Source organism: Bradyrhizobium tropiciagri (assembly GCF_018130505.1).
Classification (GTDB): Bacteria; Pseudomonadota; Alphaproteobacteria; order Rhizobiales; family Xanthobacteraceae; genus Bradyrhizobium; species Bradyrhizobium tropiciagri_B.
Genome location: NZ_JAFCKH010000003.1, coordinates 230,111 through 286,324 on the forward strand (window position 1 = coordinate 230,111; position 56,214 = coordinate 286,324).

The 56,214-nt window shown below is 65.2% G+C and carries 53 protein-coding genes (1 of these 53 running past the window's edge); 34 read left to right on the top strand and 19 right to left on the bottom strand.

Annotated features, from left to right (window positions below; genetic code table 11):
• Positions 1 to 53: 53 nt before the first annotated feature.
• Both JQ633_RS08695 and JQ633_RS08700 read right to left on the bottom strand, forming a co-directional pair.
• Positions 54 to 989, bottom strand: coding sequence for a hypothetical protein (locus tag JQ633_RS08695; RefSeq protein ID WP_211984544.1), 936 nt, complete (start codon positions 987 to 989; stop codon positions 54 to 56).
• A 239-nt stretch (positions 990 to 1,228) separates the two neighbouring features.
• Positions 1,229 to 1,702: an Lrp/AsnC family transcriptional regulator gene (locus tag JQ633_RS08700; protein WP_433995630.1), complete on the bottom strand. Its 474-nt coding sequence runs from the start codon at positions 1,700 to 1,702 to the stop codon at positions 1,229 to 1,231.
• A gap of 140 nt (positions 1,703 to 1,842) precedes the next feature.
• Here JQ633_RS08700 and ald point away from each other — a divergent pair, with 140 nt between their 5' ends.
• The 10 genes from ald (at position 1,843) to JQ633_RS08750 (ending at position 12,922) form a co-directional block, all read left to right on the top strand.
• A complete protein-coding gene (gene ald, locus JQ633_RS08705; protein ID WP_211984546.1) occupies positions 1,843 to 2,958 on the top strand; it encodes an alanine dehydrogenase in 1,116 nt (371 codons plus the stop codon).
• 325 nt (positions 2,959 to 3,283) lie between these two features.
• Entirely contained in the window at positions 3,284 to 4,672 is a 1,389-nt protein-coding gene (leuC, locus tag JQ633_RS08710) for a 3-isopropylmalate dehydratase large subunit (protein ID WP_211984948.1), read from the top strand.
• Between the two features lie 2 nt (positions 4,673 to 4,674).
• Positions 4,675 to 5,310, top strand: a complete 636-nt coding sequence (gene leuD, locus JQ633_RS08715; RefSeq protein ID WP_211984548.1) for a 3-isopropylmalate dehydratase small subunit — start codon at positions 4,675 to 4,677, stop codon at positions 5,308 to 5,310.
• On the top strand, positions 5,307 to 6,440 hold the full coding sequence (gene leuB / locus JQ633_RS08720) for a 3-isopropylmalate dehydrogenase (protein ID WP_211984551.1): 1,134 nt from the start codon (positions 5,307 to 5,309) through the stop codon (positions 6,438 to 6,440). The genes leuD and leuB overlap by 4 nt, the downstream gene beginning before the upstream one ends.
• Complete coding sequence (locus JQ633_RS08725; RefSeq protein WP_211984553.1) at positions 6,440 to 7,486, top strand: ABC transporter substrate-binding protein; 1,047 nt, start codon at positions 6,440 to 6,442, stop codon at positions 7,484 to 7,486. The genes leuB and JQ633_RS08725 overlap by 1 nt, the downstream gene beginning before the upstream one ends.
• Entirely contained in the window at positions 7,483 to 8,316 is an 834-nt protein-coding gene (locus JQ633_RS08730; protein WP_211984555.1) for an ABC transporter ATP-binding protein, read from the top strand. The genes JQ633_RS08725 and JQ633_RS08730 overlap by 4 nt, the downstream gene beginning before the upstream one ends.
• The gene (locus JQ633_RS08735; protein WP_211984557.1) at positions 8,313 to 9,185 is read left to right on the top strand and encodes an ABC transporter permease; all 873 of its coding nucleotides are present in this window, start codon (positions 8,313 to 8,315) and stop codon (positions 9,183 to 9,185) included. The genes JQ633_RS08730 and JQ633_RS08735 overlap by 4 nt, the downstream gene beginning before the upstream one ends.
• A gap of 124 nt (positions 9,186 to 9,309) precedes the next feature.
• Entirely contained in the window at positions 9,310 to 10,179 is an 870-nt protein-coding gene (locus tag JQ633_RS08740; RefSeq protein WP_211984558.1) for a helix-turn-helix transcriptional regulator, read from the top strand.
• A 119-nt stretch (positions 10,180 to 10,298) separates the two neighbouring features.
• Entirely contained in the window at positions 10,299 to 10,763 is a 465-nt protein-coding gene (locus JQ633_RS08745; RefSeq protein ID WP_211984559.1) for a (2Fe-2S)-binding protein, read from the top strand.
• The gene (locus JQ633_RS08750; RefSeq protein WP_349631539.1) at positions 10,760 to 12,922 is read left to right on the top strand and encodes a xanthine dehydrogenase family protein molybdopterin-binding subunit; all 2,163 of its coding nucleotides are present in this window, start codon (positions 10,760 to 10,762) and stop codon (positions 12,920 to 12,922) included. Before JQ633_RS08745 ends, JQ633_RS08750 begins: the two co-directional genes overlap by 4 nt.
• Before the next feature lie 57 nt (positions 12,923 to 12,979).
• Here JQ633_RS08750 and JQ633_RS08755 read toward each other — a convergent pair whose 3' ends face one another.
• Positions 12,980 to 13,156 carry a hypothetical protein gene (locus JQ633_RS08755; RefSeq protein WP_211984560.1) on the bottom strand — a complete coding sequence of 59 codons (177 nt, stop codon included), beginning with the start codon at positions 13,154 to 13,156 and terminating at the stop codon, positions 12,980 to 12,982.
• A gap of 212 nt (positions 13,157 to 13,368) precedes the next feature.
• Between JQ633_RS08755 and JQ633_RS08760 the strand changes: the two genes are divergently transcribed.
• Positions 13,369 to 13,626 (top strand): hypothetical protein, encoded by a 258-nt coding sequence (locus JQ633_RS08760; protein ID WP_211984561.1) that lies wholly within the window; start codon positions 13,369 to 13,371, stop codon positions 13,624 to 13,626.
• A 71-nt stretch (positions 13,627 to 13,697) separates the two neighbouring features.
• Here JQ633_RS08760 and JQ633_RS08765 read toward each other — a convergent pair whose 3' ends face one another.
• The 7 genes from JQ633_RS08765 to JQ633_RS08795 form a co-directional block, all read right to left on the bottom strand.
• On the bottom strand, positions 13,698 to 13,889 hold the full coding sequence (locus JQ633_RS08765) for a hypothetical protein (protein WP_433995631.1): 192 nt from the start codon (positions 13,887 to 13,889) through the stop codon (positions 13,698 to 13,700).
• 86 nt (positions 13,890 to 13,975) lie between these two features.
• Positions 13,976 to 15,517 carry a galactarate dehydratase gene (garD, locus tag JQ633_RS08770; RefSeq protein WP_211984563.1) on the bottom strand — a complete coding sequence of 514 codons (1,542 nt, stop codon included), beginning with the start codon at positions 15,515 to 15,517 and terminating at the stop codon, positions 13,976 to 13,978.
• An 86-nt stretch (positions 15,518 to 15,603) separates the two neighbouring features.
• Complete coding sequence (locus JQ633_RS08775) at positions 15,604 to 17,052, bottom strand: aldehyde dehydrogenase family protein (RefSeq protein ID WP_211984565.1); 1,449 nt, start codon at positions 17,050 to 17,052, stop codon at positions 15,604 to 15,606.
• A 22-nt stretch (positions 17,053 to 17,074) separates the two neighbouring features.
• Positions 17,075 to 18,430: a glucarate dehydratase gene (gene gudD / locus JQ633_RS08780; protein ID WP_211984566.1), complete on the bottom strand. Its 1,356-nt coding sequence runs from the start codon at positions 18,428 to 18,430 to the stop codon at positions 17,075 to 17,077.
• Between the two features lie 34 nt (positions 18,431 to 18,464).
• Positions 18,465 to 19,406, bottom strand: a complete 942-nt coding sequence (kdgD, locus tag JQ633_RS08785) for a 5-dehydro-4-deoxyglucarate dehydratase (protein ID WP_211984567.1) — start codon at positions 19,404 to 19,406, stop codon at positions 18,465 to 18,467.
• Positions 19,407 to 19,530: 124 nt separating this feature from the next.
• Positions 19,531 to 20,436, bottom strand: a complete 906-nt coding sequence (locus JQ633_RS08790; RefSeq protein WP_211984950.1) for a LysR substrate-binding domain-containing protein — start codon at positions 20,434 to 20,436, stop codon at positions 19,531 to 19,533.
• Positions 20,437 to 20,574: 138 nt separating this feature from the next.
• Positions 20,575 to 21,912 carry an MFS transporter gene (locus tag JQ633_RS08795; RefSeq protein WP_211984568.1) on the bottom strand — a complete coding sequence of 446 codons (1,338 nt, stop codon included), beginning with the start codon at positions 21,910 to 21,912 and terminating at the stop codon, positions 20,575 to 20,577.
• Positions 21,913 to 22,112: 200 nt separating this feature from the next.
• On the opposite strand from JQ633_RS08795, the gene JQ633_RS08800 reads away from it, so the two are divergent.
• Positions 22,113 to 23,144: an alpha/beta fold hydrolase gene (locus tag JQ633_RS08800; protein WP_211984569.1), complete on the top strand. Its 1,032-nt coding sequence runs from the start codon at positions 22,113 to 22,115 to the stop codon at positions 23,142 to 23,144.
• Positions 23,145 to 23,158: 14 nt separating this feature from the next.
• Positions 23,159 to 24,106 (top strand): fatty acid desaturase, encoded by a 948-nt coding sequence (locus JQ633_RS08805; protein WP_211984570.1) that lies wholly within the window; start codon positions 23,159 to 23,161, stop codon positions 24,104 to 24,106.
• Between the two features lie 26 nt (positions 24,107 to 24,132).
• Here JQ633_RS08805 and JQ633_RS08810 read toward each other — a convergent pair whose 3' ends face one another.
• A complete protein-coding gene (locus JQ633_RS08810; protein WP_211984571.1) occupies positions 24,133 to 24,744 on the bottom strand; it encodes a TetR/AcrR family transcriptional regulator in 612 nt (203 codons plus the stop codon).
• Between the two features lie 183 nt (positions 24,745 to 24,927).
• Between JQ633_RS08810 and JQ633_RS08815 the strand changes: the two genes are divergently transcribed.
• The 8 genes from JQ633_RS08815 (at position 24,928) to JQ633_RS08850 (ending at position 32,400) form a co-directional block, all read left to right on the top strand.
• Positions 24,928 to 25,953 carry a histone deacetylase family protein gene (locus JQ633_RS08815; protein WP_211984573.1) on the top strand — a complete coding sequence of 342 codons (1,026 nt, stop codon included), beginning with the start codon at positions 24,928 to 24,930 and terminating at the stop codon, positions 25,951 to 25,953.
• Positions 25,954 to 26,054: 101 nt separating this feature from the next.
• A complete protein-coding gene (locus tag JQ633_RS08820) occupies positions 26,055 to 26,846 on the top strand; it encodes a FadR/GntR family transcriptional regulator (RefSeq protein WP_211984575.1) in 792 nt (263 codons plus the stop codon).
• Positions 26,837 to 27,772, top strand: a complete 936-nt coding sequence (locus JQ633_RS08825; protein ID WP_433995637.1) for a Gfo/Idh/MocA family protein — start codon at positions 26,837 to 26,839, stop codon at positions 27,770 to 27,772. Before JQ633_RS08820 ends, JQ633_RS08825 begins: the two co-directional genes overlap by 10 nt.
• Positions 27,773 to 27,775: 3 nt before the next feature.
• Positions 27,776 to 28,846, top strand: coding sequence for an aldose epimerase family protein (locus JQ633_RS08830; RefSeq protein WP_211984579.1), 1,071 nt, complete (start codon positions 27,776 to 27,778; stop codon positions 28,844 to 28,846).
• A gap of 35 nt (positions 28,847 to 28,881) precedes the next feature.
• Positions 28,882 to 29,760 carry an SMP-30/gluconolactonase/LRE family protein gene (locus JQ633_RS08835; RefSeq protein ID WP_211984951.1) on the top strand — a complete coding sequence of 293 codons (879 nt, stop codon included), beginning with the start codon at positions 28,882 to 28,884 and terminating at the stop codon, positions 29,758 to 29,760.
• 75 nt (positions 29,761 to 29,835) lie between these two features.
• Complete coding sequence (locus JQ633_RS08840; RefSeq protein WP_211984582.1) at positions 29,836 to 30,564, top strand: TetR/AcrR family transcriptional regulator; 729 nt, start codon at positions 29,836 to 29,838, stop codon at positions 30,562 to 30,564.
• Between the two features lie 22 nt (positions 30,565 to 30,586).
• Positions 30,587 to 31,456: an ABC transporter substrate-binding protein gene (locus JQ633_RS08845; protein ID WP_211984584.1), complete on the top strand. Its 870-nt coding sequence runs from the start codon at positions 30,587 to 30,589 to the stop codon at positions 31,454 to 31,456.
• Positions 31,456 to 32,400 (top strand): DUF1932 domain-containing protein, encoded by a 945-nt coding sequence (locus JQ633_RS08850; protein WP_211984587.1) that lies wholly within the window; start codon positions 31,456 to 31,458, stop codon positions 32,398 to 32,400. The genes JQ633_RS08845 and JQ633_RS08850 overlap by 1 nt, the downstream gene beginning before the upstream one ends.
• 21 nt (positions 32,401 to 32,421) lie before the next feature.
• Here the strand turns inward: JQ633_RS08850 and JQ633_RS08855 are convergent, their stop codons facing one another.
• The gene (locus JQ633_RS08855; protein ID WP_211984589.1) at positions 32,422 to 33,879 is read right to left on the bottom strand and encodes an MmgE/PrpD family protein; all 1,458 of its coding nucleotides are present in this window, start codon (positions 33,877 to 33,879) and stop codon (positions 32,422 to 32,424) included.
• A gap of 287 nt (positions 33,880 to 34,166) precedes the next feature.
• Between JQ633_RS08855 and JQ633_RS08860 the strand changes: the two genes are divergently transcribed.
• On the top strand, positions 34,167 to 34,949 hold the full coding sequence (locus tag JQ633_RS08860) for an SDR family NAD(P)-dependent oxidoreductase (RefSeq protein ID WP_211984591.1): 783 nt from the start codon (positions 34,167 to 34,169) through the stop codon (positions 34,947 to 34,949).
• A 593-nt stretch (positions 34,950 to 35,542) separates the two neighbouring features.
• On the opposite strand, the gene JQ633_RS08865 is transcribed toward JQ633_RS08860, so the two are convergent.
• The gene (locus JQ633_RS08865; RefSeq protein WP_211984593.1) at positions 35,543 to 36,355 is read right to left on the bottom strand and encodes an enoyl-CoA hydratase; all 813 of its coding nucleotides are present in this window, start codon (positions 36,353 to 36,355) and stop codon (positions 35,543 to 35,545) included.
• A 378-nt stretch (positions 36,356 to 36,733) separates the two neighbouring features.
• Between JQ633_RS08865 and JQ633_RS08870 the strand changes: the two genes are divergently transcribed.
• Together JQ633_RS08870 and JQ633_RS08875 are read left to right on the top strand one after the other, a co-directional pair.
• Positions 36,734 to 37,387, top strand: coding sequence for a PilZ domain-containing protein (locus tag JQ633_RS08870; RefSeq protein ID WP_211984596.1), 654 nt, complete (start codon positions 36,734 to 36,736; stop codon positions 37,385 to 37,387).
• A 65-nt stretch (positions 37,388 to 37,452) separates the two neighbouring features.
• The gene (locus tag JQ633_RS08875) at positions 37,453 to 37,719 is read left to right on the top strand and encodes a PilZ domain-containing protein (protein ID WP_249159027.1); all 267 of its coding nucleotides are present in this window, start codon (positions 37,453 to 37,455) and stop codon (positions 37,717 to 37,719) included.
• Between the two features lie 50 nt (positions 37,720 to 37,769).
• Here JQ633_RS08875 and bfr read toward each other — a convergent pair whose 3' ends face one another.
• Together bfr and JQ633_RS08885 are read right to left on the bottom strand one after the other, a co-directional pair.
• On the bottom strand, positions 37,770 to 38,252 hold the full coding sequence (bfr, locus tag JQ633_RS08880) for a bacterioferritin (RefSeq protein ID WP_211984600.1): 483 nt from the start codon (positions 38,250 to 38,252) through the stop codon (positions 37,770 to 37,772).
• Between the two features lie 68 nt (positions 38,253 to 38,320).
• The gene (locus JQ633_RS08885) at positions 38,321 to 40,021 is read right to left on the bottom strand and encodes an aspartate:alanine exchanger family transporter (RefSeq protein ID WP_211984601.1); all 1,701 of its coding nucleotides are present in this window, start codon (positions 40,019 to 40,021) and stop codon (positions 38,321 to 38,323) included.
• Between the two features lie 160 nt (positions 40,022 to 40,181).
• Here JQ633_RS08885 and JQ633_RS08890 point away from each other — a divergent pair, with 160 nt between their 5' ends.
• Both JQ633_RS08890 and JQ633_RS08895 read left to right on the top strand, forming a co-directional pair.
• Complete coding sequence (locus JQ633_RS08890; RefSeq protein WP_249159032.1) at positions 40,182 to 42,011, top strand: aspartate:alanine exchanger family transporter; 1,830 nt, start codon at positions 40,182 to 40,184, stop codon at positions 42,009 to 42,011.
• A gap of 53 nt (positions 42,012 to 42,064) precedes the next feature.
• Positions 42,065 to 43,090: an amidohydrolase family protein gene (locus JQ633_RS08895; protein WP_211984602.1), complete on the top strand. Its 1,026-nt coding sequence runs from the start codon at positions 42,065 to 42,067 to the stop codon at positions 43,088 to 43,090.
• A 103-nt stretch (positions 43,091 to 43,193) separates the two neighbouring features.
• Here the strand turns inward: JQ633_RS08895 and JQ633_RS08900 are convergent, their stop codons facing one another.
• The gene (locus JQ633_RS08900) at positions 43,194 to 44,858 is read right to left on the bottom strand and encodes a winged helix-turn-helix domain-containing tetratricopeptide repeat protein (RefSeq protein WP_211984603.1); all 1,665 of its coding nucleotides are present in this window, start codon (positions 44,856 to 44,858) and stop codon (positions 43,194 to 43,196) included.
• A 247-nt stretch (positions 44,859 to 45,105) separates the two neighbouring features.
• Here JQ633_RS08900 and JQ633_RS08905 point away from each other — a divergent pair, with 247 nt between their 5' ends.
• From JQ633_RS08905 to JQ633_RS08920, 4 genes are all read left to right on the top strand, one after another.
• The gene (locus JQ633_RS08905) at positions 45,106 to 46,056 is read left to right on the top strand and encodes a helix-turn-helix domain-containing protein (protein ID WP_211984604.1); all 951 of its coding nucleotides are present in this window, start codon (positions 45,106 to 45,108) and stop codon (positions 46,054 to 46,056) included.
• Positions 46,053 to 46,442 (top strand): hypothetical protein, encoded by a 390-nt coding sequence (locus tag JQ633_RS08910; protein ID WP_211984605.1) that lies wholly within the window; start codon positions 46,053 to 46,055, stop codon positions 46,440 to 46,442. The genes JQ633_RS08905 and JQ633_RS08910 overlap by 4 nt, the downstream gene beginning before the upstream one ends.
• Before the next feature lie 147 nt (positions 46,443 to 46,589).
• Positions 46,590 to 48,179, top strand: a complete 1,590-nt coding sequence (locus JQ633_RS08915; RefSeq protein WP_211984606.1) for a DUF3300 domain-containing protein — start codon at positions 46,590 to 46,592, stop codon at positions 48,177 to 48,179.
• A 77-nt stretch (positions 48,180 to 48,256) separates the two neighbouring features.
• Positions 48,257 to 48,964: a hypothetical protein gene (locus JQ633_RS08920; protein ID WP_211984608.1), complete on the top strand. Its 708-nt coding sequence runs from the start codon at positions 48,257 to 48,259 to the stop codon at positions 48,962 to 48,964.
• A 66-nt stretch (positions 48,965 to 49,030) separates the two neighbouring features.
• Here JQ633_RS08920 and JQ633_RS08925 read toward each other — a convergent pair whose 3' ends face one another.
• Positions 49,031 to 49,735, bottom strand: coding sequence for a hypothetical protein (locus JQ633_RS08925; RefSeq protein ID WP_211984610.1), 705 nt, complete (start codon positions 49,733 to 49,735; stop codon positions 49,031 to 49,033).
• Between the two features lie 184 nt (positions 49,736 to 49,919).
• Between JQ633_RS08925 and JQ633_RS08930 the strand changes: the two genes are divergently transcribed.
• The 4 genes from JQ633_RS08930 to JQ633_RS08945 all read left to right on the top strand — a co-directional run bounded on the left by JQ633_RS08930 (position 49,920) and on the right by JQ633_RS08945 (position 54,949).
• Positions 49,920 to 50,540 carry a class I SAM-dependent methyltransferase gene (locus JQ633_RS08930; RefSeq protein WP_211984612.1) on the top strand — a complete coding sequence of 207 codons (621 nt, stop codon included), beginning with the start codon at positions 49,920 to 49,922 and terminating at the stop codon, positions 50,538 to 50,540.
• 13 nt (positions 50,541 to 50,553) lie between these two features.
• Positions 50,554 to 50,976 carry a DOPA 4,5-dioxygenase family protein gene (locus tag JQ633_RS08935; RefSeq protein WP_211984614.1) on the top strand — a complete coding sequence of 141 codons (423 nt, stop codon included), beginning with the start codon at positions 50,554 to 50,556 and terminating at the stop codon, positions 50,974 to 50,976.
• Between the two features lie 131 nt (positions 50,977 to 51,107).
• Positions 51,108 to 53,492, top strand: a complete 2,385-nt coding sequence (locus JQ633_RS08940) for a putative bifunctional diguanylate cyclase/phosphodiesterase (protein WP_211984616.1) — start codon at positions 51,108 to 51,110, stop codon at positions 53,490 to 53,492.
• 464 nt (positions 53,493 to 53,956) lie between these two features.
• Positions 53,957 to 54,949, top strand: coding sequence for a DUF2778 domain-containing protein (locus tag JQ633_RS08945; RefSeq protein ID WP_211984618.1), 993 nt, complete (start codon positions 53,957 to 53,959; stop codon positions 54,947 to 54,949).
• 53 nt (positions 54,950 to 55,002) lie between these two features.
• On the opposite strand, the gene JQ633_RS08950 is transcribed toward JQ633_RS08945, so the two are convergent.
• Complete coding sequence (locus JQ633_RS08950; protein WP_211984620.1) at positions 55,003 to 56,046, bottom strand: 5-methyltetrahydropteroyltriglutamate--homocysteine methyltransferase; 1,044 nt, start codon at positions 56,044 to 56,046, stop codon at positions 55,003 to 55,005.
• A 32-nt stretch (positions 56,047 to 56,078) separates the two neighbouring features.
• Positions 56,079 to 56,214, bottom strand: the end of a protein-coding gene (locus tag JQ633_RS08955; protein ID WP_211984622.1) for a fumarylacetoacetate hydrolase family protein. The gene runs 734 nt beyond the window's last position; 136 of the gene's 870 nt are visible here — the last part of the coding sequence; its start codon lies off the right edge, out of view; the stop codon is at positions 56,079 to 56,081.

Genomic DNA, 56,214 nt, shown 5'->3' on the forward strand with positions numbered 1-56,214 from the left:
GCTGACGCGTGCTTACCCCGAAACGGCGGCCGTCCTCAAGCCGTGGCTGGTGGTCAGTTCCGCTGCGTCGCAGCCGGCGCGATCGTCGCGGTGTGCTGCGCGGTCGCCGGCGTCGTGCTGACGATCGCCGGCTCGGTGCGGTAGCGCGGCAGCTGGTCCTCCAGCGAATAGCCGACGCAAAGCGCGAGGCTCGACCACACCGCCATGCTGAAATACAGCGACATCCAGGCGATCTCTTCCCGCCACTCGGCGATGTCGTGGGTGACGACCCAGCGCGTGCTGACGTCGCGCCAGCCCTCGAGCGGATGCAGCAGCGTCCCGCCGGCGGCGAGCTCGGCGCGCCAGCGGTTCAGATACATCGGCACGTCGACAGTCATCAGGAAGGCGAGATAGCCGGCGATGCCGACGATCGACACGATGAAGGCCCAGCGCACCGGGCCGTGAAACTCCGGCAGCAGGCGGCACAACGCGATCCCGACCAGGAAGAACACCACGGCCCAGATCGAATTCTCGATCGCGTTGCCGAGATAGTGCGTGGTCAGCACCGCATACCAGGAGAAGGCCTCCGCGATCAGGATCAGCGGCACGATGATCCAGGCGATCGTCATGGTGGTCTCTGCGCCGGTCATGCTGCCGAGCTGGTGCAGCACGATCGCCCATTGCGCGGCGAAGCAGACCTCGGCGACGGTGGCGACGGTGCGGCCGACCGCGACGCTCGACAGCCAGGTGTCGAACAGGCAGATGCGCTGCACGTCGGCACGCGGCAGCACCGAACGGAACGCGCAGCCGAACACATAGCCGGCGCAGAGCAGCAGCATCAGGCCGATGCCGGATGTGTTGCTCAGGCTGCCGCTGCTCTGCTCATGGAATTGGCGGTACAGCACGAACCAGATTGCGACGTTGGCGCCGCTGACCAGGGTCAGCAGGCTCCACCACTGGACCACCGGATTCGACCAGGCCAGCGAAACCGGCCGTGCCTGACGCTTCATGCTCAATTCACTGCTCCGCGTGTTACCGAACCGACATTGGAATGTAGTAATTCTGTCACATAAAGCAGCGAATCACGACTAAAAAATGCGTGTGGAGCTATCCGGGCAGGCCCGGTGTGACGGCCTCACAGGCGCACTCACTCGTCATTCCGGGATGCGCATGCGGCAGCCCTCTCGCCATTCCGGGCCTGCGTGCTTCGCGCGCATCCCGGAATGACGAAGGAGAGAGGCGCGGGCGATCAGCCGCGTAGCGCGGTCTCGGGAATCGTACGGCGCACCACTTCGCGCATCGCGAAGCTGGAGTGGATGCGGGCAACGCCGGGCATCCGCGACAGATGCTGCTTGTGGATGCGCTCGAAGTCCGCGATGTCGCGGGCGATGACCTGCAGATGATAATCGTCGCTGCCCGACATCAGATGGCAGGACACGACGTCGGGACAGCGCGAGATTGCAGCCTCGAACGCGGCGAGGTAGTCTTCGCTCTGCTTCTCCAGCGTGATGGTGACGACGACGGTAGTCACGAGGCCGAGCGCGCTCGGCTCGAGGTCGACGCGGTAGCCCCTGATGACGCCGGTCTCCTCGAGATGACGGATCCGCCGGGCGCAGGCGGTCGGCGACAGCCCGACCTTTTCCGCGAGCTCGATCTGGCTGGCGCGGGCATCAACGACCAGCTCGGCCAGGATTCGGAGATCGATACGGTCGAGGCCGTCCACGCAGATTTCCTTTAAAGAGTGAGCCGCAAGCGAAGACTATGAGCGTATTCGGATGTGCACAAGCCGGATTTCGCTGAGAAACGCCGTGTCACGAGGAATAGCCTTGATGTTGGCGGAGACCAATTTTCAAGGAGCGGACCATGCGCATCGGCGTGCCGAAGGAGATCAAGGTCGAGGAATATCGCGTCGGGCTGACGCCGGCGTCGGTCCGGGAATATGCCGCGCACGGCCATGAGGTCGTGGTGCAGCATGGCGCGGGCGACGGCATCGGCGCCAGCGATGACGCCTACCGGCAAGCCGGCGCGCGCGTCGCCGACACCGCCGAGGAGGTGTTCTCCGTCGCCGACATGATCGTGAAGGTGAAGGAGCCGCAGCCATCGGAATGGACGCGGCTGCGCGACGGCCAGATCCTCTTTACTTACCTGCATCTCGCGCCCGACGTGCCGCAGACCAAGGGCCTGCTCGCTTCCGGCTGCACCGCGGTCGCCTATGAGACTGTGACCGACGCGCATGGCGGGTTGCCGCTGCTGGCGCCGATGAGCGAGGTCGCCGGACGGCTTGCGATCGAGGCCGCCGGCGCGGCGCTGCGCAAATCCGCTGACGGCATGGGTAAGCTGCTGGGCGGCGTGCCCGGGGTGCCGCCGGCTCGGGTTGCGATCATCGGCGGCGGCGTGGTCGGCACCCATGCGGCGCGGATGGCGGCGGGGCTCGGCGGCGATGTCACCATCCTCGACCGCTCCTTACCGCGCCTGCGCTTCCTCGACGACCTTTTCATCGGCCGCGTCCGCACCCGCTATGCCACGCTGGAAGCGATCGAGCAGGAGATCATCGCCGCCGACGTCGTGATCGGTGCGGTGCTGGTGCCGGGCGCCAGCGCACCGAAACTGGTCTCGCGCGCGCAGCTTGCCAGCATGAAGCGCCGCGCGGTGCTGGTCGACGTCGCGATCGACCAGGGCGGCTGCTTCGAGACCTCGAAGCCGACCACGCATCAGGCGCCGACCTACCTCGTCGACGACATCGTGCATTATTGCGTCGCCAACATGCCGGGCGCAGTGCCGGTGACCTCGAGCCACGCGCTCAACCACGCCACGCTGCCGTTCGGCCTCGCGCTGGCATCGAAGGGCCTGCGCGCGCTGGTCGAGGATCCGCATCTGCGCGCCGGCCTCAACATCCATCGCGGCCGCATCACCAACCGAGCCGTCGCCGAGAGTCAAAATCTCGCGGTCGTGATGCCCGAGGAAGCGCTGGCGTCGTAAGTGGCGTCATCAGAAGGGTGATGACCAAACGCGGCTCCGGGCCGTCTGCCGATCTTCGATCGGTGCGCAACGTATTGCCGCGACGCATCAATTCTCTCGCTCGCCGCCGATGACGCATCGCGTCAAGGCGGCGCGATCGCGTGTTGTCAAGCCGCACGCATGCAGCCCTCCCACCATGCCTTGTTCGTCACTCGGGTCTGGCGGGATCGGATCGTGCATGTTTTGATGCGTTCTAATCAATCGCCCACTCGCGGCGATCAGTGGCGCACGCTGCTGACCCCAGAAAAACCAAGGGAGGACTGTCTTGCAAAAGACCGGTCGTACGATGCTGGCCAAGATCTGGGACCAGCATGTCATTGCTCGCCTGAGCGAGGACACGGACCTCCTGCACATCGATCGCCATCTGCTGCATGATCTGGGCGGCTCGCGCGGCCTGCTCGATCTCAAGAGCAGGGGCCTCAAGGTCCACAATCCTGAACTGACCTTCGCCACACCGGATCACGCTCTGTCCACGGCGCCTGGCCGCGCCGGCACCAGCAAGATCGGGCTGGAGTTGCTTGCTGCGCTGCGGGTCGAGACTTCCGCGAGCGGCATCACATTGTTCGATGTCGATCAGCCCGGCCAGGGCATCGTCCACGTCATCGGGCCGGAGCTCGGCTTGAGCCTGCCGGGCGCGACGATCGTCTGCGGCGACAGCCACACCTGCACCCATGGCGGACTCGGTGCGCTCGCCTTCGGCATCGGCTCGAGCGAGCTGACCCACGTGCTGGCGACGCAGGCGCTGATCCAGCGCCGGCCGAAGACGTTGCGCGCGCGCTTCGAGGGCAAGCTGCCGCTCGGCGTCACCGCCAAGGATATGATCCTCGCGCTGATCGGGCATATCGGCGCCGCCGGCGGCACCGGCTATGCGGTCGAATATGCCGGCAGCGCGATCCGCGAGTTGCCGATCGAAGGCCGGCTCACGATCTGCAACCTCTCGATCGAGCTCGGCGCCAAGATGGGCATGGTCGCGCCCGACGAGAAGACTTTTGAATTCCTGCGCGGTCGTCCCTATGCGCCGAAGGGCGAGATGTGGGATCTCGCAGTGAAGGCTTGGCGCGAACTGCCGAGCGATGCGGACGCGGTGTTCGACCGCGAGGTCGTGATCGACGTCACAAAAATCATTCCGCAGGTGACCTGGGGCATCAGCCCCGAGCATGTGATCGGCGTCGACGGCAAGATTCCCGATCCGAAGTCGGTCGACGATCCGGCGCGCCGCGCCGCCATCGAGACTGCGCTCGAATATATGGGCCTGCAGGGCGGCGCACCGATCGCGGGCACGCCGGTTGATTGGGTGTTCATCGGCTCTTGCACCAACAGCCGGCTCAGCGATCTGCGGGCGGCGGCCGAAGTTGCGCGCGGCCGCAAGGTCGCTGCCGGCGTCCGCGCCTGGGTGGTGCCGGGCTCGGAGAACGTCAAGCGCGACGCGGTTGCCGAGGGGCTCGACAAGATCTTCGTCGAGGCCGGCTTCGAGTGGCGCGAGCCGGGCTGCTCGATGTGCCTTGCCGCCAACGGTGAGGTGGTGGCGCCCGGGCAGCGCTCGGTCTCGACCTCGAACCGCAATTTCGTCGGCCGGCAGGGGCCGCGCGCGCGGACGCATCTGGCGAGCCCGGCGAGCGCCGCGGCATCGGCCATCGCCGGTGCGATCGCCGATGTCAGGATGATGGGACGCTGACCATGCCAAAACCGTTCGACAAGCTCACCGCGACCGCCGCGCCGATCATGCGCAGCAACATCGATACCGATGTGATCATCCGCATCGAGCGGCTGGTCGGCAACTCGATCCGCGGCACGCTCGGCAAATGGGCATTCGGCTCGCTGCGCTATCTGCCCGATGGCTCGGAGAATCCGGAGTTCATCCTCAACCGCGAGCCGTATCGCGAGGCGGAGATCCTCGTCACCGGTCCGAATTTCGGCTGCGGCTCGTCGCGCGAGGGCGCGGTGTGGTCGCTGCAGGAGCGCGGCATCCGCGCCATCATCGGCTCCGGCTTCGGCGACATCTTCTTCGCCAACTGCTTCCAGAACGGGATCCTGCCCATCATCGTCGACAAGGCGGTGGTCGATTCACTCGCGGCCGACATCGAGGCGACACAGGGCGCCGGCAAGGTCTCGATCGATCTGGAGGCACAGAGCATCGTCTCGCCGTCCGGCAAGCAGCATTCCTTCGACATCGACCCGCGGCGGCGCGAGGGGCTGTTGAAGGGTCTCGACGAGGTCGCGCTGACTTTGCAACGCGACAACGAAATCCACGCCTTCCAGGCTGCCGATCGAACAGCGCGGCCCTGGATTCATTCGACAAGGACATCTGCATGAGCACGCAATCCAACATGACGAAGGTCGCCGTGGTCGGCGGCGAGGGCATCGGCCCCGAAGTCACCGCGCAGTCGCGCCGCGTGCTCGAATGGTTCGCGACCCATCGCGGCGTCCCGATGACGCTGCGCGACGCCGAATATGGGCTGATCCCGTATCTCAAGACCGGCAAGGTGCTGCCCGAGGACACCGCTGAAGCCATGGACGAGGCTGACGCGATCCTGTGGGGCGCGACCGGCGGCCCGGAAACCACGGAAGTGCCGGCGGTGGCGCGCAAGGCCGGCAGCCTGCTCGGCCTGCGCAGCAAATACGATCTTTACGCCAATCTGCGTCCGATCATGGCGAGCCCGGCGCTTTCGGCCTCCGCGCCGCTCAAGGCGGAAGTGCTCGACGGCGTCGACTTCGTCATCATCCGCGAATTGACCAGCGGAATCTATTTCGGTCAGCCGCGCGGCATCGAGACGCTGCCGGACGGCCAGCGCCGCGGCTTCAACACCGAGGAATACAGCACGAACCATATCCGCCGCGTGGCGCGCGCGGCGTTCGAACTGGCGCGGACCCGGCGCAACAAGGTCTGCTCGGTCGACAAGGCCAACGTGCTGGAAGCCAGCGTGGTGTGGCGCGAGGAGATGATCGCGCTGCACAAGGAGGAATATTCCGACGTCGAGCTGACCCATCTCTATGTCGACAATGCCGCGATGCAGATCGTGCGCGAGCCGCGCCAGTTCGACGTGATGGTGACCGGCAACATCTTCGGCGATATCCTGTCGGACTGTGCGGCGATGGCGTCGGGCTCGCTCGGCATGCTGCCGTCGGCCTCGCTCGGCCCGGTCGACCGTTACGGGCGACGCAAGGCGCTGTACGAGCCGGTGCACGGCAGTGCGCCCGATATCGCCGGCAAGGGCATCGCCAATCCGCTCGGCTCGATCCTGAGCGTTGCGATGCTGCTGCGGCTGACGCTGAACCGGCCCGAGGATGCAGACCTCTTGGAGAAGGCGGTGCACACCGCGCTCGCGTCCGGCGCGCGTACCGCCGATATCGCCGAGGCCGGTGCGACACGGATCTCGACCGTCGAGATGGGTGATGCGGTGCTGCGCGCGCTCGACAAGGTTTCGGCCAGGGAGCACGCTTGATGGCTTACATCTCGAGGCGCTCGGCACTGACGGTGATCGCGGCGGGCGGCGCGGCGCTCGCGACCGGTCGCTCCCGGGCGCAGGCGATGAGCGGCCGCGCGGTCTATCCGGTCGCGGTACCGGTCTATCAGACGCAGTTCGTCGCGGACCGCATCGGCTACTTCAAGGAGGCCGGGCTCGACTGTAAGCTGGTGCAGGGCGGCAGCGGCGTGAAGACTCGCGAGATCATCGCCTCCTCGCAGGGCGACATCGGCATCGGCGACGTCACCCATCCGATGCAGCTGACCAATCATGGCCGCGCCGCCCGCGTGCTGCTGCCGATCGACACACGGTCGAACTCGGTGATGTTCATCATCCGCAAGGATCTGAAGGACCAGGGCATCAACACGCTGGAAGCCTTCACGCAGTGGAAGCGGCCCGACGGCCGCAAGCCGATCGTCTCGGTGTCCTCGCTTGGCGGCACCAACCATGTCTGGGCGTCCTACTACATGGAAACCATGGGGCTCGACGACAAGGTGACCTGGATCGGCACCGGCAATGTCGACACCATGCTGGGGTCGCTGAAGTCGAAGCAGGTCGACATCCTCGTCTCGTCGCTGTCGCTATTGACCGACGCGCGGCAGCACGGCTGGGGCGAGCTGCTGTTCGACGGCACCGACGAGGCGATCTGGAATAAGCATATCGGCGGCAAGGTCCCGGTCACCGGGCACTTCACGCTGCAGGCGACGATCGACAAGGACCCGGCCAAGATGCAGGCCTATGTCACCGCGCTGTGGCGCGCGGCGCAGTGGATCAAGACGCATAAGGCGGAAGAGGTCTACGACGCCATCGAGCCCTATGTCGGCAGCACCTCGCGCGATTCCAACCTGCTCGAGATCGGCTCGATCCAGAAGGTCGCGGATTATGACGGCAGGGTCGACGACGCGAGCTTCGCGCGCGGCGAGAAGGTCTGGTTCCGCGAGATGACCGGCATCAAGCCGCTGAAGATCGCGGACGTGATCAACTCGACCCTCATCGACGCAGCACGAAAGGCCTATCCCGGTTGAGCGCGCTGGAGACGAGTGAGACGCGAGCATCGCACGCGCCGGCCGACCGTCGCGTCGAGGTCAAGGGGCTGAGCAAATCGTTCCAGCTCGCGAAGACCACGATCGAGGCGGTGCGCGACGTCTCGTTCGGCGTCAGCCGCGGCGAGTTCGTCGCGCTGCTCGGACCGTCAGGCTCCGGCAAGAGCACCGTGCTCAACATGATCGCCTCGCTGATCCGGCCGAGCGGTGGCGAGATTCTGATCGACGGCAAGCGTGTCATCCCCGGCAAGACGACGCCCGACGTCGGCTACGTGTTCCAGCGCGACACGCTGTTTCCCTGGCGTACCGTCGGCGACAATATCGGCTACGGGCTCGAGCTCGCCGGCGTGCCCATGCACGAGCGCAAGGAGCGCATCGCCGAATGCGTCGCGCAGGCCGGGCTGAAGGGCTTCGAGAACGCCTATCCTTCCGCGCTGTCCGGCGGCATGCGCCAGCGCGCCGCACTGATGCGCACGCTGATCGTCGAGCCGCAGATCCTGTTGATGGATGAGCCGTTCGGCGCGCTCGACACCCACACCAAGATCGACATGCACGAGGTACTGCTGCGGATCTGGGAGCGCGAGCAGCAAACCGTGCTGTTCGTCACCCACGATCTCGGCGAGGCCCTGACGCTCGCCGACCGCATCATCCTGTTTTCGGCGCGGCCGGGCCGCATCAAGGACATGTTCAAGGTCGACTTCGCGCGGCCGCGCGATGCGGTGAAGGTGCGCGAGACCCCGCGCTACGCCGAGCTGTTCCAGCACATCTGGCACTCGCTCGGCGAGGAATTCGTCAAGGGCCGCAGCGCATGAGGAATTACAGCACGCTGAACACGGTCGGCTGGCAGGTCCTGATCTGCGCCGTCGCGCTGTCGGTCTGGCAATGGGGCTATGATCTGCACACGACGCTGCCGTGGCTGGTGCCGGATCTGCTCGACCCGTACTTCATCTCGAAGCCGTCGATGATCTGGAACAACTTCCTGATCCAGAGTTGCCTCACCTCGAAGCTCGGCGTCTTCAACGGCTGGTTCAACGGCGACTTCGCCAAATGCCTCGCGCGCAACGAGAACAATCTCTGGGCGGCGACGGCGATCACGCTGAAGAACACCTTCTTCGGCTTCGTCACCGGCGTGGTCTCCGGCTTCATCGCCGGGTTGATCCTCGGGCGCTCGGATCGCCTCAGCGCGATCTTCCAGCCCTTCATCACCGCGGTGAACTCGATCCCCCGTATCGCGCTGGCCCCGATCATCGTTTTGGCGTTCGGGATCGGCGACATGTCGAAGATCGTGACCTCGTGGATCGTCGTGGTGTTCCTGGTGTTCTTCAACACCTTCGAAGGCGCGCGCTCGATCGACGAAGGATTTACCAACGCCGCGCGCCTGCTCGGCGCCAGCGAGTGGCAGATCACCCGCACGGTGGTGATCCCCTCGACCATGGCCTGGGTGTTCGCCTCGCTGACCCCTGCGATCTCCTTCGCCCTGATCGGCGTGATCGTGGGCGAGTTCATCGGCGCCGAGCGTGGCATCGGCCGGCTCATCATCGAGTCGGAGGCGCGCGGCGAGGCCTCCGGCATGATGGTCGCGGTGGTCGTGCTGATGCTGGTCGGCGTCGTGCTGTCGACGATCATCTGGCGGCTGCAGGCCTACCTGTTGCGCTGGCAGCGGCAGCGGACCGCCGAGTAGGGCGAGCACGGCGTTTTGGCATGAGGGGCGTCCTTCCATCGAATGGCTGGGCGGAATGCCGTGGTATACAAGGCCGCCCCTGGCCGCAGCCGTAAGCTCTGGCCGATCGACGGAGAGCTCCCTCTTGGCCCTGATTTCCAGCCTCGATGCGCACAAATATCTGCGCGCGACCAAGACCGCGTGCAGTTGGCAGGCCGGCTGGCGCTCGCTCTTGCTGCGCGCCTACGTGGATCCGGCCGAAGTTAACGAATTCGTGACCCCGGCGACCCGCGATCACTTGATCGTGCTCGTGACCGCCGGCGTCTGTGATGTCGAGGTGCGCTATCGCGGCGGCTGGCAGCGGGTTCGCTCCGAGATCGGCAATATCGGGATGACGGCGCCGGGCGAAGCCGCGGCACTGCGCTGGCGCGGCGAGACCACCCACGACACGCTGCAACTGCATCTGCCTGCGGCGACGCTCGACCGGGTCGCGCAGGATCTGCCGCAACGGCGGTCGATGAGGCCCGCGCTGCCGAGCGGCCTCGGGACCGTCGATCCGCTGGTCAGCCAGTGCATGCTCAGTCTCGACAAGGCGTTCAGGGACGGCGTCCCCGATCTCTATGCCGAGACCGCGGGTGAAATGCTGGCGGCACATCTGCTGGTGCGCTACGGCCGGTTCGACACCCAAATCCGCACCGACGGCAACAGCATCCGGTTGCGCAGGGTGGATGCATTCATGCGCGATAATCTCGGCTCTCCGGTCAGCCTCGAGATGCTGGCGCGCGAGGCCGGCGTCAGCCGCTTCCATCTGCTGCGGCTCTACAAGAAGCATTTTGGACAGACGCCGCTGAAGCGCCTCACCGCATTGCGCATGGAGGAGGCGAAGCGGCTTCTGACGCGTGGCGCCGAGCCGGTCACCGCGATCGCGGCCAAATGCGGATACGAGAACCCGTCGCATTTCGCCACCGCCTTCCGGCGCACGGTCGGTGTTTCGCCCGCGACCTACCGGCAATAGCAGCCGTTCAGCGGAATGTGAGCGGTCGCCGCAATTCCGCGGGCGTCAGGGCAATCTCGCGAGAGACGATCGGCCGGACGCTGCCATATGCCGTTCCGCAGGACGGAACCGGGTGCAGAATGGCATATGTTCTCAAGATAAACGGTAAGCAGCACGTGATCGACGCGGACGGCGACACGCCGCTGCTGTGGGTGCTGCGCGACGTGCTGCAGATGACCGGCACGAAGTTCGGCTGCGGCATGGCGCTGTGCGGGGCTTGCACGGTGCATCTCGACGGCGCCGCGACGCGGTCCTGCATCACCACGATCGACAGCGTCGGCGATGCCGCGATCACCACCATCGAGGCAATCGGCGAGACCGAGGCCGGGCGCAAGGTGCAGCAGGCCTGGCTGGACCTCGACGTGGTGCAATGCGGCTATTGCCAATCCGGGCAGATCATGTCGGCGAGCGCGCTGCTGATGTCGAATGCGCATCCGACCGACAGCGATATCAACGATGCGATGTCCGGAAACGTCTGCCGCTGCGGCACCTACAACCGCATTCGCGACGCGATCAAGCTTGCCGCCACGGGAGCAAAGCCATGATGCCGGCCACAGCCGACCGCGAAGACAGCGCCGCGCTCTCGCGCCGGACCTTTCTGAAGGCCAGCGTCACCGCCGCCGGCGGCTTCGCACTGGCCTTCGCCGTGCCGTCGCGCTCCGGCGCCGCGGGTCCGCCTCAGGCAAACACTCTGAACGGCTTTGTCCGGATCGATCCGGACGGACGCGTTCATCTCACCATTCCGATGGTGGAGATGGGGCAGGGCATCTACACATCGCATGCGATGCTGCTCGCCGAGGAGCTCGAGGTGAAACTCGAGACCATCGTGCTCGAGCACGCTCCGCCCAATGATGCGCTTTACGCCAATCCCATCCTGCATGAGCAATCGACCGGGCTGTCGGCCTCGATCCGTGGCTTCTGGCTGCCGTTGCGGCAGGCCGGCGCTGCCGCCCGCATGATGCTGGTGGACGCCGCGGCACAGCGCTGGAAGGTCGATCCGGCCAAGTGCACGGTCAAGGACGGCGTGATCTTCGATCCGTCCGCCAAGCGCTCTCTGGCCTATCGCGACGTGGTGCAGGCCGCGGCGCAGCTGAAGCCGCCGGCGATCGACCAGATCAAGCTGAAGCCGCCGGGCAAGTTCACGTTGATCGGCACTGCGCCGAAGCGGCTCGAGGCCGCCGACAAGGTCCGCGGCCGCACCCAATTCGGCATTGACGTGATCGTGCCGGGAATGAAGGTCGCGGCGATCGCGATCTCGCCGGTCGGCGGCGGCAAGCCGAAGCAGGTGAACCAGGCCGCGGCGCTGGCGGTCAGGGGCGTGCGTCAGGTCGTCGTGATCGACGAAGCGGTCGCCGTCGTCGCCGATCACACCGGCGCTGCCAAGAAGGGGCTGGAGGCCGCCGCGATCCAGTGGGACAACGGCCCGAACGCGGTGGTGAACAGCGCGAGCATCGTCGCGCAGCTCAAGGCGGGATCAGAGACATCGGGCGCGGTCGCGCGCAACGAGGGCAATGTCGAGCAGGCATTCGCGGCGGCCGCGCAGCGCTTCGACACCGTCTACGAATTGCCGTTCCTGGCGCATGCGGCGATGGAGCCGATGAACTGCACAGTGCACGTGCGCAAGGATGCCTGCGAGATCTGGGTCGGCACGCAGGTGCCGACGGTGACGCAGACGAGGGTCGCCGCGCTGACCGGGCTGCCCAAGGATGCGGTGATCCTGCACAACCAGTATCTCGGCGGCGGCTTCGGTCGGCGCCTCGAGCCCGACGGCACGCTGCTCGCGGTGAAGATCGCCAAGCATGTCGACGGTCCGGTCAAGGTGATCTGGAGCCGCGAGGAGGACATCCAGCACGACATCTACCGGCCCTATTACTACGACCGGATCTCGGCCGGCGTCGACGCGTCGGGCAAGCCGGTCGCGTGGCACCACCGGGTGTGCGGGTCGTCGGTGGTGGCGCGGTTCGCGCCGCCGCTGTTCAAGAACGGGCTGGATTTCGATGCGGTGGAGGGCGCGGCCGAACCGCCTTATGCGCTGCCCAACATCCTCGTCGACTATGTACGCGTCGAGCCCGCAAGCATCACGACGGGTTTCTGGCGCGGCGTCGGCCCGGTCCACAATGTGTTCATCATCGAGAGCTTCATCGATGAACTGGCGTTCGCGGCCAAGCAGGATCCGGTCGCGTACCGGCGCGGCCTGCTGGCGCATAATCCGCGCGCGCTGGTGGTGCTGAACCTTGCGGCGGAGAAGGCCGGCTGGGGGCAGCCGATGCCGGCGGGCAAGGCGCGCGGCGTTTCGCTGCAGTTTGCGTTCGGCAGCTATCTGTCGGCGGTCGCCGAGGTCGCGGTCGATGCCAAGGGCAAGGTCAACGTCGAGCGCGTCGTCTGCGCGGTGGATTGCGGGCTGCCGATCAATCCCGGCATGATCGATGCGCAGGTGCAGAGCGGGATCATCTTCGGCTTGACGGCGGCTCTGCGCGGCGCGATCACGATCAAGGATGGCCGGGTCGAGCAATCCAATTTCGACAGCTATCCGCCGATGCGGATCGACGAGGTTCCGCGCATCGAAACCCATATCGTGCCGAGCACCGAAAATCCCGGCGGTCTCGGCGAGGCCGCCACTGCGATCATTGCACCGGCGGTGACGAATGCGATCTTCACGGCCAGCGGACGCCGCATTCGCAAACTTCCGATCGAAGAGGTCTGAGTATCGCGGGCATCACGGCCGCGCGTATCTGCGCGGCCGTGATGCAGGTGTGAAGTTTCAGGCTGCGTTCTCCGACGGCGAGGTTTCGCCGTCGAGCCAGTCCTGCTCCCTGGCCAGCGCGCGCCAGGCCGCTTCCATCCGCTTGTAGCGGTTGTAGGTCGGGTCATCGGATGCGCGCTCGGCAAGCTGCGCGCAGTTCTCCGCATTGTCGAGAAATTGCTGCGACTGTTTCATGGAACGTCCTCCTGTTGAGGAGGACGTGGTCCATCAATTCAGGCTATTCAACGCGTGGAACATGATCATTTCGCCATGGTGGTGAACGTCTGTTCAGATGGTTCCAAATGTTCCCGCATGCGGGCGGGTATCCCACCGCATGCTGACTACAGGAACAGTTTGTCGCAGCTGTCGTTGCCTCGCCATTGTGTTCGCACTGGAGGAGGATGAACATGAGGAAATATCTGCTGGCTGCGGCCATGGTGTCCGCAATCGCGGCGCCTGCTTTCGCCGATGACGTTGGTGTTCGCGTTGGTCCGGTCGGCGCCGGCGTGACGGTGGGCCGTGCGCCTGAGTATCGCGACCGCGATCATGACCGCACCACCGTGATCCGCGAGCGCGAGCCGCGCCGTGACCGGACCACGGTGATCAAGAAGCAGGACGAGTTCGGCAATCGCAGCAAGACCGTGATTCATCACGACGACGACTGACGGCAGATCGAAGCCTGCCTTCAAAGTCCGCCGCGACCATGTCGCGGCGGACTTTTTGCTTGCCTTGACAATCATCGTGCCCATGCCGCCGGCGAAGCGGCCGATCGGCAGTCGCCTTGGTCCCGCTCCGCTGTCGCGATCCGGCCGCGGCACTCCGCTGCATAGGCGCGCAGGCGCTCGACGGTCAGCGGATCCATCCCGGTGCGTGCCAGCCGCTCGGCGCGGTCAGCCTGGTCCGTCAGGTCATCGATTGTCCGGTGCATGGTTGCCTCCATGCCCCGATAATTTGAATCGAATTAGAGCGTTCCCCGGCCGGTGGCGGCGTGGCTAACGGGCGGTTAATCGACGATCACGTCACCGGCGCCGGATTGAACAGCGTCAGGTCGTTGTGAATGCCCCAGCGGTCCGACCACGGCTGGGTGCGGCCGCTGGCGACGTCGAGGATCAGGCGGAACAGGTCCCAGCCGGTCTCCTCGATGGTCTTCTCGCCGGTCGCTATGCAGCCGGCGTCGAAGTCGATCAGGTCCTTCCAGCGCCGCGCCAGCTCGCTGCGGGTCGCGACCTTGATCACAGGCGCTGCGGCGAGGCCGTAGGGTGTGCCGCGGCCGGTGGTGAACACCTGCAGCGTCATGCCGGAGGCGAGCTGCAGCGTGCCGCAGATGAAATCGCTCGCTGGAGTAGCCGCGAACAGCATGCCCTTCTGCCGCGCCTTCTCGCCGGGCGATAGCACGCCGGCGATCGGGCCGGAGCCCGACTTCACGATCGAGCCGAGTGACTTCTCGACGATGTTGGCAAGCCCGCCCTTCTTGTTGCCCGGAGTGGTGTTGGCGCTGCGGTCGGCGCCGCCGCGGGCCAGATAGGCATCGTACCAGGCCATCTCGCGGATCAGCGCGCGGCCGACGTCCTCGTTGACGGCGCGGCGGGTGAGCAACTGGATCGCGTCGCGCACCTCGGTGACTTCGGAGAACATCACCGTCGCGCCTGCCCGCACCAAGAGATCGGCGGCGAAGCCGACCGCAGGGTTCGCGGTGACGCCGGAGAATGCATCGCTGCCGCCGCATTGCAGGCCGATCACGAGATCGGCGGCCGGACAGGTCTCGCGCTTGCGGGTGTTGAGCACTTTCAGCCGCGCTTCGGCTTGGGTCATGATCGCCTCGACGATGGCGCCGAATCCGTCAAAGGCCTCATCCTGCATCCGTACGATGGCATCGCTGACGCCTTCCGGCACCAGCCGCTCCGGCGCGAGCTTCTCGCAGCCGAGGCCGACGACCAGGATCTCGCCGCCGAAATTCGGATTGAGCGCGAGGTTCTGCAAGGTGCGGATCGGCACCACGGCGTCGGGCGCGGTGATCGCGACGCCGCAGCCATAGGCATGGGTCAGCGGCACGACGTCGTCGACATTGGGATATTTCGGCAGCAGCTCGGCGCGGATGCGCTTCACGGCGTATTCCATCGTGCCCTTGACGCACTGCACGGAGGAGGAGATGCCGAGAATGTTCTTGGTGCCGACCGAGCCGTCGGGATTGCGAAAACCTTCGAAAGTAAAGCCTTCGAGCGGCGGCAGTGCCGGCGGCACTGCGGTCGATATTTCGAGCTGGTCGAGCGGCGGCGCCTCCGGCATCTGGATGCGGGCCTCGTCGACCCATTCGCCGGCCAGGATCGGCGCCAGCGCATACCCGATCACCTCGCCGTAGCGGATGATCGCCGCGCCTTCGGCGATGTCTTCGAGCGCGGTCTTGTGGCCCTGCGGCACGAAGGCGCGCAGCGTCAGGCCGCAAGAGAAGCGGGAGCCGGCGGGCAGGCCGAAATCATTCACCACGATCGCGACATTGTCGCGCGCGTTGAGCTTGATGTAGCGGGGCTGCTCCTTGGCGCCGATCGACTGGTCCATGATGTATTCCTTCTGGCTCCGCTTCACCTCTCCCGCAAGCGGGAGAGGGAACGCAGCACCGTCGTCGCGTGCTTTACCTAACGGGCTCAACCCGGGAACGTGTAGGCCGTCTTCACCGTCGTATAGAACTCGCGAGCATAGGCGCCCTGTTCGCGCGCGCCGTAGCTCGAGCCTTTGCGGCCGCCGAACGGCACGTGGTAGTCGACGCCGGCGGTCGGCAGGTTGACCATCACCATGCCGGCCTCGCTGTTGCGCTTGTAGTGCGAGGCGTATTTCAGGCTCGTGGTGCAGATGCCGGAGGCGAGGCCGAACTCGGTGTCGTTGGAGATCGCGAGCGCTTCCTCATAGTCCTTGGCGCGGATCACGCAGGCGACCGGGCCGAAGATCTCCTCGCGCGCGATGCGCATCGAGTTGGTGGTCTCGGTGAACAGCGCCGGCTGCAGATAGAAGCCGGGCGTCTCGCGGTTGAGCAGCTCGCCGCCCCAATGCAGGCGGGCGCCTTCGTCCTGGCCGATCTTGATGTAGCGCAGGTCCTGGTCGAGCTGGCTTTGGTCGACCACGGGGCCGACATGCACGCCGCTCTTCAGCGCGTCATCGACCGACAACCCCTTCATCCGATCGGTCATCGCGGCGACGAAGCGGTCGTGGATTCCGGCGGTGACGATCAGGCGCGAGGACGCCGTGCAGCGCTGACCGGTTGAGAAATAGGCGCCGTTGACCGCGACCTCGACCGCGACCCTGAGGTCGGCGTCGTCGAGCACGACCAGCGGGTTCTTGCCGCCCATCTCCAGCTGGAATTTCTTCATCGGATTGGAGAGCACGCAGGCCTGCGCGATCTTGCGGCCGGTCTGGACCGAGCCGGTGAAGGAGATCGCCGCGACGTCGGGGTGTTCGAGCAGGGTCTGGCCGACCACCGAGCCCGAGCCCACCACGAGGTTGAACACGCCTGAAGGAATGCCGGAGCGGGCGATGATCTCGGACAGCGCATGCGCGGAGCCCGGCACCAGTTCGGCCGGCTTGAACACCACGGTGTTGCCGTAGCAGAGCGCGGGTGCGATCTTCCAGGCCGGGATCGCGATCGGGAAATTCCACGGCGTGATCATGCCGACGACACCGACCGGCTCGCGGGTGATCTCGACGTCGAGGCCGGGCCGCACCGATGCGCCCTTCTCGCCCATCATCCGCAGCGCCTCGCCGGCGAAGAACGCGAAGATCTGCCCGGCGCGCGCCACCTCGCCGATGCCCTCAGGCAGCGTCTTGCCTTCCTCGCGGGCGAGCAGGCGGCCGAGCTCTTCCTTGCGCGCTAGGATTTCGACGGAGACCCTGTTCAGCGCGTCGAACCGCTCCTGCGGCGTCGAGCGCGACCAGGCCGGGAAGGCGGCCTTGGCGGCGGCGATCGCCTTCTCGGTCTGCGCCTTGTCGGCCTTGGCGTATTCGCCGACCACGTCCTTGGTGTTGGAGGGGTTGATGTCCCGCGTGATGCCCGTTCCGTCGACCCATTCGCCGGCGATGAAGTTCTTCTGGTGAGCGGTCATGTTTCTCTCCAACCTTTTTCTGTTAGCGCACGAGGCAGGGACGCTTGTCGTCGAAAGTCCAGCCCGGGATCAGGAACTGCATGGCGAGCGCATCGTCGCGCGCGCCGAGGCCATGTTGCTTGTATAGCGCGTTCGCGGCCTCGATGGCAGCGCGATCGAGTTCGATGCCGAGGCCGGGGCGGTCCGGGATCGCGATCTTGCCGCTCTTGATCTGCAGCGGCTCCTTCGTCAACGCCTGGCCGTCCTGCCAGATCCAGTGGGTGTCGATCGCAGTCACCTTGCCGGGCGCTGCAGCGCCGACATGGGTGAACATCGCCAGCGAAATATCGAAATGGTTGTTGGAGTGCGAGCCCCAGGTCAGGCCGTTGTCGCGGCAGGTCTGCGCCACCCGCACCGAGCCCTGCATGGTCCAGAAGTGCGGATCGGCGAGCGGGATGTCGACCGCGCCGAGCCGCAGCGCGTGGCTGAGCTGGCGCCAATCGGTCGCGATCATGTTGGTCGCGGTCGGCAAGCCGGTGGCGCGGCGGAATTCGGCCATGATCTCGCGGCCGGAGAAGCCGGCCTCGGCGCCGCAGGGGTCCTCGGCATAGGCGAGCACGCCATGCATGTTGCGGCAGAGCCGGATCGCCTCATCCAGCGACCATGCGCCATTCGGATCGAGCGTGACGCGCGCATTCGGGAAGCGTTTTGCGATCGCGGTGACGGCCTCGATCTCCTGCTCGCCGCGGAGCACGCCGCCCTTGAGCTTGAAATCGGCGAAGCCGTAATGGGCCTGGGTGGCTTCGGCGAGGCGCACGATCGCGTCCGGCGTCATCGCCTCCTGATGGCGCAGATTGAACCAGTCGGGCTTGCCGGTCTCGCCTTCGACGTAAGGCAGGCTGGTCTTCTTGCGATCACCGACGAAGAAGAGATAGCCGAGCGTCTCGACGCTGGCGCGCTGCTGGCCCTCGCCGAGCAGCGCCGCGACGGGAAGATCGAGATGTTGGCCGAGCAGGTCGAGCAGCGCGGATTCCACCGCGGTGACGGCATGGATGGTGACGCGCAGGTCGAATGTCTGCTTGCCGCGGCCGCCGGCGTCGCGGTCGGCGAATTGTTCGCGCATCGACGCCAGGATGTTGTTGAGGGCACCGATGGTCTGGCCGACGACGAGGCCGCTTGCGTCCTCGAGCGTCTTTCGGATCTTTTCGCCGCCCGGCACCTCGCCGATGCCGGTGTGGCCGGAGTTGTCGGTGAGGATGACGAGGTTGCGGGTGAAGAACGGCGCATGTGCGCCGCTCAGATTGAGGAGCATGCCGTCGCGGCCGGCGACCGGGATCACCTCCATCGCGGTGACGACGGGAGCGCCGGCAAAGCCGGTGCGGACCGTATTTTGAATCATCTGCTCCTCCCTCCTTTTGTCTTCGCGCTTCAGCCTATTCCGCGGCCTGTTGCGTTGCCGCCTGCGGCAGCTTCGCCACCAGGGCCGCGAGCTCGGCGACCTCCTGCTCGGTCAGGTCGGTCAGCGGCGGGCGCACCGGGCCGGAATCGCGGCCGATCACCTTCATGCCGGCCTTGATGATCGACACGGCGTAACCCTTCTTGCGGTTGCGTATCGCGATCAGCGGCAGGATGAAATCCTTCAAGCCTGCATGGATGGTCTGATGGTCGCGCCGGCGCACCGCGGCGTAGAATCTGGTGGCGAATTCCGGCACGAAGTTGAACACCGCCGACGAATAGGTCGTGACGCCCATGTCGAGATAGGGCAGCGCGAAGGTTTCCGCCGTCGGCAGGCCGCCGATGTAGGTCAGGCGGTCGCCGAGCTTGGTGTAGACGCGGGTCATCAGCTCGATGTCGCCGATGCCGTCCTTGTAGCCGACGAGGTTCGGGCAGCGCTCGCAGAGCCGGGACAGCGTGTCGGGCTGCAGGATCGCATTGTCGCGGTTGTAGACGATCACGCCGATCTTCACTGATGCGCAGACCGCCTCGACATGGGCGGCGAGGCCGTCCTGCTCGGCATGGGTGAGATAGGGCGGCAGCAGCAGCAGGCCGTCTGCGCCGGCCTTCTCGGCGCCGACAGCGATCTCGCGCGCAATCGCGGTGCCGTAGCCGGTTCCGGCCAGCACCGGCACGCGGCCCTTGGTCTCCTCGACCGCGACCTTGACCACCTGCGGAACTTCAGCCGGCGTCAGCGAGAAGAACTCGCCGGTGCCGCCGGCGGCAAACAGGCCGGCGACGTCGTAGCCGCACAGCCAGTCCATGTTGGCGCGATAGGTGGCCTCGTCGAACGAATGGTCTGCCTTGAACGGGGTTACGGGAAACGACAGGAGGCCGCCGCCGATGTGCCGGGCCATCTCCTGAGGGGTCATCTTGCTCATGGCGCCACTCCTTGAATGTCATGTGATCGGGATGCGCGAGAGCGCGCGTCCACGGCGTCGTTTCTAGGAAACGGTTCGATGCGCGTCCAAGCCAAACGCGGTATCGAGCAATGCTGAATCTGTATCAATCGCCGCGCAGGTGCGGCGCGGCGATCTCGGTGGCGATCTCGATCAACGGCGGCAGCAGCTGGTTCTCGTGGTCGCGCCGCCACACCATGAACAACTCGACCGGCGTTACGGTGCGCAGCTTCAGCGGCTTCAGCCTGACGTCCGCGATCTTCAGGCTCGCGGCGGCCTCCGGCACGATCGCGACGCCGAGCCCGGCGCGTACCATCGCGAGGATGGCGTGGATCTGGCTGAGATGCTGCACATAGCGGGGCAGCACGTCGGCGCGCGTGAACAGGGAGACCAGCAGATCGTGGAAGTAGCGGCTCTCATAGGGCGAATACATCACGAACGGCTGATCGTCGAAATCCTTGATCGAGACGCTCTCGGCTGACGCCAGCGGATGCTTCTTCGGGATTGCAGCCAGCAGCGGCTCGGCGACGACGCGGCGGCTCGCGAGCTCGGGCCGCGCCACCGGCGGGCGCAACAGACCGGCGTCGATCTGCCCGGTGGCGAGCGCCTCGAACTGGTCGCCGGAGACCATTTCCTTCAGCGAGAAATCGACCTCGGGCAGCCGGGCGCGGCAGGCCGCGATAAGGTCAGGCAGGAAGCCATAGGCGGCTGCGGCGGTGAAGCCGATCTTGAGCGAGCCGGTCTTGCCGAGCGCGATACGGCGTGCGACCTGCGAAGCGGACTCCGCGAGCTTGAGGATGCGCCGCGCCTCGGGCAGGAAACTGCGTCCTGCCGGGGTCAGCCGCACCGAACGGCTGGTGCGTTCCAGCAGCGGCGCGTCGATGATGTGCTCGAGCACCTGGATCTGCCGGCTCAGCGGCGGCTGCGTCATGTTGAGCCGCGCCGCGGCGCGGCCGAAATGCAGCTCCTCGGCCACCGTGACGAAACAGCGGAGCTGGTTCAGGTCGAACATCGATGCTAGCCCGGAATGGATGGCGCGGGGTTTGGTGCGTTCTAGCATCGATGCCTCCCGATGGCCAAGGACACAAACGTGCAGACGAAGACGGCGGCCGAAGCCGCCGTTGATGTCCGTTACCGAAGGCGCGCCTCCTCACGCCGCCTTCAGTTGCACCCGCTTGATCTCGCCGACGATGAAGAGGTAGGCAATCGCCGCGACCAGCGCGTTGGCGCCGACGAACACCAGCGCGCCGTTGAACGAGCCGGTGGCCGCCAGGATGTAGCCGATGATGATCGGCGTGGTGATCGAGGACAGGTTGCCGAAGGTGTTGAACAACCCGCCGGAGACGCCGCCGGCTTCCTTCGGCGAGGTGTCGGACACCACGGCCCAGCCGAGCGCGCCGATGCCCTTGCCGAAGAAGGCCAGCGCCATGAAGCCGACCACCAGCGCCTGGCCGTCGACATAGTTGCAGGCGATGATCGACATCGACAGCAGCATGCCGCCGACGATCGGGATCTTGCGCGCCATGGTCAGCGAGCCGCTACGGCGCAGGATGTAGTCGGAGATCACGCCGCCGAGCACGCCGCCGATGAAACCGCACAGCGCCGGCAGCGTCGCGACGAAGCCAGCCTGCAGGATCGACAGCCCGCGCTCCTTGACGAGATAGACCGGGAACCAGGTCAGGAAGAAGTAGGTCAGCGTGTTGATGCAGTACTGGCCGATATAGACGCCGAGCATCATGCGATTGCTCAGCAGTTGGCGGATGTGATCCCAGCGCGGGCCGCTGCCGGGCGCCTTGGCGTCCTTCGTTGCATCCATATCAACCAGCGCGCCGCCCGCCTTGATGTAGTCGAACTCGGCCTCGTTGATCGACGGATGATCCTTCGGCTCGTAGATCGTCCTGATCCAGGCGATGCCCATTACGATGCCGAGCGCGCCCATCACATAGAACACATGGCGCCAGCCGTAGCTGTGCGCGATCCAGCCCATCAGCGGCGCGAAGATCACGGTGGCGAAATACTGCCCGGAGTTGAAGAAGGCCGATGCGGTGCCGCGCTCGTTGCCCGGGAACCAGGACGCGACGATGCGGGCATTGGCCGGGAACGACGGCGCCTCGGCGAAGCCGACCAGGAAGCGCAGCCCGAACAGCACGGCGATCGCGGTCCCCGCCGAGAGGAAGCCGACCAGGCCCTGCAGCGCGGTGAAGATCGACCAGATGATGATGCTGATCGCGTAGACCCATTTGGAACCGAAGCGGTCGAGCAGCCAGCCGCCCGGCACCTGCGCGATCACATAGGACCAGCCGAACGCCGAGAACACGTAACCCATCGCGATCGGATCGAGATGCAGCTCCTTGGAGAGGGCAGGGCCGGCGATCGAGAGCGTGGCGCGATCGGCGTAGTTCACGGTGGTGACGAGAAACAGCATCGTCACGATCAACAGCCGGACGCGGGATCGCCGCGCCTCTACGGCGGACACAATTGCGCTCATTCGCGCCTCCTCGAAAATTTCCTCAAGGTCTCCTCTAGAGAGATGACGACAATGGGTCCAAGCCGAAACCGGTATCGATCCATACCGGTTTTGAATTGATCGCCCCGGTGCCATGTCACCGTTGACAAATAATGTACTAGTAGTACAGTTATTAAACGCGCAAAGCCGCGCGCGGGCAGCTTGACCGGAGGCGATCGGCAATGACCGCGTCACGCGACTACGAGATCTTCGAGGCCGGCGACATGCCGCTGCAGAACGGCGCCGTGTTTCCGCAGTTGAGGCTGGCTTACAAGACGTTCGGCGCGCTGAACGCGGCCAGGAGCAATGTCATTCTCTATCCGACGTCGTTCTCCGCCCAGCACTCGGACATCGAATGGCTGGTGCAGCCGGGCGGGACGCTGGATCCCGAGCGTTACTTCATCATCATTGCGAACCAGTTCGGCAATGGCCTGTCGTCTTCGCCGTCGAACTCGCGCGATGTGCTGGGCGGCGCGCCGTTTCCGGCCTTCAGCTATCACGATGCCGTCGCTGCTCAGCGGCGGTTGCTGATAGAGCGGTTCGGCGTGACCAGGCTCGCGCTGGTCTACGGCTGGTCGATGGGCGGCATGCAGGCCTATCACTGGGCGGCGCGCCATCCCGAGATGGTGGAGCGCGCGGCCGTGGTCTGCGGCAGCGCACGATGCTCGCCTTATAATCACGTGTTCCTCGAAGGCGTGAAGGCCGCGCTGACGGCCGATCCGGCCTATCGGGACGGGCGCTTTGTCACCAGGCCGACCGCAGGCTTTCGCGCGATGGGGCGCGTCTATGCCGGCTGGGCCATGTCGCACGAATTCTATCGCGGCGAGGTCTGGCGCGAGGCCGGCTTCGACTCGCTCGAAGGCTACCTTGCGGCATCCTGGGACGGCGCCTTCGCGCGGCGCGACCCTGACGATCTGCTGGCGCAGATTGCGATCTGGCAGAATGGCGACATCAGCCGTTGCGACGAATTCGGCGGCGATTTCAACCGGGCGCTGGCCGCGATCAAGGCGCATATGCTGCTGATGCCCGGATATACCGATCGCTATTTCGACATGCGCGACAACGAGGATGAGCTTGGCCGCCTCGTCAACGCGCGCTCGGCCGCCCTGCACGCGATTCCGTCGATCCACGGCCACCGCGCCGGCAATCCGATCAACAACGCCGCAGACCGCGCCTTCATCAACGCCGAGATCACGGCGCTCCTGCAACGCTGACATGTGAGACGACCATGAGCACCGCGGAGACCCATGACGCCGGACCTCGTCTGAAGCCGCTCAGCGCGGCCATCGTGCGCGATCTGTCGGTCACGTCGAACCTGTCCGGCGCGGTGCGCGCGGCAAGCCATTACGGGATGATCGCGATCGTTGCAGCGCTGATCTGGCTTGTCTCGACGCGCTACGGCCTGCCATGGGCTTTGCCGCTGATGGCCGTGCAGGGTTACTTCGTCGCGTTCCTGTTCATGGTGGTGCATGAGACCGCGCACAGGACGGCGTTCGACAGCCGCGCGCTCAATCGCGTGGTCGGCAATCTCTCTGCCTTCACGATCGGACTGCCGTACGAGTACTACCGTCTGTTTCACTGGGATCACCATCGCTACACCCAGGATCCGGAGAAGGACCCCGAGTTGATCGTCGGTCCCAGGCCAAAGTCGGACACGCAACTCGCGATCGCCTATTCAGGGCTGCTGCAGGTCCTGGTCCGCATTCGCCTGATGCTGCGGCATGCGATCACCGGAAAGGTGACCGTGCCGTGGATTCCGGAAGGCAGGCGCGCCTCGATCGTGCTGGAAGCACGGCTTTATCTTGCGGGCTATCTGCTGTTGCTGGTGGCATCGCTCGCTTTGCACAGCGCGGTTCTGCTCTGGGTGTGGATCGTGCCGCTGCTGGCCGGTCAGCTCATCCTGCGGCCCTATCTCTATGCGGAGCACACCGGTTGCGACCGGACGCGAAGCGCATTCGAGAACACGCGCACCACGATGACCGGCAGGATCATGAAGTGGTTCGCCTGGAATATGCCCTACCATGTCGAGCACCATGCCTATCCGACGGTGCCGTTCCATGCCCTGCCGAAGCTGAATGCCATCGTCGACGGCCACATCGTCTATCGCGGCAGAAACTATCGCGCCGTGACGCGCGAGACCTGGGCGTGGTTTCGTCGTCAGCGGCAAGCAACCTGATAGTCGAGCATCACGTGTGCAGGCGATCACGCGTCCGCGCGCGGCCGCAGCACCAGATTGACGAGATTGCGTGCATAGGCCGGCGTCAACGGCCTGATGCCGAAGACGTAACGATAGAACAGGCTGCCGTAGATCGCGTCATAGATGTCGCTGGCGACGCCGGGCGCGCCGATGGTGCCGTCTTTCTGGCCGGCGGCGATGATCTCCAGCATCCTGGTACGGCGGAGTCGGAGGTAACGTTCGTAGAACAACTCCGCCGAACCGGTCCTGGAGATGCATTCCGAGATCACCGCGAGCTGCACGCGTCCGAACTCGCCCTGCAGCGCCTCGACATAAGTGCCGACATGGCGACGGATGCGGGCCACCGGATTGCCCGTGTCGGGCAACGGCACCGCACGCGAAGCCTGGTCGAGGAAGGCATCGATCAGCAGGGCCTCGCGCGACGGCCACCATTTGTAGATCGTCATCTTCGAGACGTTGGAGTGTTTGGCAATCGCATCGATGGTGGTGGCGGCAAGCCCGGTGGTCGCCATCAGCGTGTAGGCGCTTTGCAGGATCGCGGCCGTGGTCGCCGCCGAACGTGGCCGGCCGCGCCGTCCCGTCGTGGGGTCCTCGGTTTGCGCCTTGCTATCAGCCATGGCCGGCGTTCGTTTCCTGCGCGGTTTGAATCACTGCTGCGCATGCGGGCATAGCATGAAATCGAGGCGCTGTTTCAGATCATCGCTTCCGCTGCTAGTATTCGACGCGCAAGCGGCGGCTTGGCGCGCAGGTGCGTTATCGGCGGACTGCCCAGCCGAGCCGCGATCAAACAGGAGTCCTCCGTGAAGGCCGTCTACAGCGATCTGCACCGCAGCCATGATCCGCAATTCTTCCTGGTCCGCGGCGTGGTCCAGCGCACCACCGAGCAGCCCGAGCGCGCCGACCGTCTGCTGGCAGGGCTGATTGCCGGCAAGCACACGCTGATCGAGCCGACCAAATTCGGGCAGGGGCCGCGGGCGCGGGTGCACAGTCCGGAATATCTCAGCTTTCTCGCCGAAGCGTGGGACGCATGGACCGCGCTCGGCGATGCCGGGCCGGAGATGATCGCGAACATGCACCCGGTGCGCAATGCCGGCACCTATCCCACGCATATCGTCGGCAAACTCGGCTGGCACACGGTCGATACTGCTGCGCCGATCGGGCCCGGCACCTGGGCCGGCGCCTGCGCGTCGAGCGATGTCGCTGTTACCGCGGCGCAGATGGTACTCGACGGCGAGGACGCCGTGTATGCGTTGTGCCGTCCGCCCGGCCATCACGCTTATCGCGATCTCGCCGGCGGCTTCTGCTTCCTCAACAACAGCGCGATCGCCGCCGAGCATCTGCGCCAGAAGCACGAGCGCGTCGCGATCCTCGATGTCGACGTGCATCACGGCAACGGCACGCAGGGCATTTTCTATGAGCGGCCGGACGTCTTCACGGTCTCGATCCACGCCGATCCGTCGTTCTTCTATCCGTTCGTCTGGGGTTATGCGCATGAGCGCGGCGCGGGCGCCGGCCTGGGCACCAATCTCAACATCCCCCTGGCGAAGGGCACCGGCGACGACGACTACATGAAGGCACTCGCCGCGGCCGAGAAAGCCATCCATGCCTTTGCGCCGACCGCGCTCGTGGTCGCGCTCGGCCTCGATGCGTCGGAGAAGGATCCGCTTGCCGGCCTCGCCGTCACCACCGACGGCTTCCGCCGCATCGGCGCGGCGCTGGCGCGGATCGGTTTGCCGACCGTGCTGGTGCAGGAGGGCGGCTATCTCTCCGACATCCTCGGCGCCAACCTGACGGCCGTGCTCGGCGGGTTCGAGGCGGCGCGTTAAAGTCGAGGCGTGAGAGCGTCAAAAGTAAGATTATATGACTAGGAATTACCCCTGACTTGTGGTCATCCTTGCGGATGAGCCGATCAAGGGCAGCCGATCCGATGACGTCCGATCTCGTGATCATCCCGGCGCGGCGTGCGCATTCCAACCACGCCGAAGTCGCGCGCAGCATCGGCATCGACATCATCGCCGGCCGCTTCGCCGAGGGCACGCGATTGCCCGGCGACGCCGAGCTGACGTCGAGCTTCGGCGTCTCGCGTCCGGTGCTGCGGGAAAGCATCAAGACGCTGGTCGCGAAGGGCCTGCTCACCACCAAGGCGCGGGTCGGCACCGTGGTGCGCGGCCGCGGCTTCTGGAACATGTTCGATGCCGATGTGCTGGCCTGGCATCTCGATGTCGGCATCGACAAGCAGTTCCTCGGCGATCTCGCCGAGATCCGCCTTGCGATCGAGCCGCGCGCGGCGGCGCTCGCCGCGGCCCGCCGCAGCGACGCCGACGTCGCCGAGCTGCGTCGCTGCATCGAGATCATGCGGCGCGAACCGTCGGATTCCGATGCCTTCACCGACGGCGATCTCGCGCTCCACATCGCGGTCGCCAACGCCTCGGGCAATCCTTTCATGCGCTCGGTCGACGGCGTGATCGAGGCGGCGCTGCGTACCTCGTTCGCGCTCAGCGCGCCGGTCGATCCGGTTGACCGCGAAACGGTGCTGAGCTGGCACCAGCGCATTGTCGATGCGATCGCCGACGGCGACGCCGAGGAGGCCGCTGCCGCCATGACCGCGGTGATCTTCAACGGCATCCGTCGCCATGATTCCGCGGCGATCGATCCTGCGTCACGCGCACCTGCGGCCGCCAAGGCGAAATCCAAATCAGCGCCGCGAGGATCGAGGTGAGTGAAGCGCTTCGCATCGCCATTGTCGGCTTCGGCGCAATCGCGCGCCGGCAGCACGTGCCGGCGATTGCGAAGACCGCAGGCGCCGCGCTCGTCGCCATCGCCGATCCCGTGACGTCGCCGGCCGACCTGCCGCATTTCCCCGATCTGGAGCAGCTGCTGCGCGAGGGACCGGAGTTCGACGCGGTCGCGCTGTGCACGCCGCCGCAGCTGCGCCGCGCCCAGGCCGCCGCCGCGCTCGCCGCGCGCAAGCATGTTCTGCTGGAAAAGCCGCCGGGCGCCACCGTCGCCGAGCTCACGCCGCTGATCGCGGCCGCACGTGAGGCGGGCCGTACCCTGTTCGCGACCTGGCATTCACGCTACGCGCCGGCGGTCGAGCCGGCGCGGAGCCTGCTGGCCGGCCGCAAGATCGCCAAGGTGACGATCATCTGGAAGGAAGATGTCCGCGTCTGGCATCCCGGCCAGGCCTGGATCTTCAAGGCCGGCGGCTTCGGCGTGTTCGATCCCGGCATCAACGCGCTGTCGGTCCTGACGCGCATCCTGCAGCAGCCGGTGTTTGCCAGGAAGGCGGAGCTGCTGTTTCCGTCCAATCGCGACGCGCCGATCGCGGCGGAGCTCGAGCTCTCCGATGCGAATGGCCTGCCGATCCATGCCGAGTTCGATTTCCGCCAGACCGGTCCGCAGAGCTGGGACATCTTTTGCGAGACCGATGCCGGACCCGTCGCGCTCCTGAAAGGCGGCCGGCAATTGCAGGATTGTGGTCGTTTGATCGTCGACGCCGACAAGGAGGAGTATCCCGCGCTCTATCGTCACTTCCTCGCGCTGACGGCCGAAGGCAAATCCGATGTCGATCTGGCGCCCTTGCAGCTGGTCGCCGATAGTTTCATGCTGGGGCGGCGGCGCATTGTCGAGGCGTTCGAGGACTGACCCATGACAGCAGCCGGCATCGATCGTGCGCCGTTCGGCAAAATGCCCGATGGGACTGTGGTCGAACGGGTGACGCTGCGCGGTGCCGGCGGCTTCGAGGCCGCCATCCTGCCGTTCGGCGCCACGCTCCAGGCGCTGCTGACGCCCGACCGCGACGGGCATTGCGACGACATCGTGCTCGGTCATGACGACTTCGCCGGCTATCTCGCGCAGCGCAAATTCTTCGGCGCGACGGTCGGGCGCTACGCCAACCGGATCGCCGGCGCGCGCTTCGTGCTCGATGGCGCGGAAGTCGCGCTCGATGCCAACAACGGGCCCAATGCGTTGCATGGCGGCCTGCAGGGCTTCGACCGCAAGCTCTGGCAGATCGTCGAACTCACCGACAGCCCGGGGCCGACGCTGGTGCTGGAGCGCGAGAGCCCGCACGGCGAGGAGGGGTATCCCGGCAATCTTTCGACACGTGTCACCTATCGGGTGCGCAGCGCGAGCGAGCTCTCGGTGACCTATGAGGCGACCACCGATCGCCCGACGTTCCTCAACCTCACCAACCACAGCTTCTTCAATCTCGACGGCGCCCGCACCGGCAGCCAGATCCTCGATCACCGGCTGACCATCGCCTCGGATCATTTTCTCGCGGTCGATACCACGGCGATCCCGCTACCGGAGCCACCGCGCGCGGTCGACGGCACGCCGTTCGACTTCCGCAAGCCGATGGCGATCGGCGCGCGGATCAGGATGAATGACGAGCAGCTCCGGCTCGGCCGCGGCTATGACCATAACTTCTGCCTCGCGTCGGGCACCGGCCTGCGCTTCGCCGCGCGCCTCGAGGCGCCGCGCAGCGGGCGCGTGATGGAGCTGTTCACCGACCAGCCGGGTTTGCAGTTCTACTCCGGCAACTTCCTCGACGGCTCCACGGCCGGCAAGGGCGATCGCCTGTACCGGCAATCGGACGCGCTGTGCCTCGAGCCGCATGCCTGGCCGGACACGCCGAACCGGCCCGACTTCCCGTCGGCGCGGCTCGACCCCGGGCAGATCTACCGGCGCACCATCGTCTATCGCTTCTCGACCGTGTGAGCGTTGCCATGACCGATCGCGTCTCCGATACGTTGATGGAGCGGGTGCCGACGTCGGTGCTCTCAGCCGAACGCTGCCATCTCGGCGAGGGCCCAACCTATGACCTCGCCACCGACACCGCCTGGTGGTTCGATATCCGCGAGCGCCGGCTGTTCGAGCATCGCTTTGCCGAGGCGCGCACGATCACCCACGAATTGCCGAGGATGGCGAGCGCGCTGGCGCGGATCGACGGCGCGCGGCAGCTGATCCTCGCCGACGATGGGCTCTATGTCCGGCATCTACCGGACGGCCGAACGGAGCTGTTTGCCGCGCTGGAAGCCGACAATCCGGCGACGCGCTCCAACGATGCGCGGGTGCATCCGTCCGGCACGTTCTGGCTCGGCACGATGGGACTGCGCGCGGAGCAGGGCGCCGGCGCGATCTACGCGCTGCATCGTGGCCGCATCAGGCGGCTTTATCCTGACATCACCATCCCGAACGCGATCTGCTTTTCGCCCGCGGGCGATATCGGCTATTTCGCCGACACCGCGACCAACCTGCTGTATCGCGTGCCGCTCGATCCATCGACTGGGCTGCCCGTCGGCGAGCCTGTGGTATTCATCAAGCATGAAGGCGTCGGCGGGATCGACGGCGCGGTTGTCGATGCGGAAGGCTTGATCTGGAACGCGCGCTGGGGCGGCGGCTGCGTCGATGTCTACGATCCCGCGGGCCGTCGCCTGCGCTCGCTGCGCGTGCCGGCGAAGCAATCGAGCTGCCCGGCCTTCGTCGGCCGCGACTTTTCCCGTGTGCTGGTGACTTCGGCCTGGCAGGACACGGACGCGGCGCAGCGTGCCGCCGATCCCGAGCACGGCAAGACGTTCCTGCTCGATGCCGCCGCGCGCGGCCGTGCGGAGCCGGACGTCAAGCTGTCCTGACGGCTTTGTTCCACCACGCGGCGCGCATGGCCCGCATCGTTGACGCGACCTGATCATTTGTACGATAGTACAAATATGGTCCGTAAAGCCGCCAAAGCCGAATCGAAGGCCGCCAGCACGCGCAAGCCGAACATGCGCGAGGCGATCCTCGCCGCGGCGGAGGAGCTGTTCTCGACCTACGGCTTCAACGCCGTCTCGGTGCGCGACATCGCACAGGCCGCCGGTGCCAATCCCGGCAGCGTGACCTATCACTTCAAGACCAAGGACGGCCTGCTGCTGGAAATCTACCGGCGGCATTGCGGTCCGATGAACCGGCGGCGCTCGGAACTGCTGGCCGCCGCGCGGCGCGTGCGCGATTTGCAGGACCGGCTGGAGGCGATCGTGCGTGCCTATGTGCTGCCGGCGTTCACCTCGGGCAGCGATCTCGCCGGCGGCGGCACGCGGTTCACGCGACTGCGCGCCATCATGTCGGCCGAGGGCAACGAGGTCGTGCGCAAGATCATTGCGCAGACCTTCGACGACACCAGCCATGCCTTCGTCGATGCGATCCACGAGAGCCTGCCGCACATCCCGCGCACCGACATCGTCTGGCGCAGCCATTTCCTGCTCGGCGCGCTCTATTACACGCTGGTGACGCCGGAGCGCGTCTCGCGCCTGTCGCGCGGCAGCGCCGACGGCACTGATGCCGGCCACGCGATCGAGGAACTGGTGCGCGCGACCGTCGCCTCGCTGCAGGCCGCCCCACTCGACCAGGCGGTGACTGCGCGGCGCAAGACCCTCGTCGCGGCCAAGGGCGAACGCTGACTGGTTTCCGGAGTTCGTCGACATGGAAAAGCTTCGACTGCGCGCTGTGCTCGGCAACCATCCGCATGTGGCGGCAGTGAAGAACGGCGCGCTACGTTCCGATCTGTTCGATCTCGACTTCACCGAGTTCACGCCGACCAATGCCGCGTTCAAGCCGATGGTGCGCGAGCTGGCGTTCGACGTCTGCGAGATGGCGGTCGTCACCTACCTGATGGCGAGAGCGCACGGCAAGCCGCTGGTGCTGCTGCCGGCGGCGATGGTCGGCCGCTTCCAGCATGGCCACGCGCTCTACCGTGCCGACCGCGGCCCGCTCGCGCCCCGCGATCTCGAAGGCAAGCGGGTCGGCATCCGTTCGTTCACGACCACGACAGGGGCATGGATGCGCGGCATCCTTGCCAACGACCATGGCGTGAACCTCGACAGGATCGATTGGGTGACGTTCGAGGATCCGCACGTCGCCGAATATGTCGACACCACCGAGCGCGCGCCGAAGGGCAAAAACATCATCCAGATGCTGAAGGACGGCGAACTCGATGCGGTGCTCGGCGAGACGTCGAGCGATCCCGCGCTGCGGCCGCTGTTCGCCGATCCGGCCGGCGAGGCGACGCGCTGGTATCAGCGCCACGGCGTCGTGCCGGTCAATCATTTGGTGGTCGTGACCGGGCAGCTTGCCGCATCGTGGCCCGACGTGGTGCGCGAGCTCTATGATCTTCTCAGGCGCGGCAAGGCAAATGCCGGGCTGTCCGGCACTCCGGACCTCTTGCCGTTCGGCGTCGAGGCCAACCGCAAGCCCCTCCAACTGATGATCGACTATTGCGTCCAGCAGGCGTTGATCCCGCATCGTATCGCGGTCGACGACCTGTTCGACGGCACAACACGGGATTTGAACTGATGACAATCTCCAGCGATCCAAAGCAATGGCAGATCGGCATGCTCGGCTATGGCGAAGTCGGCCGTATCCTCGCGGAGGATCTGCGCAAGCAGGATCTCAAGGTCGCGGCCTATGATATCAAGCTTGCGAGCGAACAGGGTACGCCGCTGCGCAAGCATGCGGCGGACATTGGTGTCGAGATGCTGCGGTCGCATGCCGACCTCGCGGCGCGGGCCGATTTCATCATCTCCGCCGTGACGGCCACTCAGGCGGTGGCGGTGGCAGAAGCCTCCGCGCCCGCGATCAGGAGGGGCGCCTGGTTCCTCGATTTCAACTCGGCGTCGCCCGGCGCGAAGCAGCGCGCGGCGTCGCACATCGACGGCGCCGGTGGTCGATATGTCGAGGGCGCGGTGATGACCTCGGTGCCGCCGTACCGGATCAAGGTGCCGCTGTTGCTCGGCGGCCGCGGCGCGCGGGAGCTGGCGCCGCTGCTGGTGACGCTCGGTTTTGCGGCAAATGTCGCCAGCGACGAACTCGGCGTCTCCTCGGCGGTCAAGATGTGCCGCAGCATCATGATCAAGGGCCTCGAAGCGATGGTGATCGAGAGCTTCACCACCGCGCGCGCCTATGGCGTCGAGGATGCGGTGCTGGCCTCGTTGAAGGAGACCTTTCCCGGCATCGATTGGGAGAAGCAGGGCGCCTATTTCTTCCAGCGCGTGATCGAGCACGGCAAGCGGCGTGCCGAGGAGGTGCGCGAGGTGGCGGAGACCGTGCGCGAGGCGGGCCTCACGCCGTGGTCGGCGTCGGGCACGGCCGAGCGGCAGGGCTGGATCGCTGACCTTGCTGACGACGGCGTGTTCGGAACCAGGGGAACGGCGGAGTTCGCCCGCAGCGCCGACTGGCGCACCGAGGCCGACCGCATCCTGGCGCACATCAATCCGGGATCACGCAAGGCGAGCGCGTGATCCCGGCAGCATCGCGACGCCTCAGGTCGAGACCGACATTTTGGCGATCTCGGCCGCGTTCGGCAGCGTCTCGACATTCCAGCACGCGTCCATGACGCGGCGCGCCGTCGCCGCCGGGATGATCCCGTCGGCGAGGTCGGCGAACTTGGTCTCGAGCTGCTTGTCGGTCATCGGAGACTCGACACTGCCGATCGCGTGCTCGATGTGCCGATGCAGCGTGCGTCCGTCCTTCAGCACGATGGTCATGTCGACCTGCGCCGCCTCGATGCCAGGCGTGACCACCGGAACGACCTTGGACCGCAGCGCGACGATGGTCGGATCGGTCACCGCGCGGTCGCTGAACTGCTTCTCGCCGCCGGCGCCTTCGACCAGCGCGACGGCCACCGCGTGATAGATGCTGAACTTGCCTTCCAGCCCCTCGCGCGGCGTCTTCTTGCCGGTCAGCTCCAGCACCAGCGGATGCACCTTGAGATCGACGCGCTCGATCTGGTCGGCGGTCAGCTTGTTCTCGTTGCGGAGCTGGATCGCGGCGTCGATCGCCGGATGCATCACGATTCCGCAGGCGAACGGCTTGTAGGTGTTGAGCGCGGCCTCATAGCGCTTGCCGAGGTCGGCGAGGATCTCGTTGTAGTCCTGCTTGGTGCTGATCGTGTTGGCCCAGCCGCGCTTGGCCTCGATCATGCCGTCCGACGAGGTGAAGTTCTTCGAGGCGAGCATCGCGGCGAAGATGCCGTTCGAGGCGGCCCGGCCGGGATTGAAGCTCTTGTTCATCGAGCCGAAGGATTCGCGCAAGCCCACCGGCTGCGAGGCGGCAAGGCCGAGCGCCCACACCATCTGCTGCTCGTTGAGGTTCATCAGCTTGCCGACCGCGGCGGCCGAGCCGAACACGCCGGCGGTGCCGGTGATGTGCCAGCCGACGTCGTAATGGTTGGGATAGACCGCGTTGCCGATCCGGCACTCGGTCTCGACGCCCAGCACCAGCGCGTTGAGGAAGTCCTTGCCCGACACCGGCTGCAGCTCGGACAGCGCGAGGATGGCGGATGCCACCGGGCCGGCCGGATGGATCACCGTCTTCAGATGGGTGTCGTCATAGTCGAAGATGTGGCTCGACACGCCATTGAGGAAGGCGGCGTTCATGATGTCGAAGCGTTCGCGCCGGCCGAACAGCGAGGCCTGCGCCGGACCCGAGAACGGCGCCAGCGCCGACACTGCGATGTCGACGGTCTGGTGATGCGAACCGCCGATCGCGACGCCGACCCAGTTCAGCAGCGTGCGGACGCCTTCCTTGCGGACATTGGCCGGCAGGTCGTCATACTTCGCGCTGACGAGATAGTGCGCCAGCTGGCGCGTCACGTCCTTGGCGGGCGCTGCTTTGGCCGGTTCGGCCGGCTTCTGCGCCAGTGCGGTGGTCGCGGCTGACGCGACGAAGGGAATGGTGGCCGCAGCCTGCAGCAGCGATCGGCGGTCGGTGATCGACATCGTGGTCTCCCGGAGCGAGATTGGATTGGGGCGGCGGTGTCACCGACCTGCGCGCGCTATATCAGGCAATGTCGGGCGGGAGAGGCGCGCAAAGCGGTTGCCTGCCTCGCTGACGCGCCCGCTTGACTGAAGCGACGGAGTCGTCTCTCAAGCGCGGTTTGGATCGCAGCGCGCAGCGGTGAATCCGTCGCGTTCCCCCGCATCGGGTTATAGGCTATTACTTGGCCGTATCTCGCGTCCGTCATTCTCCGGCGGAACGCGCAAACCGAAATCGTGGAGGCACTCCCATGAAATTCTCCGGCAAGGTCGTCGCCATCACGGGCGCAGCGCGCGGCATCGGCAGGGCCTGCGCCGTGCGCTTCCTGGCCGATGGCGCCAAGGTGGTGATCTCGGATGTCGACGGCGCCTCGCTCGCCAAGGCGGCGGACGAACTCGGACCTTCGAGCCATTTGCGCACCGTCGAGGCCGATGTCAGCAAGCGCGCCGACGTCGACCGCATCGTCGCGACCGCGGTGAAGGAGTTCGGCCGGCTCGACGTCATGGTCAACAATGCCGGCGTCGCGCGCAACCGCGACTTCCTCGACATCACCGAAGCCGAGTTCGACGACGTGATGGGCATCAACCTGAAGGGCGCGTTCTTCGGCGTGCAGGCCGCGGCGCGCCAGATGATCGCGCAGGGCGGCGGCGGCGTGGTGGTCAACATGTCCTCGGTCAACGCGCTGCTGGCGATCCCCTCGCTCGCGACCTATGCGATGTCCAAGGGCGCGATGAAGCAGCTCACTTCAGTGGCCGCGGTGGCGCTGGCGCCGCACGGCATCCGCGTGGTCGCGGTCGGGCCCGGCACCATCCTGACCGAGATGGTGGCGACCGCGATCTTCAATTCGGAGGACGCGCGGCGCAGCGTGCTGTCGCGCACGCCGGCCGGCCGCTGCGGCGAGCCGAGCGAGGTCGCCTCCGTGGTGGCGTTCCTCGCCAGCGAGGATGCTTCCTACATCACCGGCCAGACCATCTATCCCGACGGCGGACGGCTGATCCTGAACTACACGGTGCCGGTCAGCGAGAAGACGTAGGGCGTAGTGACACTGAGCTAGCCGGTCGCATCAATCTCGCCGTCGTCCGGCCAGCGCCAGAGCGACGGCGGCGCATTGGAACTGCGTTCCGTCGCGGGGCGGAGCCAAAATACCGAAGAACAACCCCATGCAAAGTAGCCGGCGTGGCGGTGTTCGAGCAGGCGGCTTGACACGTCGGGCAACTCAGGGATATTCTTCCAATATTCCGAAATCGTGCGAGAGCGCCCGTAGCCCGGATGAAGCGAAGCGCAATCCGGGGTTCTCGTTCCGTGGCTTGATTGGCCCCCGGATTTCGCTTCGCTTCATCCGGGCTACGAGGTGTACGGCGAGTCTGCTTTCCGACCGTCATCCTGAGGTGCGAGCGGAGCGAGCCTCGAAGGATCGACGGCCACCAGTCGGGCCGATTCATCCTTCGAGGCTCGCTCCGCTCGCACCTCAGGATGACGGGTCTCTCGTCCTCGCGAAGTTTCAGTTCAAGCGCCACCTGTATGCGGGCGCCCGTAACCCGGATGAAGCGAAGCGTAATCCGGGAGTCTTGTTTCGTGGCTTGGCTGGTCCCGGATTTCGCTGCGCTCCATCCGGGCTACAAGTCTCTACCGGCCCTTGAACTGCGGCTTGCGCTTGTCCATGAAGGCGCGGCGGCCTTCGCGGAAATCTTCGCTGTCCATGCAGTCGGTGCCGATCTGCTTGATCGCGGCCATGTCGCGGTCGGCGGGATCCTTCAGCACCTGGGCGATGGTGATCTTGGCGGCCTTGATGGCGAGCGGCGCGTTGCCCGAGATCGTGCGCGCGATCTCCATGGTCGCGTCCCACAATTCGGCATCGGGGAGGACGCGGTCGACCAGGCCGATCCGCAGCGCTTCCGCGGAATCGATCCGCATGCCCGTGTACATGATCAGCCGCGCCCAGGACGGGCCGACCAGCGAGACCAGGTGGCGCAGGCCCTCATAGCCGTAGGCGATGCCGAGCTTGGCGGCGGGAATGCCGAACTGGCCGCTGGCGCCTGCGATGCGGATATCGGTGAGCATCGCGACCTGCATGCCGCCGCCGAGGCAGAAGCCGCGGATGCAGGCGATCGTCGGCTTCGGATAGCCGGCGAGCAGCGCGCGCTGGGCCTCGCTGCGCCGTGAATATTCCTCCGACGCCTCGGCATTGTGCCGCGTCTTCTCGAACTGGCTGATGTCGGCGCCCGAGACGAAGGCCTTGTCGCCGGCGCCGACCAGGATCACGACACGAACCTCCGGGTCGTCGCGCAACGCGGTCAGCGCCTCGCCGAGGCCCTCCCACATCTCCAGCGACATCGCGTTGCGCTTGTCGGGATTGTTGAAGGTGATGACGCCGACGCCGTCGGTCACGCTTTGCAGGATCTTGCCGTCGGCGAGCGATTTTTCGGAAATGTTGGTCATATCGGGGTCCAGCTCCGGTTTCGGGCGAGGTCTAGCATCCGGCGGGCAGTCGAGGCAGGCGGTTTACAGCGCGTCACGATTGCATCGGCATGCGATATTTCGCCCGGCAGTTGTGCAGCTCGCAACATAAACCGATGCGATAAGGGCCGTAGCACAAAGTAGGGCGCCCACTGCTTGATCGATTTAGCGTTTCTTAGTTTCTCGACGGTACGACTGTACGCACCTGCGCGCTATGAGAATTCCGGACCGCGCTGGGACGCGTCGCGCAGCCTCCGCGCTGCAAGCGTCGGTAACGGACGTCCCCCTCCACCAGACCGGCGACGAAGCCGGTTCCTCCGACCTCCGTGCACTCACATCGCGTCAGGCGAAGGTCCAGTCGTGTCGGTCGAAAAGTTCCTCAAGCAGCGCGCGGTCAAGATCACGGTCAACGGCAGCTACACGTTGCCGAACTGGTACGACGCGCAGGGCCGCCTGCGCAGCTTCGCCTGCCGCACCACGCGCGTCTCGCCGTTCCGCATGATCGTCGACGTCCCCGTCGTCGGCAAGGTCGGCGACCGGCTTACCTCGTATTTCGAGGAGTTCGGCAAGTTCGAGGGCTGCATCACCGAAGCGATGCACGGCAGCTTCCTGTTCGAGCTCGAGATGACGCATGCGATGCGCGAGAAGTTCGCCGACAAGCTGACCTGGATCGAGAAGACGCAGAAAGATCCGAGCGTCCGCGACGCGCGCAACAGCCCGCGTTTCGTTCCCGTGGTGCCGCATGCCATGCTGACTCTGGCCGATGGCACCATGCTGGCCTGCTTCATCATCGACATGTCGCTGTCGGGCGCTGCCGTATCCTGCGCGGCGCAGCCGCCGATCGGCATGCCGCTGGCGATCGGCGCCTGTGTCGGGCGCGTGGTGCGGCATCTGCCGAACGGCTTCGCGGTCAAGTTCGTCGAGACCTACAGGCAGACCGATCTGCTGCGCCTGATTGCGCGCAAGACCAGGGAGATTCAGACGGCGTCCGCCGAGATGGACCCTGTCGCTTAGCCGAGAGGCAGACGATGCCGGGACACGAACGACGATCATCTCCACGTGTCAGGTTCGAGAAACCGATGCCTGCGCAAATGATGGCGATCGACGGCACGTGGCGCCGCGAATGCGCGATCGAGGACGTCGCCGAGGACGGCGCCAAGCTGATCGTCGGCTCCTCGATCGAAGGCCTGCAGCTGAAGGAGTTCTTCCTGCTGCTCTCGACCAAGGGTCTCGCGTACCGGCGCTGCAAGTTGGCCTGGGTGAACGGCGACCAGATCGGCGTCATCTTCCTGCGGCGCGGCAAGAAGGCGTCGCGAACCGCGGGGCAGGGCGAGGACGGCAGGTAAGACGCGTACTCGTAAGTCTTCGTCGATGTCCGGTTCGAGTTCGTGCTGACTCACTCGTCGCCGAGTTCCCCGATATGGCGCTGCGCGTATAGCTCGGCGCCGATCCGCTTGACCAGCTCGAGTTGGGTTTCCAGGAAGTCGATGTGCTCCTCTTCATCATGAAGAAGGTTTTCAAACAGATTGCGCGATACATAGTCTTTGGCCGAGTGGCAATGAGCCGCTGCTTCGGTGTATAGCGACCGCGCGTGCAGCTCGCCCTGCAAGTCGTTTTGCAGCACCGCCTTCACCGTCTGCCCGATGTTGAGAGATTCAAGCGTCTGCATGTTGGGCGCCCCGTCGAGAAAGATGATCCTCTCGATGAGCTTGTCAGCATGCACCATCTCTTCGATCGATTCTTTGCGCCAAGTCTTTGCCAGCTCCTTGTAGCCCCAATTGTCGAGCAGCCGATAGTGCAGCCAGTACTGGTTCACCGCAGTAAGCTCGTGCTTCAACGCCTTGTTGAGATACTCGATGACTTTCCGATCACCCTTCATGGCCTGCTCCCTTTCGCGAACCATTCAGGCTGCCCCTGCCTGATCGCCATCCGCGATCGTCGTCAGGTTCATCCGCGGATGGCGTGCATGATGGCTACAATGACCGCGCCCCACATTGTGATGACGATGTAACCGATGGCGTAAGGCACCGTGTAAGCAAGCGCTGCGACGTTGCTACCGCTCGCCTCGCGCAGGGCGGTGAGTGCGGGCGGGCAGGTTTCCGCGCCTGCGAGACCGCCCAGAATCATGATCGGGTTCATTTTCATCAGTCTTGCAACCACGAGCCCGGCAATCGATGGAAGCAGCGTGACGATCGTTCCTGCAAGAAAGATGCTGGCAAAATGCGCGAGCCCGTGCTTGTGCAGCGCCTCCACGGCGTGCGGCCCCGAAGTCAGGCCAATGCCGGCGATGAACATGATGAGGCCGAGATCGGCGAGAAGCCGCTGAGCCGGTCCGGGGATCACTCCGAAAACGGGATAGCGCCCGCGAGCCCAGCCCGAGGCCAGCCCGACCAGCAAGATGGCGCCGGCGATGCCGACGCCGACCGGTATCCCGTAAACCGCAAGCTTGGGTATGCCGATGACGATGCCAAGAGAGATACCGGCCGCGACAAAGGCGAGGTCAGTCTTTTCGAGATCGCGTTCGGTGAAGCCGATGTGCGCTATGGCGCGTTCGATATCCTCCGGTGCTCCGAACAGGCTCAGGACATCGCCGCGCTCGACCGTCGTCCATCTCTCGCGCGGCAGCAATTCTCTCCCCCGGTGCACGGTTTCGAGGTAGATGCCGCGGGCGAACGGCATGGCGCCCAGTTCGGCGAGAGTTTTGCGATGCACTGCACCGCGAGTGACGACGACCGACGCGGTGATCCGGGGAATGGAGAGCAGTTCCGGATCGTCGGCGATCTCCGGACCGAGGCAATCCGCGATATTGGTGAAAATCCCAAGTTGGGCGGCGACCACGACTGCGTCGCCTGTGCGGAGCGCCAGCTCGGCAGTCACGGGCAGAAGCTGACTGTCACGCTTAACGCGTTGCACCGAGAGCCTTCCTGCCGAAAACTTCTCTTCCAGCGTCCGCACCGTCAGCCCGTCGTTGGCTTCGTCCAGCCGATAGCCGCGAATACCAAACACCGCGTCGAAATGAACTCGCTCGCTGCGTCCGGATCCGGTCAGTTTTTCCTCGAGGGCCCGGGCTTCCTTGTTCAGATCGATGCGCATCAGCTTTGGAGCGACGACAGTCAGAAACAGGATCAGCCCGAAATCTCCGAACCCATATGTGATGGCATCGGCGAGCGGCGCGTTTGCCGCCAGCGTCGCCTTGAGATCGGGCGGAATGGGTAGTCCATTGATCGCGCTGATGCCTGTTCCGAGCGCGGCCGAGGTCGTCAGGGAGCCCGTCAGCAGGCCGAGTGCGGTGCCTTCATCAAAATCGAGCAACACGCTCATGACCACGACTGTCGCAAGGCCCGTGACAGCGACCACCAGCGCCAGAACGACTTGCGGCAACGAATCCCGTCTCAAGCTGGCGAAGAACTGCGGGCCGACCGTGTAGCCGATGGCGAACAGAAACAGGTAGAAGAACGACCAGCGGAGCAAATCGGGGAGCACCGGCTTGGCGAATATCCCGATGATGATGCCGGCGATCAGCGTGCCGACGACTTTGCCGAGTCCGATTCCCTTGAGGTGCACGCTTCCGATGATGTAACCGAGCACGACGCTCAGGAAGAGCGCCAGCTCCGGATGCCGTCGTAGCAATTCGGCAAATGCTTCCATCGTCCAACCGGCCCGAGCTGGCTCCTCTGGCTTCCCAAACAGGCTCCTGACACGGTTCTCCCGGACGAGCCGTCAGCGCATGCCGTTGATTGCTGCGCTGCACTAGCGTCACCCGGAAGGTGCCAAGGCTAGAGGTTCCGCGACCGCGCCTGGCAATCCTTTGATCAAGATCAATGTCGCCGCCGAATGTCGGGTCATCAATTCGTGCGGCTTCACGCCGGCATGGGCCGCACCCCATCTGACCCGTCTTCGGGAAGCCGCGGCGTCTGGTCGACGATGGAGATGGGCCATGGGACAGTTCCTGAGCTGGCTGGCAGCGCATCCCTATATCCTGCTGTTTGTCGTCGTGGCCGGGGCCGTGATCCTCGGCAATGCCACCATCAAAGGCTACAGCCTCGGCATGGTGGCGTCCGCGATCGTCGTTGGCGCCGCCATCTCGGCATGGGCAGCGTCGTACGGCGTCAAGATGAAGTATGACGATTTTGCCAAATCGCTGTTCTATTACCTCTTCATGTACGGCGTCGGGCTGCGGACGGGACCTTCGTTTGTCAACAGCCTGAAAGGTGACGGCATCAAGTTCGTCTTTCTCGCGATCTTCTGCTCCTGCCTCGGTGTTCTGGGTGCGGTGGGCTTTACCAAACTCTGGGACCTGCCGACCGGTGCGGCCGGTGGCATTCTCGCCGGCTCGATGACGATGTCGGCGGCGCTCGGCTCGGCCGAAGAGGCCGTCCGCCAGGGAGCCGTTCACCTCCGCGCAGGCGAGACTGCGGAAGGCGTCAGCAGCATGATCGCCGTTTCCTACGGCCTTACCTACATCTGGGGCACCGTCGGCATCATCCTGATATGCAAATACCTGCCACGCTGGTGGGGCGTCGATGCCAGGGCAGCCGCCAAGAAGTACGAGGCCGAATTCGGCGTGCTGAACGTCGACGACGCCGGTTTGAACGGGTACCGCCCTCTCGCACTGCGTGCCTACAAGGTTGCGAACGACGATATCGTCGGTTGGTCCGTCCGCGAATTCACCAGGAAGTATCCGCAATACAAGGTGCTCAATGTCGGACGCGGCGATCAGTTGCTTGGCGCGCCGGACGACCTCAATTTCCAGACGGGCGATGTGCTCGCGATCGGCGGCCGGCTCGACGCCATCACGGAGAACATCGGACTCGTCGGCCCGGAAGTGCCAGACACCAAGGTGCTCAGCATTCCGATCGATTCGGCCGAAATTCTCGTCACCAACAAGGAGATGGAAGGCAAGGAGTTGCGGGACTTCCGCACGGCCGACTTTGCCGGACAGCTCGCGCTTCATCACATCGAACGCGGCGGTGTGCCAATCCCCGTCGGTCTCAACACCAAGCTGCAGCGCCTCGATGTCCTGTTCGTGGGAGGCGTGAAGTCAGCGGTCGATCACGCTGCGGCGCTGATGGGCAAGGTCGCGCGTCCGAGCACGGCAACCGACCTTCTGATGTGGGCGGTTGGAATGATCCTCGGCTTCCTGATCGGCCTGCTCGGATTCCCCGTGGCCGGGTCGATGGTCACGCTCGGTGCGGGCGCCGGACTGCTCGTCTCCGGTGTCATCGTTTCGTCGGTGGCCGCGCGCCTGCGTTTCATCGGCAACACGCCGAACGCCGCACGCAACATCATCGAGGACCTCGGCCTCGTCCTCTTCATCAGCATGGTCGGCGTCAATGCCGGTGCAGCCCTGCTCTCGCAATTGACCGGCGCGTTGACGCTCAAGATCCTGTTCGCGGGCTTCATCTGCACGACCGTTCCTCCCATCCTGGTATGGGCGATCGGCTATCATCTGCTGAACATCAACGCAGCAGTGCTGATGGGGGGTGTCGCGGGCGCACGCACGCATTCCGGACCCGCGCGCGAGGCTGCGAAGGAAATCGAGAGCTCGGTGCCGTGGGTTGGCTTCCCGGTCGGATATGCGGTCGCGGGCGTCTTGCTTACCGTGTTCGGCTACCTGTCGATGGCACTCGCGAGCTAGGCTGAACTGGAATTTAGAGACCAAGGCAGATTTACCTCGACGGAGACGCGACCATGGCAGCGTTGCAGGAACGGGCGACAACGGCACAGAAGGCACAGTACGAGTTCAGCGATACGCACATTCATTTCACGAACTACATCCAGGAAGGGCCTGACATCCGCGACCTCCTGAAGATGATGGGCACCACGATCAAGCGCTCGACCTTGTTCGGCCTGCCGCTTCAGCAACATTGGTCGTACGCGGAGATGGGTGACTTTGCGCCCACCTACTACATGCAGGCCGATGCGCCGCTCTATTACTACTCGTTCACGGACGCCTTTATCGCCATGGCCTACAAGTCGCTCTCGCCGGAGGAGCAGGCGCGCTTCGATCCGATGATCACCGGTTTCAACCCTTCCGACATGTACGGCGTGGAACATATCCGTCGCGTCCTCAAGACGTTTCCCGGCGTCTTCTGCGGCATCGGCGAGTTTTCGGTCTACAAGGAATTCGTGTCGTCAAAGATTGCGGGCGAGAAAGCAACGCTTGGAAATCCTGCACTCGGCCGCATCCTGGATTTCGCGGGTGAAGTCGGCATGGTCGCCATGATTCATACCGACATCGACAAGCCATTCCCCAAGGCCGGCCAGCCGGCTTTCCTCGCCCGCCAAACCAGGGAGTTGTTCGAGCGTCATCCCAAGACGAAGATCATATGGGCGCATATCGGGCTGGGCCGCGTGGTCAAACCCATAGAGAATCAAGCCGAGCTGATCGTGCGCGCGCTCAACGAGCCCAAGCTCGATCACGTCTACTTCGATATTTCATGGGATGAAACCGCCAAATATGCGGTTGAATCGCCGGAGAGCATGAAACGCGTCGCAACGGCAATCAACGATCATCCGCATCGCTTCCTGTTCGGCACCGACTGCGTCGCTCCGAGCAAACAGCAGCAGATGACGGACGTCTTCCACAAATACGATCCGATCTGGAAACTGCTAACGCCGGAAGCGAGCCGCATGGTTCGCCTGGAGAATCATGACCGGCTGTTCGATCAGGCCAAGAAGGATACGAGAGCTTGGGAGAAGGCAAACCTGCACTGACCGTGTTGCTCACATGGGCAGGAACAACCGCAATGGTGCCCATGGGTCATTTTCGACGGATTTATCATCTTGTTGCCAGAGGCGAGCATTCTGGCCGGAATGGTCATTCGGGCAGTCCTGCCTGCCGCAATCCTTCTTCGTATCGTGCGACGTCCGCGGCGCGCCGATAAGGACCAAGCATGTCCTTGAGATTGGAAAGGCGCAGCGTGGGGCTCAGTTCTCGCAGCCGGGCCATTGCCTTGTTTGCCTGCTCGGGCCGACCGGCCATTGCGTGGCTTGCGGCGGCGATACGTAATCCAGGGCGATAGTCCGGACTGCACTGCAATGCCATGGTCGCCCATGATGCCGCTTCATCATGGCGGTCCAAAAAGCAATGCGCAAACGCGGTCCCGGCTCGCATTGCCATCAGCCACGGATCACGTGGGCTGAGGCGAAGCGCGCGTGCGAAGCGCTCGATCGCCGCTTCCGGCTCGCCGAGCCAGATTTTTATCCAGCCGCCGAAATTCCATGCCTCAGCCAAATTGGAATTGAGCGCAAGCGCGCGATCGACCAGGCCGGCGCCCACCTCGAGCTCCCCGGCAACAAACGCCAACGCATTTCCGGCAGCGGAGAGCGCGATCGCGTCATCCTTGCCCAACTCGACGGCTCGCTGGGCGAGCTTCTTCACCTCGACGATCGCGTCCGCGTTGTCCTGATTCCAGCTATTGGTCCTGGCAACGAGGTAGCAAAACGCTGCACGACCGTAGGCGGAGGCAAATTCCGGGTCGAGCTCGACCGCGCTCTTGAACAGGCGCAATGCCTCGCCGTTCGCTTGCCGGTTACCGTACTGATGAAGGTGCGCCAGACCGCGCAGATAGAGGGCATAGGCGTCGAGACTGGCGGTCGGCTGGCGCTTGGCGCGCTCGATTTCGGCTTTTTCCACCGCAGGCGCGATCGCCCCGACGACTTTTTCAGTCACCTGGTCCTGCAAAGCGAAGATGTCGCCGAGCTCGCCATCAAACCGATCGGCCCAGATATGTGCTCCCGTTGCGGCATCGACGAGTTGTCCCGTGATGCGCACGCGGTTTGCGGCCTTGCGAACACTCCCTTCCAGCACGTAGCGCACCCCGAGCTCGCGCCCAACCTGCTTCACGTCGACGGCGCGCGCCTTGTAGGTGAAGCTGGAGTTTCGCGCGATGACGAATGGCGCCTTGAAACGCGACAGCGCCGTGATGATGTCCTCGGCCATTCCGTCGGCAAAGTATTCCTGCTCGACATCGCCGGACATGTTCTGGAACGGAAGCACCGCAATGGAAGGCCTGTCGGGTAGCGGAGGCGGCCTCTCGGCCTCGGCAGCAAGAACAGCCGCAGCCTCCCGCGTCTCAGCCGGCGCTCCGACCTCAAAGGCCCTGATCGGCTCCTGAATATTCCTTGCGTGTCGAACGCCAGGATCCGTAGCCGAGGGGCGCGCGGGCATGTCCTGCTCGGTGATCTTGCCGACAAACCGGAGGCCTCTGCGGGAAACCGTCCGGATCAGGCGTTGCTCCTTGCCGGTGTCCCCGATTGCCTTGCGCACGGCATTGACGTGGCTGGTCAGCGTGGATTCGGACACGATCCGTCCTTCCCACACCGCCTTCAGAAGATCGTCCCTGCTCACGACCTGTTCCCGGTTCTGGACCAGGAAGAGCAGCAGATCGAAAACCTTCGGTCCAACGGGGATGAGCTCGGAGCCGCGCTTGAGCTCACGCCGGTCAGCATCGAGGCAATAATCTTCGAACAGAAACGGCACTTCCGATCCTTCCTGGACAAGAAGCCAAGGAAAATTCAATCGCAATTCAGGCCGGCTGCAAGGATTTTTCCGCTCAAAACAATACACGTTTTCTCACCCATCGGGAACAAGCCCGGTTCGAGAAATGGTTGGCCGGCCCGTGCGCGACGCGCGCCGAGCTTTGCAATCAACGCAACACGTCCGGCCGCTCCGGATCACGGCATTTCTCCCGCCACCTGCATCGCCTCTCCAATGCGAGGATACGTTGATGAGCAAGCATGTCTTGCGCGAGTGCCTGGAAGACGCGTCAGTTGCGCCTGAGGCGTGTCAGGTCAATGCGGCCAATGCCGAGCGCCCTCACGCCGGTGCGGAGATGGCGCGGGTGCTCGGGACCACGGCATTTCGCATGACTTTGGATACCGCCGGTGCCGCGATCGCCCACCGGAGATATCAACGGGTGCATGACATCTGCGGGCCCAAGACCCACCACGTCATCATGGCCTGCAACGGCTCGGTGCAGCGCATGGAACGGCGGTCGGGACCAACGGTTGCGATCGGAACGTTCCGTCCCGGGGCCGTGATCACGATTCCGAAGGGATCAAGCTCGCGATGGGACATTCGGAAACCTGTCGATGTCGTCGAGTTCTATCTTCCGCACGCGACGCTCGAGCGCGTGGCTGAAGAAGCCGACACGGCCGGACCGGTCAATCTGCTGGAGCGAACGGCGCATCCCGACCCCGTTACATCCCGATTGCTGTTGACGGCGGCAGATGTGCTCGATGGCAATGAGGCGCTGGATGCGCTGTTCAGGTGTCAACTGACGAGCCTTCTGGCCACGCGTCTCTTGGCTGCGCACACCGGCTCGCCAACCATGTTGCAGCCGACCATCGGTGGTCTTTCGCCGAAGGTGCTCAGCCGCGCCATCGAACGGCTGCGCCCGGACAGCGATGCGGACGTATCGCTTGCCGCGCTGGCTGCGGATGCGGGCCTGTCGCGCTTCCACTTCTGCCGCGCTTTCAAGGAAAGCACCGGGCTGTCGCCGCATGCCTGGCTGCGTCAACACCAGCTCGAGCAGGCCCAGAACATGCTGCGCGATACCGACGACTCGATCGTGTCGATCGCAGCCGCGCTCGGCTATTCCTCGCACACCGCCTTTTCCGCGGCATTCAGGAAGCTGACCGGCGAGACCCCGCGAGCCTGGCGGCGGCGCATGCGTTGAACATCCGCGAGATTGCTACCGGGTATGAAAACGCTGTTACCCGGGGCAATGACCATATCTTGGAAAGCGTGTGGATCACTATCGCCATGCTCACGGCGTCGAGGGACTACCTGATCATTTCAGTCATCATCGGTGCAGCCGGATTGTTCGGACCCTCGATCCTGTCTTCGATCGCGCCGTTGCATCCGACATGGTGGGGCGCACGCGATGCGGCGTTTCTGCTCAGCCCGGTGGTGCTTCTGGGCTGGCTCGCATTTCTCGGTTGCGGCTTGTACGACGAGGGCGTGGGCGTGCTCCGATTATTCATTCCATGTCTTCCGATGATCCCGATCGGAGCTCTCGTCAGGCTGGCATACGCTTGCTCCTGCGCTCCCTGCATAGCGTGACGGGATATGTTGCGTCCGCCCGGCGCGGCCTGAAACTGCGGCGCCGGCGTCGGCTGGACCAACTTCATTGATGTAGATCAACGTCGGCTTGCGTGCGCGGGCTGCACAATTCCGCGACCCATTTGCATCCATACGGAAGGCGCAATCATGCGTGCGATCAAGGCGCTCATTGTCGTCGTTGGCCTTCTTTGTCTCAATCAATACGCATTCGCGCAGACCACGGACAAGGACGTACAGCCGCCGCCGGCATCCGCTCCCGACGCCTCGGCCCCGCCGCCGGCACCGGCGATCGAACTGCTCAAGCCCGCCGAGCTGGAAGGACTTGTGGCGCCGATCGCGCTTTACCCCGACACGCTGCTCGCCAACGTGCTGATGGCTGCGACCTACCCTCTCGAGATCGTACGTGCGGATCGCTGGCTGAAGGCGAATGGCAGGCTCAAGGGAGACCAGCTCAAGGCCGCAGCCGAAAGGCAGAGCTGGGACGCCAGTGTGAAGGCGCTCGTCGCGGCGCCGTCCGTGCTGCAGATGATGAACGACCAACTCGACTGGACGCAGAAGCTTGGCGAAGCCTTTCTGGCCCAGCAGCAGGACGTCATGGACGCTGTGCAAAGGCTTCGCACCAAGGCCTATGATCGCAAGAAGCTCGCGAGCACCAAACAGCAGACGGTGTCGGTGCGCCAGGAGCAGAACCGGTCGATGATCTACATCGAGCCTGCGGAACCCGACACGCTGTACGTTCCTTACTACGATCCCCCTGTGATGTTCGGCGACTGGCCGTACACCGATTATCCCGCCTATCCCTACTATTGGGGATACCCCGGCTATATCGCAGCCGGCGTCATTGCGACCGGCATTGCCTTCGGAGCAGGGTACGGCCTCGGCCGCTGGCGCTCCGGATACTGGGGCGGTGGCGGATACTGGGGCGGCAGCCGCGTCAACTGGGGCGGCGGTGCCATCGACATCAATCGCGGCGCCAGGGTCGAACACTGGCAACATAACCCCGCCCACCGTCAGGGCGCGCGCTACAATAATTCCAACCTCCAGCAGCGGTTCGGCAACGCGAACCAGCGACCGGCCGGCGGTCGGCAAGGTCTGGGTCAAGGCGGGCTAGGTCAGGGCGCCAATCGTCCCAACGCCGGAGACCGTGCGAACATCGGCGATCGCGGCAAGGGAGTTGATCGCGGCCGTCAGGGCGCCGGAAGCCGTCAAGCGGTCAACCGAAATCGCGCAACCGCGGGTCGTGGCGCGAGGGGAGGAGGCCGGGTCGCCGCTCGTCCATCCGCGCGCGCCGGGCACTTCAGACCGGCGGGCGGCGGACGTTACGGAGCGGCCCGTTTCGCCGGCGGTGGACAGCGCGCGGCGTTTCGAGGCGGCGGCGGCTTCCGCGGCGGAGGCGCGGCCTTCCGCGGCGGTGGCGGATTCCGTGGTGGTGGCGGCGGTGGATTCCGGGGCGGCGGCGGCCGGGGTGGCGGACGTCGATCGGACATCGCGCTCAAGCACGACATCGTGCTGCTGGGCCATCTCGAGAATGGATTGGGCTACTACCGCTTCGCCTACATCGGCAGCAACAAGGCCTATGTCGGCGTGATGGCGCAGGAGGTCGGCATCGTGCGGCCGGATGCGGTCGAACGTGGCAGCGATGGCTATCTCCGCGTCCATTACGAAAGGCTCGGCCTGAAATTCCGATCGTATGACAGCTGGGCCGCATCCGGAGGGAAAATACCGGGAGTTCGATGATGCGATGGCCTTCCTGCGCAGAGGCCGTGCCGATGCCGGGACATTCCCGCGAAGGGTGGCGTGACCTGCAAAGGAGGATGCAAGTCGTCTCGATGCAAGTCGTCTCGATTGCGGCCATCGCTGCGCTCGCCACCGCACTCCCGTGCGTTGCCATGGAGATTTCACGCGTCGCGAACTGCGACGGCGACGTGCTGAAGCTTCGTGGCGATATCAAAACCGGCGACTACGTGAAGTTTCGATCCTACTTCGCTGGCCAGCGCAGGATCCTCGGTCTGGACCTCGATTCGCCGGGCGGTTCGCTGCACGAAGGCGTTCGCATCGCGACCTTGACTCGTCAGAAGCGGCTATCGACCTTCGTGGCAAAGGAATGCGATTCCGCCTGCGCCTTCATCTTCCTGCTTGGCCGCAAGCGCTATGTCGCCAGCGAGGCCAGGATCGGTGTCCATGCAGTCGGTAACGATTACGGCGCCGAGGACAACGGCACCATCCGGGATACGATCCATTTCGCGAGGTTATACGCCAAGCTCGGCGTTCCCAGCTCGATGATCGGAAAGATGGTGTCGACGCCGCCAGGCAAGATCACTTTCCTCGACCACAACGATCTGTCTGCGCTCAAGGTCATTGCGCGAAATCCTTTCGCGCGGGAGGAGCGCGAAGCGCTGAACTGCGCGACTGACTCAGCAAGCGCAACAAGCGTCGCGACGGCGCCGGGTCGCACGCTGACGTCTTCGGCGCGACATCGAGCAGAGGGCGCCTTCAATCATCGCGCGCAGCACCGCAAGTGAAATGGCGGATAGCTTGTACGGCGATGTTCGGACCTCGGCAGTGTATTCGCCGCGGAGGCTAGCCAGTCAGTTGAGGTCTTCCGGATCCAGTGCCGAGCGTACGCGTGCAACGCTCTCGTCTGGCGCGGCCGAAGCGTACGCAGCGATCGCGATCTCCCGCGCGAGATTGGTGCACTCGGCCCACAGCAGGAAGAACACCAGCGGCGGCCGTTCGCGCGCTGCCAGCATCTGCGCGCAACGCTCCGCGGCGCCGTCGAGCGCCCACCACTGGCGGGCCACTACCATGACCTTGCGGAAATTGCGCAGCGTGCCGGAGAATTTCTGCGGATCGGCGCCGGAGAGGCTGCAGCAATGGATCAGCCAGTTCAGCGCGGCGTAGATCGCGATGCCGTAATCCTCGATCGGCTTGCCGGTGAAATCCACCACCGTGTTGTCGTGCGGCTGCTGCCGCAGGAAGGCATCGATCATCTCAGCCTGGCGGGCGGGATCGGCGAGCAGCGCGGTGTCCTGCCGCGGCACCATCGGGATGTAGCGCAAGGCTTCGAGCCTCGTGTGCTCCCAGATCGCACGGATGTCGCCCAGGATATCCGTGGGCTTGCGCTTGCAGGCCGGATAGACCAGCACGTCGTTGTCGGCGAGATCGAGATAGCGCGGCACCACCTTGTCGAGCGCGGCGAGCATGGCCAACGGGTCGGTGAGGCCGCGCAAGTCGATGGCGGCATCCTCCGCGGGTGCAGACTTGTTGACGCGTGTCCAGCCAAAATTGGCCATAACGGGCGCCCCGATCTCGACCTGTCCGTCAGGCTAGATGGAAAATGCGGTGAGTCAAATGCGGCATTTGCGGCACGGCGGCCGATGCGCGGACCTCGGCTGCGGGTTGACGCGGCAAACCGCTGCGCCTAGCTCATGGTTAACCGGTACACATCGCCGGCTGCCCCGTTCGGATCGCACCGCCATGACCGCCTCGGATCGTCATTCGCATTGGCAGAACGTCTACCTCACCAAGGGCGAGCAGCAGGTGAGCTGGTCGCAGGCCGATCCGCAGCCCTCGCTGGGTCTGATCGAACAGGTCGCGGGCGGCCGCGATGCGTCCATCATCGATATTGGCGGCGGTGCGTCGCGGCTGGTCGATGCGCTGCTGGCGCGGGGCCTTCATGCGCTGACGGTGCTCGATCTCTCCGAAGCCGCGCTCGCGAGCGCCCGGCAGCGCCTCGGCGCGGCCGGCGACGGGGTGCGCTGGATCGCCGACGACGCCACGCGCTGGCAGCCGCCGCAGGCCTTCGACGTCTGGCACGACCGGGCGGCGTTTCACTTCCTGGTCGGGGAGGCGGACCGCACGGCCTATCTCGACCGGCTGCATCGCGGCGTCAGGCCTGGCGGCCACGCCATCATCGGCACCTTCGCGCTCGACGGCCCGGAGAAATGCAGCGGCCTGCCGGTGCAGCGTTACGATCCCGCGGCGCTGAGCCGGACGATCGGCCCGGCCTTCGCGCTGATCGCCGAGGTGCCGCATCATCACGTCACGCCCTGGGGCACGATGCAGTCGTTCCAGTTCAGCGTGCTGCGACGGTTATGAAAGAGGATGACGTATGACTGACCATGCGAATGCCGCGCCACGGACCATCGGCGAGATCGCGAGCTACCACGCCCATGTCTATTACGACCCCGCGACCAGCCGGGGCGAGGCGGAGCAACTGCGTACCTGGATCGGCGAGCGCTTCCTGGTCACGCTCGGTCGCTGGCACGACGTCAAGGTCGGTCCGCACGACCAGGCGATGTATCAGGTGGCGTTCGCGCGCGAGCTGTTTCCGACCCTGGTGCCGTGGCTGATGCTGAACCACGGCAGGCTGAGCATTCTCGTCCATCCCAACACGGTCAATCCGCGCCGCGACCATCTCGCCGATCCGCTGTGGATCGGCACGCCGCTCGCCGTCCATGGCGACAAGCTGCCGGAGGAGGCCGAGATGGAGCAGGCTCCGGCGCCGAACACGACGCCGACGCTGCAGCCGTGAGGCGCGGCGATCGGTAAAATTTGAGACAGTTCTATTGCAACCAAGTCGTTTCAAACTCATCGCGTTTTGCAACGTGAGGTTAAGTCGCGGTTCCTACCCTCACCGGACAGGATTGCGGCGGGCGCGTTGGGATGTTCTTTTCGTTTCGAAGCTGGTCACTGTGGCGGGTGGTTGGACCGCTGATCGCCATCGTGCTGCTGCAGGCCAGCCTGTCGGCGGGCAGCCTGCAGGTGATGTCCGCGGTGCGGGCCTATGTGGCGGGCGAGAGCCTGTGGTCGAAGGGCCAAAAGGACGCCATCCACTACCTGCAGATCTATGTCAGCACCGGCACGCCGGCCTATCTGCAGAAGTTCGACGCGGCGATCGCGGTGCCGCTGGCCGATCGCACCGCGCGGCTCGCGCTCGAATCGCCAGGCAACAACGACCGCGTGGCGCGTGACGGCTTCGCCAAGGCGGGCAATCACGACGACGACATCGGCGGGCTGATCTGGCTGTTCAAGTATTTCCGCGGGATGCATCACGTTGCCCACGCCGTCACGGCGTGGCGCAATTCTGATGTGCTGCTCGACCGGTTGATCGAGATCCGCAACGAGGCCGCGAACGACATGGCCTTGCACGATCCGTCCGCGGGCACGATCAGGCATTGGGCCGAGCGGATCGGGACGGTCGACGCCGCGCTGTCTACGCTCGCCGTCGACTTCTCCGAGCATCTGGGGCGGGCCTCGCGCCAGGTGTCCACGCTGCTGCTGCTGGTCAATGCGGTGATCGCGGCATGCCTCGCCGCCATCGTCCTGTTCCATACGCGGCGGATGCTGCAACGGCGCTGGCTGGCCGAGACCGCGCTCGCATTCGAGAAGGAGCGCGCGCAGCTCACGCTGGCTTCGATCGGCGACGCGGTGATCGTGACGACGCCGGACGATCGCGTCGGCTACATGAATGCGGCCGCCGAGCGGCTGATCGCGGCGGGGCGGGAGGCGACCGACCGGCCGCTCTCGTCGCTGTTCAGCATCGCCGAGCAGCCGGTGCAGGGATCATTCAGCGCCGTCGAGGCGGATGGTGAAAGCCGCCCGCAGCAGCGGCTGCTGGTGCGGCCGGATCAGTCCAGCGTGCCGGTCTCGGTGGTCGAGACCCCGATCGTGCATGACGGCGAATGGGCGGGCCGCGTCATGATCATCCATGACATGACGGCCGAGCGCCGCCTGGTCGAGGAATTGGCGTGGGCCGCCTCGCATGACGCGCTCACCGGGCTCGCCAACCGGCGGCAGTTCGAGTTCGAATTGCAGGCGTCGATGTCGGGCGCGACCGACGCGGGCGGCGATCTGATGCTGATCGATCTCGATCAGTTCAAGATCGTCAACGACACCTGCGGCCACATGGCGGGGGACCGGCTGCTCAAGCAGGTCACCAAGCTCCTGGCGGCCGAGGTCGGCGATCGCGGCCTCGTCGCACGGCTCGGCGGCGACGAGTTCGGCATCCTCTTGCGCGACGACGGCGCGGGCGGGCAGGAGATCGCCTCCGACGTCGCGGAGCGGATCAGAGCGGTGGTCGAGCAGTCGAGCTTCGTCCATGAGGGCTCGAGCTTCCGGATCAGCACCAGCATCGGCCTCGTCCGGCTCGCCGACTGCGCCGGCGTGCAGGACGCGCTGCGGCTCGCCGACGTCGCCTGCTTCCTCGCCAAGGACAAGGGACGCAACCGCGTCCAGGAGCACTGCCCGGCGGATACCGACATGACGGTGCGCGTCGCCGAGATGAGCTGGGTCAACCGCATCCGCAAGGGCCTCGATGAAGGCCGCTTCTGTCTCTACGAGCAGGAGATCCGCCCCGTCGCCGGCACGCTGAAGGGCGGCCAGGAGCGGCGCGAGCTGCTGCTGCGGCTGCGCGACGAAAACGGCGCTCTGGTGCCGCCGGGCAGCTTCCTGCCCGCGGCCGAGCGCTACGGCCTGATGCCGCTGATCGACCGCTGGGTGGTTCGCCGCGCCTTCGAGATCATCGCCGAGCGCCGGCACAGTCCGCGCAAGGTCGCAGGCTACGCCATCAACCTCTCCGGCGCCACCATCGGCGACGGCGACTTCGTCGAGTTCGTCGCCGAGCTGTTCTTGCAGCACGACGTGCCGCCGACCCTGGTGTGCTTCGAGATCACCGAGACCAGCGCGATCTCCAATCTCGACGAGGCGCAGAAGTTCATCGCGCGGCTGCGCGAGATCGGCTGCAGCTTCTCGCTCGACGATTTCGGCACCGGCATGTCCTCGATCGCCTACCTCAAGCACCTGCCGGTCGATTTCATCAAGATCGACGGCTCGTTCGTGAAGGAGATCCTCAACAGCAGGGTCGATCGCGCGATGGTCGAGATGATCACCAAGACGGCGAAGATCATGCAGAAGCAGGTGGTGGCGGAGTTCGTCGAAAGCCTCGCCATCCTCGACGAGCTGCGCGAGATCGGCGTCGATTACGTCCAGGGCTACGCCATCGGCAAGCCGGTGCCGGTCCTCACCCTGCGCGAGGAAAAGATCGCGTGAGGGCGTGTGAATCGTTTGCGCCGACGGGACCGAGAGCGGGTGTCTGTGAACCATCCACGGGGTCGTCCCGGCGAAGGCCGGGACCCATAACCACCGAAGGTTATCGTTGCGCAACGCTGGGGCCGCAGCTCGTTTCAACAACCTGACCCTGTGGTAATGGGTCCCGGCCTTCGCCGGGACGACGGGTGGGGTGGCGGATTTGTCCCGAATCGGGACGATCTCCGGGGTGTTTTGACCTCGTTTTCGGGCCCCTGACGCTGATTCGCTGCCTCAGTCCCGTCAAAAAATGCCTAAAAATCTTCCCGTCGGCCCCATCGTCTCGATTATGCCTTACTCTCAATCCCTGATATGATGAGAAATCGGTGAATCCCTGACCGGCCGGTAACAGGCCTCCAGGGCACCGTACTTGGGGATGGATGGGTCAACGTACGACGAAACCTGCCGGGCGCAAGTCGAGCCGCGGCATGTCAGTGGTGGGCAGCACGGCATTCGCCGTCGGCGCGCTCGCGCTGTCGTCTGGCCTTGCCGCCTGGATGGTCGGCATCGATCCCACGGCGTGGCTGCACGGACCCGCGCTCGCCAATAGCACCGCTTCGCTGAATTTCGACGATCGCTTCGGCTCCCGTTCCACGCTGAACGCGGCCTCGCTGTATTATCCGTCGCGCCGCGGCGTTAGCTACGATCGCGGCGACTTCAAAGCCGAGTTCGACCGGATCGAGAATGCGCTGTCCGGCCAGTTGCGCGAGAGCCAGACCGATCTGCCGAACCAGTCGGCGATGGCGTATGCGCCCCCGTCGTCCGTGTCCTCGCCATCGGTGTCCGGCGTGCCGATGCCGCGATCGCGGCCGACGGAAGCCAATCTTGCCGCGGCCACCGCCGTGCCGCCGCCGGCGGCCCCGGCGCAGCAGCAGGCCGACAACCGCACCTTCCTGCAGAAGATCGCCGACATGATGCCGGCCAAGCTGCAACTGGCGTCGATCGATCCCAATGACGGCCTGTTGTCCGGTCCGAGCCCCAACCTCGGCGCGCTCGGCTATGACAACACCACGGCGGTCTACGACATCACTGCGCGCATCGTGTACATGCCCGACGGCACCAAGTTCGAGGCGCATTCGGGTCTCGGCAACCTGCTCGACGATCCCGCGCATGTGAAGATCCGCAATGCCGGCGCGACGCCGCCCGGCATCTACGAAATGAAGCCGCGCGAAAAGCTGTTCCACGGCGTGCCCGCGCTGCGCATGAACCCGGTCGACGGTAGCGACACCTTCGGCCGCGTCGGCCTCCTGGTGCACAGCTACATGCTCGGCCCGAACGGCGACTCCAACGGCTGCATCTCGGTCAAGAACTACGACAAGTTCCTGCAGGCCTACCGCAGCGGCTCGGTCAAGCGCATCGCCGTCGTGATCAGCATCAAGGACATCCAGTCGGCTTCGACCCGCGCGGCGTCGAACTCGTAAGCCGCGACCGCAGTCGCCGCACCGGCGACTGCAGCCATCTCCCGATCTTATCGCTAGCCGATCTCCTTGCGCACAAGCGCCGCGGCGTCGCACATCGCCTTCAGCTTTCCGAACGCGACGTGGCGCGGCATGTATTTCATGCCGCAGTCCGGCGCCACAACCAGCCGTTCCGCCGGGACATGCTTCAGGCCGTTGCGGATGCGGTCGGCAACCACCGAGACCGGTTCGATCGCGCCATCGCCGAGGTCGAGCACGCCGAGCATGATCTTCTTCGATGAGAGATCCTTGAGCACGCCGAGATCGAGCTTCGGCTGCGCGGCCTCGATCGAGATCTGGTCGGCGACGGTGTCGTCGAGTTCGCCAAGGAACGAATATCCGGCCGGCTTGGTCGAGCCGGGCACCACGGCGGCATAACCGAAGCAGAGATGCACCACGGTCGGCACCGTGATGCCTTCAAGGGCGCGGTTGATCGCCTTCACCGCATAGCGCTTCGCCAGCTCCGGATTGTTGCGCACCCAGGGTTCGTCGAGCTGGATCACGTCGGCGCCGGCCTTCTCGAGATCGCGTGCCTCGGCGTTGACAGCCGCGGCGAAGGCCATCGCGAGCTCCTCGTCGTCCTTGTAGAACTCGTTCCTGGCTTGCTGGCTCATCGTGAACGGGCCAGGCAAGGTGATCTTGGCGGCGCGGTCGGTATTTTTGCGCAGGAACTGCATGTCGTGCAGCTCCACCGGGCCGGTGCGCTTCACCGGACCGACCACGCGCGGCACCGGCGTCTTGGTGTTGCCGGTGCGGGCGGTGATCATCGCGGGATTGTCGGCGTCGATGCCGTCGAGCGCGGTGGCGAAGCGATTGGAGTAGCTTTCGCGGCGGATCTCGCCGTCGGTCACGATGTCGATGCCGGCGCGCTCCATGTCGCGGATAGCGACGATCGTCGCGTCGTCCTGCGCCTCTTCGAGATGCTCGGCCGGCAGGCGCCACATCGCATGCATGCGCGTGCGCGGCACCGACTTCGACAGCATCGCGCGATCGACCAGCCATTCCGGCTGCGGATAGCTGCCGACGACGGTGGTCGGCAGCAAATGTTTGGGCAGGTTCATGGCATCCTCCTTCTTGCTTTTTGCTTGGATCGTCAGGCGGCGCGCGTCGCGGCCGCTGCAGCCTCGTCCTGCACCGGATTGCGCAGCACGCCGATGCCGGAGATTTCCACCTCGACGACGTCGCCGTCCTTCATCCACAGCGGCGGCGTGCGGTAGGCGCCGACGCCA

What these genes read in the sequence shown, in the direction of transcription:
- JQ633_RS08855 (WP_211984589.1), bottom strand. Translation starts at nt 33,879, where the DNA reads ATGTCGATCACCGACCGCCGATCGCTGCTGCAGGCTGCGGCCACCATT.
- JQ633_RS08865 (WP_211984593.1), bottom strand. Translation starts at nt 36,355, where the DNA reads ATGACCAACATTTCCGAAAAATCGCTCGCCGACGGCAAGATCCTGCAA.
- JQ633_RS08775 (WP_211984565.1), bottom strand. Translation starts at nt 17,052, where the DNA reads ATGACCGCTCACCAGAAGAACTTCATCGCCGGCGAATGGGTCGACGGA.
- JQ633_RS08935 (WP_211984614.1), top strand. Translation starts at nt 50,554, where the DNA reads ATGACTGACCATGCGAATGCCGCGCCACGGACCATCGGCGAGATCGCG.
- JQ633_RS08765 (WP_433995631.1), bottom strand. Translation starts at nt 13,889, where the DNA reads ATGCACCGGACAATCGATGACCTGACGGACCAGGCTGACCGCGCCGAG.
- JQ633_RS08750 (WP_349631539.1), top strand. Translation starts at nt 10,760, where the DNA reads ATGATGCCGGCCACAGCCGACCGCGAAGACAGCGCCGCGCTCTCGCGC.
- JQ633_RS08920 (WP_211984608.1), top strand. Translation starts at nt 48,257, where the DNA reads ATGCAAGTCGTCTCGATGCAAGTCGTCTCGATTGCGGCCATCGCTGCG.
- JQ633_RS08885 (WP_211984601.1), bottom strand. Translation starts at nt 40,021, where the DNA reads ATGGAAGCATTTGCCGAATTGCTACGACGGCATCCGGAGCTGGCGCTC.
- JQ633_RS08835 (WP_211984951.1), top strand. Translation starts at nt 28,882, where the DNA reads ATGGAGCGGGTGCCGACGTCGGTGCTCTCAGCCGAACGCTGCCATCTC.
- JQ633_RS08735 (WP_211984557.1), top strand. Translation starts at nt 8,313, where the DNA reads ATGAGGAATTACAGCACGCTGAACACGGTCGGCTGGCAGGTCCTGATC.
- JQ633_RS08810 (WP_211984571.1), bottom strand. Translation starts at nt 24,744, where the DNA reads ATGGCTGATAGCAAGGCGCAAACCGAGGACCCCACGACGGGACGGCGC.
- JQ633_RS08905 (WP_211984604.1), top strand. Translation starts at nt 45,106, where the DNA reads ATGAGCAAGCATGTCTTGCGCGAGTGCCTGGAAGACGCGTCAGTTGCG.
- JQ633_RS08760 (WP_211984561.1), top strand. Translation starts at nt 13,369, where the DNA reads ATGAGGAAATATCTGCTGGCTGCGGCCATGGTGTCCGCAATCGCGGCG.
- JQ633_RS08875 (WP_249159027.1), top strand. Translation starts at nt 37,453, where the DNA reads ATGCCTGCGCAAATGATGGCGATCGACGGCACGTGGCGCCGCGAATGC.
- JQ633_RS08795 (WP_211984568.1), bottom strand. Translation starts at nt 21,912, where the DNA reads ATGAGCGCAATTGTGTCCGCCGTAGAGGCGCGGCGATCCCGCGTCCGG.
- JQ633_RS08940 (WP_211984616.1), top strand. Translation starts at nt 51,108, where the DNA reads ATGTTCTTTTCGTTTCGAAGCTGGTCACTGTGGCGGGTGGTTGGACCG.
- JQ633_RS08950 (WP_211984620.1), bottom strand. Translation starts at nt 56,046, where the DNA reads ATGAACCTGCCCAAACATTTGCTGCCGACCACCGTCGTCGGCAGCTAT.
- JQ633_RS08790 (WP_211984950.1), bottom strand. Translation starts at nt 20,436, where the DNA reads ATGTTCGACCTGAACCAGCTCCGCTGTTTCGTCACGGTGGCCGAGGAG.
- JQ633_RS08695 (WP_211984544.1), bottom strand. Translation starts at nt 989, where the DNA reads ATGAAGCGTCAGGCACGGCCGGTTTCGCTGGCCTGGTCGAATCCGGTG.
- JQ633_RS08800 (WP_211984569.1), top strand. Translation starts at nt 22,113, where the DNA reads ATGACCGCGTCACGCGACTACGAGATCTTCGAGGCCGGCGACATGCCG.
- JQ633_RS08755 (WP_211984560.1), bottom strand. Translation starts at nt 13,156, where the DNA reads ATGAAACAGTCGCAGCAATTTCTCGACAATGCGGAGAACTGCGCGCAG.
- leuB (WP_211984551.1), top strand. Translation starts at nt 5,307, where the DNA reads ATGAGCACGCAATCCAACATGACGAAGGTCGCCGTGGTCGGCGGCGAG.
- JQ633_RS08745 (WP_211984559.1), top strand. Translation starts at nt 10,299, where the DNA reads ATGGCATATGTTCTCAAGATAAACGGTAAGCAGCACGTGATCGACGCG.
- JQ633_RS08725 (WP_211984553.1), top strand. Translation starts at nt 6,440, where the DNA reads ATGGCTTACATCTCGAGGCGCTCGGCACTGACGGTGATCGCGGCGGGC.
- JQ633_RS08925 (WP_211984610.1), bottom strand. Translation starts at nt 49,735, where the DNA reads ATGGCCAATTTTGGCTGGACACGCGTCAACAAGTCTGCACCCGCGGAG.
- JQ633_RS08840 (WP_211984582.1), top strand. Translation starts at nt 29,836, where the DNA reads ATGGTCCGTAAAGCCGCCAAAGCCGAATCGAAGGCCGCCAGCACGCGC.
- leuC (WP_211984948.1), top strand. Translation starts at nt 3,284, where the DNA reads ATGCTGGCCAAGATCTGGGACCAGCATGTCATTGCTCGCCTGAGCGAG.
- JQ633_RS08860 (WP_211984591.1), top strand. Translation starts at nt 34,167, where the DNA reads ATGAAATTCTCCGGCAAGGTCGTCGCCATCACGGGCGCAGCGCGCGGC.
- JQ633_RS08805 (WP_211984570.1), top strand. Translation starts at nt 23,159, where the DNA reads ATGAGCACCGCGGAGACCCATGACGCCGGACCTCGTCTGAAGCCGCTC.
- leuD (WP_211984548.1), top strand. Translation starts at nt 4,675, where the DNA reads ATGCCAAAACCGTTCGACAAGCTCACCGCGACCGCCGCGCCGATCATG.
- gudD (WP_211984566.1), bottom strand. Translation starts at nt 18,430, where the DNA reads ATGATTCAAAATACGGTCCGCACCGGCTTTGCCGGCGCTCCCGTCGTC.
- JQ633_RS08930 (WP_211984612.1), top strand. Translation starts at nt 49,920, where the DNA reads ATGACCGCCTCGGATCGTCATTCGCATTGGCAGAACGTCTACCTCACC.
- JQ633_RS08945 (WP_211984618.1), top strand. Translation starts at nt 53,957, where the DNA reads ATGTCAGTGGTGGGCAGCACGGCATTCGCCGTCGGCGCGCTCGCGCTG.
- kdgD (WP_211984567.1), bottom strand. Translation starts at nt 19,406, where the DNA reads ATGAGCAAGATGACCCCTCAGGAGATGGCCCGGCACATCGGCGGCGGC.
- JQ633_RS08915 (WP_211984606.1), top strand. Translation starts at nt 46,590, where the DNA reads ATGCGTGCGATCAAGGCGCTCATTGTCGTCGTTGGCCTTCTTTGTCTC.
- ald (WP_211984546.1), top strand. Translation starts at nt 1,843, where the DNA reads ATGCGCATCGGCGTGCCGAAGGAGATCAAGGTCGAGGAATATCGCGTC.
- garD (WP_211984563.1), bottom strand. Translation starts at nt 15,517, where the DNA reads ATGGACCAGTCGATCGGCGCCAAGGAGCAGCCCCGCTACATCAAGCTC.
- JQ633_RS08850 (WP_211984587.1), top strand. Translation starts at nt 31,456, where the DNA reads ATGACAATCTCCAGCGATCCAAAGCAATGGCAGATCGGCATGCTCGGC.
- JQ633_RS08895 (WP_211984602.1), top strand. Translation starts at nt 42,065, where the DNA reads ATGGCAGCGTTGCAGGAACGGGCGACAACGGCACAGAAGGCACAGTAC.
- JQ633_RS08820 (WP_211984575.1), top strand. Translation starts at nt 26,055, where the DNA reads ATGACGTCCGATCTCGTGATCATCCCGGCGCGGCGTGCGCATTCCAAC.
- JQ633_RS08830 (WP_211984579.1), top strand. Translation starts at nt 27,776, where the DNA reads ATGACAGCAGCCGGCATCGATCGTGCGCCGTTCGGCAAAATGCCCGAT.
- bfr (WP_211984600.1), bottom strand. Translation starts at nt 38,252, where the DNA reads ATGAAGGGTGATCGGAAAGTCATCGAGTATCTCAACAAGGCGTTGAAG.
- JQ633_RS08845 (WP_211984584.1), top strand. Translation starts at nt 30,587, where the DNA reads ATGGAAAAGCTTCGACTGCGCGCTGTGCTCGGCAACCATCCGCATGTG.